A 57,671-nucleotide genomic window follows, 5' to 3' on the forward strand; every position below is an offset into this window, starting at 1 on the left:
TCGCCACACAGCCAGGCGTGGGTAATCGCGCTCTGCTCGGCGTGAACCGTCTGCTGCAAAGGGGCGCCGACAAACTCCATGTTGGCCCCGAAGTACCAGGCACCGCTGACGCCACGGGCAATCGCGCCGACGTTGAAGTGGGACACGGTGGCGACAGCGCAGGCCGCTGCCAGGGGCAGCAGCGCCAGCGCCAGCGTATCGGCGTCCATCTGCGTCTGTTGCTGCAGTGCAGCGACCTGGCTGGCGCTCAGTCGCGCCTCAAAGTCAGGATCGTCCAGCAGGGGAGCCAGCGCCGTTTGCAGCGTTGATGGCAATGCCTCAAAAGCGGAGAGGAAACGGGATTGCATGAGAGCCTCATTAAATTCAGCAGGGCGACGTGCCGGTCACGGGTTTATATGTGATCCAGGTCGCTCTGACAATGTAACCTGTGTTGCATGTTTCAACTTTGCGAGATCTCTCGCAAAGTTTTAGCCAAACCAGTGCAGCAGCAGCGGAAAAACAAAGGGGGCCAGCAGTGAGGTGATGATGCCGCAGATCACCAGCGCCAGCGAGCTGAAGGCGCCCTCCTGAAAATCGAGTTCGGCTGCACGCGCCGTGCCGAGTGCATGTGACGCATTGCCAATCGCCAGACCGCGTGCGGCTTTAGACTTCACACCGAGCAGGTTCAGCACCATATGACCGAAGACCGCACCCAGCACCCCGGCGATCAGCACACAGATGGCGCTGATGGCCGGAATACCGTGCAATGAACCGGAGACGGCCATGGCAATCGGTGTGGTCACCGATTTCGGCACGATAGTGGCCGCAATTTCGGGCGTCGCCCCCAGCCAGAGCGCAATGGCCGTGCCCGAAGTCATGGCGGTCAGGCTGCCGATAAAGCAGACGCCGATAATGGATTTCCAGCGGGCGCGGATCTGATGGATCTGTTCATAGAGCGGCAGTGCCAGGGCCACCACCGCCGGTTGCAGCAGCTGATTGAGAATCTGGCTGCCAGCGAAATAGCGCGAGTAGGGCAGCTGCAACAGCAGCAGTATCGGAATAATTATCGCCATCGCGACCAGCAGCGGATTGAGCAGCGGGAGCTTCAGCCGTATTGCCAGTTTGCGCGCCAGGAAAAAGGCCGCCAGCGTCAGCGGCAGTGACCACCAGATTTCACTCATCGCCCGACTCCCCGGCCGGCTTCCGGCTGTGCAGCTTGTGGGCGCTCACGCCGACAATCGAGAGCACCAGCAGGGTGCTGACGACACAGGAGATCACGATAGGGCCAAACTGCGCGGTCAGGACATCGGTGTAGTTCATCACCCCGACGCTGATCGGCACAAACAGCAGGGCCATATAGCGAATCAGCAGATGACAGCCCGGTTTCACCCAGCTTACCGGCAGGATTTGCGACGCGAGCAGGGCAAACAGAATTAACATGCCGATAATGCTGCCGGGCAGGGTAATGGGCAGCAGCGAGGCGATGCCGATTCCGGCATACAGGCAGAGATAAATGATGATAAAGGCGCGCAGATAGCGCCCGCAGACAGACAGCACGGTGAGCATGGCAGGCTCCTGTTTTTACTGAGCTTCATCATACGCATTAACCGCTTAGCGTGCTAGCGATCACATTTATGCGCCCGAAAGCGGCAGGAGAGGAGGTTGCGTTCACCTGTGCAGGAAGAGAGCGTGCGTGGCGGATATAAAAAAACCCTTCGCACCTGCAGAGGCGCAAAGGGTTTCAGTCCGGAACGGATTCCGTCAGCCGCGGGTTACTTAACCGGCATACCCGGTACCGCACCGCTATCCACGGAGAGCACGAAGAGATCTTTGCCGCCCGGTCCTGCTGACAGCACCATGCCTTCAGAGATGCCGAAGCGCATCTTACGTGGTGCGAGGTTGGCGACGATGATGGTCATTTTACCGACCAGCACTGACGGATCAGGATAAGCGGCGCGGATGCCGGAGAAGATCTGACGTTTTTCCCCGCCCAGGTCAAGTTGCAGACGCAGCAGCTTGTCTGAGCCCTCAACCAGTTCCGCCTGCTCAATCAGCGCCACGCGCATATCCACTTTGGCGAAATCGTCGATGGTGATGGGCTCACCGACAGGTGAATCTGCCAGCGGGCCGCTTGCGGCCGGTGCAGCTGCGGCGGCAGCATCCTCTTTTGAGGCCGCAATCAGTCCCTCAACCTTCGCCATTTCAATGCGGCTGTAGAGCGCTTTAAACGGCGCGACCTGATGATCCAGCAGCGGCTGGGCGATAGCATCCCAGCTCAGCTCGCACTTCAGGAAATCTTCGGCGCGTGCGCTCAGGGAAGGCAGCACCGGCTTCAGCCAGGTCATCAGGATGCGGAACAGGTTGATCCCCATTGAGCAGATAGCCTGCAGGTCGGCATCGCGGCCTTCCTGCTTCGCCACCACCCATGGTGCCTGCTCATCGACATAGCGGTTAGCCAGGTCGGCCAGCGCCATGATCTCACGAATCGCACGGCTGAACTCTCGGCTGGCCCAGGCTTCACCAATCTTCTCTGAGGCATCCACGAAGGTCTGATAAAGGGCCGGATCGGCCAGCTCAGCTGCCAGTTTGCCGTCAAAGCGTTTGGTGATAAAGCCCGCGTTACGTGACGCCAGGTTAACCACTTTGTTGACGATGTCGGCGTTCACGCGCTGAACAAAATCTTCCATGTTCAGGTCGATATCGTCGATGCGTGAAGAGAGTTTCGCCGCATAGTAATAGCGCAGGCTGTCGGCATCCAGATGCTGCAGCCAGGTGCTGGCCTTAATAAAGGTGCCACGCGACTTCGACATTTTTGCACCGTTGACGGTGACATAGCCGTGCACAAACAGGTTGTTTGGCTTGCGGAAGTTGCTGCCTTCCAGCATCGCGGGCCAGAACAGGCTGTGGAAATAGACGATATCTTTACCGATGAAGTGGTACAGCTCGGTGGTGGAGTCTTTACGCCAGAACTCGTCGAAGTCGATGTCGCCGCGCTTATCGCACAGGTTTTTGAACGAGCCCATATAGCCGATAGGCGCATCCAGCCAGACGTAGAAATATTTGCCCGGCGCACCCGGAATTTCAAAACCGAAGTAAGGCGCGTCGCGGGAGATATCCCACTGCTGCAGGCCCGACTCAAACCACTCCTGCATTTTGTTTGCAACCTGATCCTGCAGTGCGCCAGAACGGGTCCAGGCACGCAGCATCTCGCTGAAGGAGGGCAGATCAAAGAAGAAGTGTTCGGAATCACGCAGCACCGGCGTCGCACCGGACACCACGGATTTCGGATCGATCAGCTCTGTCGGGCTGTAGGTCGCGCTGCAGACTTCGCAGTTGTCGCCATACTGGTCAGGTGATTTACATTTCGGGCAGGTGCCTTTCACAAAGCGATCCGGCAGGAACATCCCTTTTTGCGGGTCATACAGCTGCGAAATCGTGCGGTTCTTGATGAAACCGTTCTCTTTCAGGCGACCGTAGATCAGCCCGGCCAGCTCACGGTTTTCGTCGCCATGCGTTGAGTGATAGTTGTCATAGCTGATATTGAAACCGGCAAAGTCCGTTTCATGCTCCTGTTTCATTTCTGCAATCATCTGCTCCGGTGCAATCCCCAGCTGCTGCGCTTTCAGCATGATAGGGGTACCGTGCGCATCGTCGGCGCAGATGAAATAAACCTGATTGCCACGCATTCGCTGATAACGCACCCAAATGTCTGCCTGGATATGCTCGAGCATGTGGCCGAGATGGATTGATCCGTTCGCGTAGGGCAGGGCGCACGTTACCAGAATTTTTTTAGCGACTTGAGTCATAGTTTGCGTAGCTTTCTGTTGATTGAAAAAACGGGCTTAGATGGTAACTGAAGGCTTCTCCTGCGTAAACACAAGGGATTCATCCCGCCAGTCGCCGCGAATCCATGTGCTTCTGATATCATTGAGGTTACCTCGCTGAAAACAGCGTAAGCAGAGCATAAATAAGGAGTGAGGGATGACAGCACAATCCCGGGAACCGCATACGCCAGAAGGGCTGCGCGCCATCGTGGCTGGCGTACTGAAACGCTTTGAGCATCCGACCCTGCACCAGAACCTGACCGCGCTGAAGGCGCTGCATCATGTGGCGCAGCTTGACGGTACGCTGCACATTGAAGTGATGATGCCTTTTGCCTGGGCCAGCGGGTTTGACGCCCTGAAAGAGCAGGTCAGCGCCGAACTGCTGCGCCAGACCGGCGCGCGAGCGATCGACTGGCGGCTCAGTCATGATATTGCCACCCTGAAGCGAGTGAAAAATCAGCCGGGCGTAAACGGCGTGAAAAATATCATCGCGGTCAGCTCCGGCAAAGGGGGCGTCGGCAAATCGAGCACTGCCGTGAATATGGCGCTGGCGCTGGCCGCCGAAGGCGCGCGCGTCGGGATCCTCGACGCCGACATCTATGGCCCGTCAGTGCCGAACATGCTCGGCACGCAGGACCAGCGGCCGACTTCGCCGGATGGCACCCATATGGCCCCGATTATGGCGCACGGGCTGGCAACGAACTCGATTGGCTATCTGGTCACCGATGATAACGCGATGGTGTGGCGCGGCCCGATGGCCAGTAAAGCGCTGATGCAGCTGCTGAACGAGACGCTGTGGCCGGAACTGGATTATCTGGTGCTGGATATGCCTCCGGGTACCGGCGACATTCAGCTCACGCTGGCGCAGAACGTGCCGGTCACCGGCGCGCTGGTGGTCACCACGCCGCAGGATATTGCCCTGATTGATGCCCGCAAAGGGCTGGTGATGTTTGAGAAGGTCAATGTTCCGGTGCTGGGCGTGGTGGAAAATATGAGCCTGCATATCTGCAGTCAGTGCGGCTATCACGAGCCGATTTTCGGCACCGGCGGGGCGCAGAAACTGGTTGAGGATTACCAGACGCAGCTGCTGGCCCAGCTGCCGCTGCACATCGACCTGCGCGAGGATCTCGATGAAGGCGAACCGACGGTGATCCGCCGGCCAGACAGCGATTTTACGGCGCTCTATCGCCAGCTGGCCGGACGCGTCGCCGCCCAGCTTTACTGGCAGGGTGAGGTGATCCCTGGCGAGATCGCCTTCCGCGCACTCTAAGCCCGACCCGACCCGCTGGCATAGGCCGACGCCAGCGGGTAGTGCATCAGCACGTAGCCGCCATGCTCCCCTTCACCTTCCGAAATCATCTTCCAGCCATGTTTCAGGTAAAACGCCTGGGCTGCTTTGTTCATCTGCAGACACTTCAGCGCCCCGGTTGAGGTGAAGCGCGCCTGGACGTTCTCCAGCAGGGCACTGCCCACGCCGCGCCCCTGCCAGTCGGGATCGACATAGAGACTGTGCAGAAAGTTGTCGTTCTCCAGCAGTCCGGCAAATCCGACGCGCTGCCCCTCAGCCTCGGCGACCAGCACCGTCTCCCCCAGGATCACCCCATCAAAATCTTCCAGCTGCCATTCGCTGCCATCCAGCCAGCGCCAGTTATGTCGTCGCACCGCGAGAAACAGCGTTCGCAGGAAAGGACGATCGGCTTCAGTAAACGGACGTATCTCCACAGCTCTGCTCCCTTTTTATCCGGTCTTACAAAACTAGCAGCGATTCGGGAAGAGAGGGGGAAAGACAAAGCGGGTTTAATGTCATGAAAATCGCTGTACACTGCCCGGCGGGCCAGAGAGCATCAGGCTCTCAGCGTTTGATAGCTTTCGTTAATCAGATTGATAACGTCTGCATATTAGATGTTGGCCCGAAAATTATGTAACCTGCATCACATATTTTAACGGAGGCCACAGATGTCTATTATCAATACCAAAATCAAGCCGTTCAAAAACGCAGCATTCAAAAACGGCGAATTCATCGACGTAACCGAGAAAGACGTTGAAGGTAAATGGAGTGTGTTCTTCTTCTATCCTGCTGACTTCACCTTCGTCTGCCCGACCGAGCTGGGTGACGTGGCTGATCACTACGAAGAGTTCCAGAAACTGGGCGTAGATATCTACTCCGTTTCTACCGACACCCACTTTACCCACAAAGCCTGGCACGGTTCTTCTGACACCATCGCGAAGATCCAGTATGCGATGATCGGCGACCCGACTGGCGCGCTGACCCGCAACTTCGAAATCATGCGTGAAGCAGAAGGTCTGGCTGACCGTGGTACTTTCATCGTTGACCCGGAAGGCGTTATCCAGGCTATCGAAATCACCGCTGAAGGCATTGGCCGTGACGCCTCTGACCTGCTGCGCAAAGTGAAAGCGGCTCAGTACGTTGCTTCTCACCCAGGTGAAGTCTGCCCGGCGAAATGGAAAGAAGGTGATGCAACGCTGGCTCCATCTCTGGACCTGGTTGGCAAAATCTAATCCCGCTTCGGCCTTTCGACCATTCTCCAATCGGGTGCCACGGCACCCGATTTTTTGACCAGGATATCACTATGCTCGACACAAATTTGAAAACGCAGCTCAAGGCTTACCTTGAGAAATTAACCAAACCTGTTGAGTTGATCGCCACCCTGGATGAGGGGGCAAAATCAACCGAGATCCGTGAACTGTTGGTTGATATCGCCGGTTTGTCTGACAAAGTCAGCTTCCGCGAAGAGAACGATCGTCAGGTGCGTAAGCCCTCGTTTCTGATCACTAACCCAGGTTCGAACAGCGGCCCGCGTTTTGCCGGTTCACCTCTGGGTCACGAATTTACCTCACTGGTGCTGGCACTGTTACAGACCGGTGGGCATCCGTCTAAAGAAGCCCAGAGCCTGCTGGATCAGGTTGCTGAGCTGGACAGCGATCTCCATTTCGAAACCTACTATTCACTCTCCTGCCACAACTGTCCTGATGTGGTGCAGGCGCTGAACCTGATGGCGGTGATTAACCCGCGCATCAGCCACACCGCAATCGACGGTGGCCTGTTCCAGAATGAGATTCAGGAACGCAACGTGATGGGCGTGCCAGCGGTTTACCTTAACGGTAAAGAGTTTGGTCAGGGTCGCATGAGCCTGGCGGAAATCGTCAGCAAAGTGGATACCAACGCGGACAAACGCGCAGCGGAAGAGCTGAACAAGCGTGACGCGTATGAAGTTCTGATTATCGGCAGCGGCCCGGCGGGCGCAGCAGCAGCCATCTACTCCGCGCGTAAAGGTATCCGTACCGGCCTGATGGGCGAGCGTTTCGGTGGGCAGGTGCTGGATACGGTCGATATCGAAAACTATATCTCTGTACCTAAAACCGAAGGTGCAAAACTGGCAGGTTCACTGCGTGCACACGTTGATGATTACAATGTGGATGTCATCGACAGCCAGAGCGCCATTAAACTGATCCCGGCGGCGAAAGAGGGCGGACTGCACGCCATCGAAACCGCCTCTGGCGCCGTACTGAAATCACGCAGCATCATCCTGGCGACCGGCGCACGCTGGCGTAACATGGGCGTGCCGGGTGAAGAAGAGTATCGCACCAAAGGTGTTACCTACTGCCCGCACTGTGATGGCCCGCTGTTTAAAGGCAAGCGCACCGCGGTCATCGGCGGCGGTAACTCCGGCGTGGAAGCGGCAATTGATCTGGCCGGTATCGTGGAACACGTGACGCTGCTGGAGTTTGCTGGTGAGATGCGTGCTGACCGCGTGCTGCAGGATAAACTGCGCAGCCTGAAGAATGTTGATGTGATCCTGAACGCGCAGACCACGGAAGTGAAAGGCGACGGCAGCAAAGTGACCGGCCTGCACTACATTGACCGTACGACGCAGACCACCCATGAGCTGCCGCTCTCCGGTATCTTTGTCCAGATCGGTCTGTTGCCGAACACCCCATGGCTGGAAGGCGCGGTTGAGCGCAACAAAATGGGCGAAATCATCATCGATGCGAAATGCGAAACCAGCCTGAAAGGCGTCTTCGCAGCAGGCGACTGCACCACCGTGCCGTACAAGCAGATCATCATTGCCAGCGGCGAAGGTGCGAAAGCGTCACTGAGTGCCTTTGACTATCTGATCCGTACCAAAACGGCTGAGTAAGTTTCATCAGCCTGGCAATAAGCCCTTCAGCCCCAGTGCTGAGGGGCTTTTTTTATGCGCCTGTTAATAGCCCGCCAGCGTCATCAGCATCATCCATACCGGCGTCGTCACGGCCGCAAACACCGTAGAGAAAAGCATACTGGCCGCCGCCGGGCCGGTAATGACATTGAATTTCTGCGACATCAGATAGACGTTAACCCCGACCGCCATCGACCCCAGCAGCACCACCACTTTACTCTCCAGCGGAGGCAAACCGGTCAGCCACGCGATAGCCCATACCGTCATCGGTTGCAGAACCAGCTTCAGCAGGCAGATCGTATAACTCTCTTTTAAACCCTCCCGCACCCGATAATGTGCCAGGCTCATGCCCAGCGTGACCAGCGACAGGGGGGCCGCCAGCGAGGCCAGCATCCGCAGCGGTTCAGCGGCGATCTGCGGCAAGGGGTGCTGCAGAAAGCTCCAGGCCGTGCCGCTGAGAATGCCGACGATGAGCGGATTTTTCAGCACGCCGATCAGGGTGCGCCAGAGACCTGTCAGGGAAAAGCTGCCCTGTTTTGCCCACTCGACCGAAACGGTCAGCAGGGTCCAGAGGATGAGGCTGTTAAACACCAGCACCAGCGCCACCGGTGGCAGCGCTTCTGGCCCGAGCAGGACGGTAGCCACCGGGATCCCCAGCATCACGTTGTTGGAGAAGATCCCCCCCAGCGCAAAGACCGAGGCGGCCACGCCGTCAAGCTGAAACAGCCGTGTCGCCAGCAGGCGTCCCACGATAAACACCAGCAGGCAACTGCCAAAAAAGGCCAGCAGCAGGCGCGCATCCACCGGCGGGCTTTGCGAGAAGGTACTCATCACCCGAAACAGCATGCAGGGCAGCGCAACGTTAAACACAAAGCGGTTCATGCCTTCGCTGATGCTGGCAGGCCATTTTCCGAAGCGTGTCAGCCCATATCCGAGCAGGATCAGGATAAACAGCGGGGCTGACAGGTAAATCTGATGGCTCAGGCTTTCAAACAGCAGTGGCATAAGAGGCGTCTGGGTAAACCATGGATAGTTATCAGACTAACAAATCGCTAACTAACTGTTAACTCATCCCTGCTTTGGAACAGGCCGTCGGGCGGGCTGTCAGCCTAACCAGCGACGCGCCTGCTGGTCACTGATGTCCCGGTAATAAACACGATGGATAGTTTCGCCGCAGCCCGCACAACGGGCCGAAATATAGGTGGAAAGGTAATGTCGGCCATTAGGGGCGATGGCGCCCTGGCGTTCGATTTGAATATCCTGCCATCGATGGCGGTGAGGAATAAGCGCTGACAATCGCATCATACATCCTGAGTAGTATGAAGTTCCGCTTCAGGAGTCGATAACTCCATGAAATAAAGTGTTTTTTTACAACGGTGTTTCGCGCAGGTTAATTATTATGAAATGGTCAGAGTCCGAGCGATGGCCAGGGCTCATGAGGCCTGACAGCAGAAGTACCTCTTAAGAGGTATCCCTGAGGCCCGCAGCATTAAGCCTTTTTTTGCACCATGGAACGTTGATCGGGATCATGCGTAAGGTTCCGTTCCGGTCATTTCGCTGGCGGCTGTTGCTTGCTTTCAGAGAACGGCTTGCCTATGCTGCAAACCGTAATTCGACTCGGGGTGCCCTTCTTTGTGAAGGCTGAGAAATACCCGTATTACCTGATCTGGATAATGCCAGCGTAGGGAAGTCTGATGCCTGACCGCATTCGCCTTCTTGTCCGCCGGTTGGGAGCTACGATGATACAGCCATCTCAACACCTTTCTGCCGCGCAGTTCGCGCCCCTTCTGCACACCTTTCGCCGTCAGTCACCGCTGGTGCACTGCATGACGAATGACGTGGTGCAGAACTTTACCGCCAACGTCCTGCTGGCACTCAATGCGTCACCCGCGATGGTGATCGATGCTGACGAAGCGGCACAGTTCAGCGGCTTTGCGGATGCCCTGCTGATTAATGTCGGGACGCTGACGCGCGAGCGTCAGCGGGCGATGCAGGCAGCGGTTAACGCGGCGCGGGAGGCGGGCACGCCCTGGACGCTCGATCCGGTCGCTGTCGGTGCCCTGACGCTGCGCAGCGACTTCTGCCAGCAATTATTAAGTCAGCAACCGGCGGTGATTCGCGGCAATGCGTCAGAGATTCTGGCGCTGGCGCAGCAGGCCAGTGGCGGACGCGGCGTGGATACGCTTCACCCGGCAGATGCGGCGCTCGACGCGGCGCGGCAGCTGGCGAAAGAGTGGAACACGCGGGTCATCGTCACCGGTGAAGTGGACTACGCAACCGATGGTCAGCGCACTTTTGCCATTCGTGGCGGCTCTCCCATGCTGACGCGAGTCGTGGGAACCGGCTGTGCGCTCTCGGCGGTGGTGGCCGGGTTCAGCGCGCTGCCCGGCGATGGCCTGCTGAATATTGCCGCGGCCTGTCAGGTGATGGCGACAGCCGGTGAAAAGGCAGCGGGGCAGGCGAATGGGCCCGGCAGCTTTGCCACGGCGTTTCTGGATGCACTCTGGACCCTGGAGGGCAATCATGAAACGCATTAATGCCCTGACCATTGCCGGCACCGATCCCAGCGGTGGCGCAGGGATCCAGGCCGATCTGAAAACGTTCTCGGCGCTGGGCGCTTATGGCACCAGCGTCATCACCGCGCTGGTGGCACAAAATACGCAGGGCGTGCAGGCTGTTTATCGCATCGAACCGGACTTTGTCGCCGCCCAGCTCGATTCTGTGCTGAATGACGTGCGTATCGACAGCGCGAAAATCGGCATGCTGTCAGAAACGGCTATCGTGGAGCAGGTGGCGGCGCGGCTGAAGCAGGCGGCGATCCCTTTTGTGGTGCTGGATACCGTGATGGTGGCGAAAAGTGGTGATGCGCTGCTCTCACCGGACGCCGTCGCCAGCGTTCGTGAGCGGTTGCTGCCGCAGGTTTCGCTGATCACTCCGAACCTGCCAGAGGCGGCGGCCCTGCTGGGTTGCGCCATTGCCACCGATGAGACGGAGATGCGCGAACAGGGGCGGGCGTTGCTGGCGCTGGGCTGTCAGGCCGTGCTGATGAAAGGAGGGCATCTTACGGCAGCGGAGAGTCCCGACTGGCTGATTACACCATCGGCAGAGCAGCGGTTCAGTACAACGCGCGTGAAGACCCGTCATACGCATGGCACCGGCTGCACGCTGTCGGCGGCACTGGCCGCATTGCGTCCGCGTCATGACGGATGGGAGACGACGATTGAGGAAGCGAAAAACTGGCTGCAGCAGGCGCTGATGCAGGCGGATTCGCTGGAGGTCGGCAAGGGCATCGGGCCGGTTCACCATTTTCATCAATGGTGGTAAGAGAGACTGCCCGTCTCGCCCGGATAATCAGGCGAGGCGGGCACCCCGCGGGAGGGATTCAGGGGGCTTCAAACCAGGCGCTGTTGCGCTCAGCAATCGGGGTGATGGAGAAGATCATCTCCTGCAGGTGATGACGCATGGCCGCTTCGGCGGCATCGGCATCGTGCTGTTTCAGCGCGGCATAAATCTCTTCATGCTGCTCAATGACCTTTTCCGGCGGTGAGACTTCACTCAGCGTCAGGAAGCGCACCCGATCCATCGTCGCTTTGATATTCTCGACCGTTTCCCAGGCCAGCTTGCAGTCAATGCTTTCCGCGATCAGACGATGAAACTCATCGTCAAGCGTGAGGAACGCCTGGCTGTCATGCCGCTCCGCCGCCATCCGCTGCAGTTGCAGATTGTGCTCCAGCGTCATCAGCGCCGAATCACTAATCTCCAGCGCGGCACGACGAACCACCGACACTTCCACCGCCTCACGGATAAAGCGGCCATCCGCGACCCGCTTAGCGGAGATTTTACGCACGAACGTGCCGCGCTGCGGCAATACCTGTACCAGTCCGGCTTCCGCCAGCTTGATAAACGCTTCGCGCACCGGCTGACGTGAGACGCTGAAGCGTGCGGAGACCTCTTTTTCAGAGAGCAGCGAACCTGGCTGAATCGCGCAGGTGACAATATCTTTGCGCAGATAACGGTAAATCTGCTGATTGACCGGTTCGCTGGTGGTAATGGTATAGGCGCTCGACATGCAGCAATATCCCTATTACGGCTGGCAGACGCCAGCGCGTTGGCAAAGTGTCAGTCTAATCAGCACGCTGCGTCTGCGCCAGCGCTTTATTGTCCCGCCTTCAGCCGCGATTCAGGCACTGATGCACTGTGGCACGCGCGCCCTGGCTGGTCAGTTGCTGATACCAGGCCGTCAGTCGGGCGACCACGTCGTCGTTCTGCAGCAAATCATCGCCAAACACTTCGCGGAGGGCGAGCAGCGCCCGCACGCGCGCTTCACCCTCTTCGCTGGCGGCAACGCACTCCGCCAGTTTTTTCTGCATCGGATCACGGATCTCAATCGGCTGGCCCTGTTCATCAACGCCGCCCACATAGCGCATCCAGCCCGCGACGCCGAGCAGCAGCAGGTCGCAGCGGCTGCCACGCTGCAGGTGCCAGCGCAGACTGTCGAGCAGGCGCTGCGGCAGTTTTTGTGTGCCGTCAGTGGCGATCTGCCCTGTGCGATGTTTAATCGCACGGTTTTCATAGCGGGCGATCAGCGAATCGGCATAGGCATTCAGATCCACGCCCTGGGTGCGCAGCGTCGGGGCCTGTTCATCAATCATCAGTGAACGGGCGGCGGCGCGGAAATGGGGATCGGCCACACAGTCGCTGATGTACTCATACCCCGCCAGAAAGCCGAGGTAGGCCAGGAAAGAGTGACTGCCATTCAGCATGCGCAGTTTCATCTCTTCATAGGGCAGTACATCACTGACCAGTTCCGCACCCGCTTTCTCCCACGCCGGGCGACCATTAACGAAGTTATCTTCTATCACCCACTGAAAGAAGGGTTCTGCTTCAATCGCGACCGGATCTTCACATCCCAGACGCTTGTGCAGCGCGGCCAGTGCGGTGTCGGTCATGGCCGGAACGATGCGGTCCACCATGGTGGAGGGAAAGGTGATGTGCTGCTGAATGTACTCTGCCAGCGCAGGATCCTGACGCTCCGCCAGCTGGGTCGCTACATTGCGGGTCACATGCCCATTCTCCGGCATGTTGTCACAGGACATCACGGTGAAGGGCGGTAATCCCAGCTCGCGGCGACGGCGGATCGCCGCCAGAATGACACCGGGCACCGTGCGGGGGGCTTGCGGATTCTGCAGGTCATGGACGATATCAGGATGATCGCTGTTTAAATTGCCGCTGGCGGGCAGATGGCAGTAACCCTTTTCGGTCACGGTCATGGAGACGATGGCGATATCCGGCTGGCTCATGGCGTTGATCACAGCTTCGATACCGTCTTTGTCGCCTTTCAGGGCACTGGTGATGACGCCGATCACCCGGGTCTGCTGAGACCCATCCGCCAGCTCAGTGAGGGTGTAGAGCAGGTCCTGCTGGCGCAGCGCCGTAATCAGTCCGGTGCTGTTCATGAGATTGACCTCACAGTAGCCCCAGTCGCTGCCCTGTTCTTCGGCCAGCCTGTCGCTGCACATCGCCTGATGTGCGCGGTGAAAGGCACCAAAACCGATGTGTACCATGCGGGTCTTCAGTTTGCTGCGGTCGTAGGAGGGGCGTTTAACCTCAGCAGGCAGGCGATCAATCTGTAACATAATCCGTCCTTTTGAAAAGCGGGGCGCTCAGCGCCCCAGTCAGCGTTCTGTTAGCGGAACAACACTCAGACCGAAACCGGTTTGTCCTGGGTTTTCGGACTGCGAATCACAAACAAGACCAGGAAGGCGCCCAGCGCGGCGACACAACCGGCCAGCACGAAGGCGCTGTCGAATTTGCCGGTGTGCTGAACAATAAAGCCGGTGACAATCGGCCCGATGATGCCGGAGAGGCTGCCTGTCAGATGGATGAAGCCGCTGATGCTGCCGATGCGACTCTTATGTACCACATCCTGAATGATGGCCCAGTAGATCGCGCCGGTGATGTAGAGAAAGAAAATCGATACCGACATCATCATCACGGCAGGCACGACCTCTTTTATCGTACCCGCCAGCGCCACGCAAATTGCCGCGGCCAGCAGTGAGACCACCAGCACAATTTTGCGTGACAACAACAGCTTGCCGGTGATGTTAAAGATTTTATCGGAGATCCAGCCGCCCAGCGCCAGACCGACGAAACCGACGATCCACGGGATCATGGTGGTGATACTCATCGATTTAATATCCAGGCCGTGTGCCTGCACCAGATAGGCCGGGAACCAGCTCAGGAAGAAGAACAGGATGTAGTTGTAGCAGAAGAAGGCAAACGCCGTGACCAGGATAATCGGCTGGCGCAGGTAGTAACCAAACGGATGAGCCGTTTCTGACAGGTCTACCTCATCGTTCGGGCTGGTCGCCTTGAGGCGTTCGATCAGCAGCCGCTCTTCTTCAGTGACGCGCTTGCTCTTCGCCGGATTGTCCGCCGCGAAGAAGAGCCAGAATGTCATCCAGACCAGCCCGATGCAGCAGACAATCACAAACGCCGGACGCCAGCCGTAAGCCAGGGCCAGATAGCCAATAATCGGACCGGCGACGGCACCGCCCAGCGGCGACCCGGCACTCAGTAAGCCCATGGCCGTTGCGGCCTGTTTTTTCGGGAACCAGCCGTTAATCGCTTTGTTAGCCGAGGAGCAGATGGGGCCTTCTGCCATGCCGAACAGCACGCGCAGGATCAGCAGCGACCAGAAGCCGGTGGCCAGCGCGGTCATACCGCAGAAGATGGACCACGCGGCCACCGCTACGGCCAGCACAATCTTAGGGCCAAAGCGGTCGGTGGCGAGGCCGCCGACAAAGTTGAACAGGGCATAGCCAAAGAAAAAGCTGCCGAAAATCATGCCGAACTGCTCTGCATTGATCGCCAGATCTTTTTCAACCAGCGGAACCGTCAGGGAGAGCGCGACACGATCGAGGTAATTGATCATGTAAACCAGAAACAGCAGTAAAACGAGGGTCCAGCGCAGATTCTTGAACATAAAAACTCCGTGATCTGTTTTCTCTTTTTAAGTGTGCCAGCGCGAACGCTGGCTCAGGACACCTGGTGTTCAGCAACGCATTACCCCATCTGAAGGATCACTTTGCAGCAGGTGCGCGGATCTTTTTCGAACAGGGTCATCGCGCGCTCAATCTCCTGCAGGGGGAAAGTGTGTGTGACCAGTTTTTCTGGCTGGATTAACCCTTTTTCTATCCAGTCGATCACCTGCGGAAAGCGGTTGCTGTTCAGACGTGAGGTAAACAGCGACAGCTCTTTACTGGTCAGGCTCTGCTGAGTAAGGCTGCAGGGTTCACCGGAGAAGCCGAGCAGGCCGATACGCGCCGCCGGTGAGGCGAGCGCGACGGCTTCCGCCAGAATGGCGGGATGGCAGGCCGCATCAATAATCAGCGTGGGCTGCACGCCCTCCAGCTGCGCTGCCAGCGGGATCGCGCTGTTGTCGAACAGCTGGTCGGCACCACTCTGTTCAGCCAGCGCCAGACGTTCCGGCAGCCGATCCACCACCATTACCTTTTTCACCTTATAGACGCCTTTCAGCACCTGAATCGCGGTCAGTCCCATCGGGCCAGCACCATAAATCAGCGCCACGTCGTCCGGCTGCGGCCTGAGAAAGGCCGTGATATTGGCCGCGATGGTAAACGGCTCGACCAGACTGGCGAGCTGGTCGGGAATGGTGTCCGGCAGGCGCCAGGCATTGTTTGCCGGTGTCAGCGCATACTCACTGAAACCGCCGTCACGATGCACGCCCGTCACCTGCAACGTGGTGCAGACGTTGGGGCGGCCCACCGAGCAGGGATAGCAGTTGCCGCAGCTTACGACCGGATCGACGGCAACACGTTCACCCAGACGGGCAGTATCAACACCGTCACCGACCGCATCGATCACGCCGAAAAATTCGTGACCAATCACCCGTGGATATTTCGCAAAGGGATTATGGCCGTGCCAGATATGCACATCTGAGCCGCAGATGCTGGCATAGGCCACCTTCACCCGGACTTCCCCTGGCGCAGGCTGCGGCAGGGGACGTTCAGCGACGACCAGCCTGCCCGGTTCTTCAATTACAACGCTTTTCATAACAGTCTCCTTACCAGTTCCAGAGGGTGCCATCTTCAAGACGGGCGACCGGCAGATAGGCGGGTTCATAGGGATATTTCGCCGCCAGTTTTTCGTTGAAGTCGATGCCGAGGCCCGGCTTGTCGCCAGGATGCATATAGCCCTGGTCAAAGGTCCAGCTGGCGTCAAACAGCTCCATCATCTGCTCAGAGAAGCCCATATACTCCTGCACGCCGAAATTGGGTACCCAGAGGTCGAAGTGCAGCGCCGCGGCCATGCAGATTGGGGAGAGGTCAGAGGGGCCGTGTGAGCCGGTGCGCACCTGATAGAGCGACGCAAAATCAGCGATGCGTCGCATGCCGGTAATGCCGCCCGCGTGGGTAATGGTCGTGCGGATATAGTCGATCAGCTGCTCTTCAATCAGCTGCTTACAATCCCAGATGCTGTTGAACACTTCGCCCACCGCAATCGGTGTGACGGTGTGCTGGCGAATCAGGCGGAAGCATTCCTGATTCTCAGCCGGCGTCGGATCTTCCATCCAGAACAGACGATAATCTTCCACGCTTTTGCCAAAACGCGCCGCTTCAATCGGCGTCAGACGATGATGCATGTCATGCAGCAGATGCTCATCGAAACCGAACTTATCGCGGATCGCGGCAAACAGTTTCGGGGTGAAATCGAGGTATTTTTCCGTTGACCAGAGCTGCTCTTCCGGCCAGTTACCTTTGGTCGCCGGTTCATAGGCCAGACCTTTCCCTTTCGCCATGCCGTAGGTGGTCTTCATGCCCGGAACGCCGCACTGGGCGCGAATCGCCTTAAAGCCCAGCTCTTTGTGCTTCGCGTAGTCATCCATCACTTCATCGATGGAGTGACCGGTGGTGTGGCAATAGACCATCACGCCCGTGCGGGAGGCGCCGCCCAGCAGCTGATAAACCGGCATGTTGGCCGCTTTGCCTTTGATATCCCACAGCGCCATATCGACCGCCGAGATCGCAGACATGGTGACCGGGCCACGACGCCAGTAGGCCCCTTTGTAGAAGTATTGCCAGATGTCTTCGATCTGATGCGCATCGCGGCCGATCAGCTGCGGGCAGACATGATCTTTCAGGTAGGAGGCGACCGGCAGTTCCCGGCCATTAAGGGTTGCATCACCAATGCCGGTCAGGCCCTGATCCGTGGTGATTTTGACGGTGACAAAGTTTCTGCCTGCGCAGGTTACAAATACTTCTGCCTTTACAATCTTCATCCTGTTTGCCTTGAGTCAGCCTTCGATGATGAAAACGTACGCGCATTAATACTACCATACAAGTTAAAAGGACAGAGTTGTGAAGCCAGTCACATGCTGTTTTTATCGCCAGAAAAAGCGTGAGAAAACAGGGGTGTATGTGAATAAAGGTAACATCAGGAGGGGCGGCAGAAACAAAAAAGGGGGCGCAGCCCCCTCAGCATCAGGAGAGTAAGGCACACTGCGGAGGCAGACGGCAGCTCAGCGCGCCTGCCATTACCTCAATCACAAATTCGCGTCCGGAGAGGGGTTCACCATCCAGGTTAAAGGTCATCTCATGAGGCGAGCGGATCGTCAGTGATTCCAGCTGCGTGGTGACGATGCCGGGATTGTCATCATCGCCGGTCAGGGAATGGAACAGGGTCGGCAGCAGCTCCTGCGCGGTGACGATGCTGACATCAAGCCGCCCGTCGTCAATCAGGGCAGAGGGACACAGTCGCTGTCCGCCGCCTGCCTGACGCCCGTTTCCGATGCCGATCACCAGCGCATCACCCTGCCAGGCAAAATCGGGACCGCTGATCTCACAGGTGTCGGGTTTCAGCGTGTCCATGCGCATCAGGCCGTGAATAAAGTAGGAGACACCCCCCAGCGCCGATTTCAGCTTTTCCGGGGTTTCTGTGGTGATCCGGGTGCCGAAGCCGCCAGTCGCCATGTTAATGAAGTAGTGACTCTGGTTGACCCGGGCCAGATCGATGGCACTCGCTTTGCCCTGAATCGCCAGCCGCAGTGCCGGCTCCATCTCTTCCGGGATACCGACGCTGGTGGCAAAGTCGTTGGCGGTGCCCAGCGGCAGAATGCCCAGCACCGGGCGATGTTCCGCTTCCGAAGCCGCCAGCGCCGTCGCAACTTCGTTGATGGTGCCATCGCCGCCACCGGCAACGACGGTAGCAGCCCGCAGCTGGATCGCCTCTTTGACATAGCGATCGCCGTCGCCTTTCTCAAAGGTGACGCGCACCGCAATCTCAAAGCCTTCTTCCCGCAGGGTCGTGATAGCATCGCGCAGATCGTCATTACCGGCGCCTTTCCCATTCAGGATGAGCAGCGTAAGCGGTTTATTGTCCATTGTGCGTTCCTTGATGATCTACAGAGTAGGAGGGGGAAGGTATAACACAGCTTCCAGCACCAGATTATTGGCGAAAGCATGAAAAAAGAAAACCCGCACGGGGGAGCCGGGCGGGTAAATGAGGTGGTTCCTGGTAAATCTGCCGTTTGTTGTTACTCGTTAGCAGCAGGCGGGACTATAAAGCAGCCCGGCGCAGGGGTCTGTGATCCTGTTCTGATTTCATCAATTTGTTTCCGTTGGTAAACGATTATGAGGCGCCCGGGTATCTTCGCCGTGATCGAAGTTACGCAGCAGCAGCGCAAAGCGCAGATCCACCGCCTCAGGCACCCGCAGCCAGACGCGATGACCGTCACCCGGTGCCACGTCGGTCGGTTCGCCACGGCTGTCCTGCAGCGCATCGAGCTGGCACTGCAGGTTGCCGTCGGGCGTCATGATCTCCACGCTGTCGTGCAGCATGAACTTATTTTTTACCGCCACTTCGGCCCATTCGCCCCGGCGTTCGCCGGTAAACTCGCCCACAAACTGCTGACGATCGGAGACGGAAAAGCCCTGCTCATAGTTCTGGTAGCTGTCGTGAGTGTGACGACGCAGAAAGCCTTCGGTATAGCCGCGATGTGCCAGACCCTCCAGGGTGAGCAGCAGTGACGCATCAAAGGGTTTTCCCGCGGCGGCATCGTCAATCGCGCGGCGATACACCTGGGCGGTGCGTGCGCAGTAGTAGTAGGACTTGGTGCGCCCCTCAATCTTCAGCGAATGGACGCCCATCTCGCTGAGCCGCTCCACATGTGCCACCGCACGCAGATCCCGCGAGTTCATGATATAGGTGCCGTGCTCATCTTCGAACGCGCTCATCACTTCGCCGGGTTTCATCTTCTCTTCCAGCAGGAACACCTTGTCGGTCGGCTGACCGATGCCCAGCGCTGGCGTCACCTCCTGCACCGTCACCGGCTGGTGGATGCCGACAATGTTGCCCACCTCATCCTGCTGGCCTTCCGCCACTTTGTATTCCCAGCGGCAGGCGTTGGTGCAGGTGCCCTGGTTCGGATCGCGTTTGTTCATATAGCCGGAGAGCAGGCAGCGGCCGGAATAGGCCATACAGAGCGCACCATGAACAAAGACTTCCAGCTCCATCTCCGGCACCTGCTGACGGATTTCGGCGATCTCCTCCAGCGACAGCTCGCGCGACAGAATTACCCGGCTCAGCCCCATCTGCTGCCAGAACTTCACCGTGGCCCAGTTGACCGCATTGGCCTGCACCGAGAGGTGGATCGGCATCGCCGGAAAGGCCTCACGCACCAGCATAATCAGACCCGGATCGGACATAATCAGCGCATCAGGCTGCATCGCCACCACCGGCGTTAAGTCACGAATAAAGGTTTTCAGCTTGGCGTTGTGCGGCGCGATGTTGACCACTACGTAGAATTTTTTGCCCAGCGCGTGCGCTTCGTTGATGCCCAGCGCGAGATTTTCGTGGGTAAATTCATTATTACGCACCCGCAGGCTGTAGCGCGGCTGACCGGCATAGACGGCATCGGCACCATAGGCGAAGGCGTAACGCATGTTTTTCAGCGTCCCGGCGGGGGAGAGCAGTTCAGGTTTCATGGGGTTCTCACTGATGTCAGGTCAGTATGCCGCCAGAGGCGGCAGCGGCAGGGCCGTGAAGCCCTGCAAAAGGTGCGGAATTGTAGGCAGTGAGAAAAGGGAAGTAAATTGATCGGGATCAAACTAGATCAAATGACAGGCATCCGCTTCCCAGCGATAGCCCATGCCGTAGACGGCACGGATAAAGGGTTGCTCGCTGTCGAGATTCTCCAGCTTGCGCCGCAGATTCTTGATATGGCTGTCGATGGTGCGATCGGTTACCACGCGGTAATCATCATAGAGATGGTTCAGCAGTTGCTCGCGCGAAAAGACCTTGCCCGGTTCCAGCGACAGGGTTTTCAGCAGACGAAACTCGGCCGGGGTTAAATCGAGCGGCTTATCACGCCAGCTGGCCGAAAAGCGGCTCTCATCGACTCTGAGCAGCGAACTGCTCTGCGGCTCTTCCGCCGAACGTTTTACCCGGCGCAGAATAGTCTTAACCCGCGCGACAACTTCCCGCGGGCTGAAGGGTTTGCAGATATAGTCATCGGCACCCAGCTCCAGCCCCAGCAGCCGATCGATCTCCTCGGTGCGGGCGGTGACCATAATAATCGGCAGTTCCGAATGACGGCGGATTTCCCGGCACAGCGTTAAACCATCGGTGCCCGGCAGCATCAGGTCCAGCAGCATCAGGTCGGGTGGGGTCTGGCGCACATAATCCAGCACGCCGTTGCCGTCGGCGATGTGATGGGTGCGGTAATTGGAGGCGTGCAGATAGTCGATCATCAGCTGCGCCAGTTTGGGCTCATCTTCGACCACCAGAATCAGCGGGTCGTGGTTTTCCAGGCTCATAAGCGTCTACGCAAGGGGAACATAGCGCAAGTGTAGCGCGATTTTCAGTCCACCTAAATCAGAGTGCGACGCAGAGATATCGCCGCCGTGCGCGTCTGCAATGTTCTTACAGATGGCGAGACCGAGTCCCGATCCGCCGCTGGCCCGATTACGGGAGCCTTCGGTGCGGAAGAAGCGTTCAAAAATCTGCGCCTGATGTTCCCGCTCTACGCCCGGCGCGCTGTCATCAAACTCTACCCGCCAGTGCGGTGCCTGATACTTCAGCGTCACCTCAACCCGGCCTCCGCTGTCGGTGTAGCGCAGGCTGTTCTCCAGCAGGTTAGTGAAGAGCTGCATCAGGCGATCGGGATCGCCGAAGAAGGGGGCATCGTCGGGCAGGTTCAGCTTTAACGTCAGGCCATGCGCGCGGTAGCGTTCGGCAAAGCTGCCCGCCGTGACTTCCAGCAGTTGTACCAGGTCGGTCGCCTGTTTGCGGTAGGCCAGGGCGCCCTCATCCGACAGCGACAGCTGATGCAGGTCATCCACCAGCTTGGTCAGCACCACCACTTCACTCTGCAGCGAAGCGATCGCTTCCGGCGTCAGTTTGCGCACGCCATCCTGCATCGCTTCCAGTTCACCGCGCAGAATGGCCAGCGGCGTGCGTAACTCATGGGAGATATCCGCCATAAAGGCGCGGCGCATGCTTTCGTTTTTCTCCAGCGAGCTGGCGAGAAGGTTAAAGTCACCGGCCAGCTGGCCCAGTTCGTCACGGCTGCTGACTTCAACGCGGGTGGCAAAGTTGCCCGCGGCCAGATGATGGGTGCCGTCGACCAGCCGTTTGACCGGGGCCAGCAGCCCGCGCGCCATCAGCCAGGTGGCCAGCGCCGCCAGCAGCGTCGAGAGGCCAACGATAATCCAGCTGGTGCGGCGCTGCTGCTGATCGAAGTTAATGTCGGTGCTGCGCGTCAGCCGCTCCGGCGGTGAGCCGATAACCCAGCCGACCACCTTACCGTTGCTGGTGGTGATGTTGCGTCGCGTGCCCTCGGGCGGCACCGGCGTGGGCGGCCCGACCAGCACCCTGTACTGCTGGTCGAGGATCCAGAACTGGGTGCGCCAGCCATGCGGCGGCAGCTGACTGTTGCCCGGATTCTGCTCCAGCGAACGCAGCATGGTGAACACCAGGCGGTCGTTGTGGCGCAGGAAATCCCAGTTGCCGTGCTGCTCATACTGATCGGCCAGCGCATCGCCGAGCAGGCTCAGGCGCTGCTGATTGCCGCGCTTGATATAGTCGACAAAGCCATGCTCAAAGCTGAGGCGGACTCCCCAGTGCATGGTAATCAGTACCAGCATGCAGGTGGCGAAAATCGCCATAAACAGTTTGGCCCCGATACCCAGGCGCAGGTTAACTCTCATTGTTTTCTCCGGCGTCGCAAATCGACGTTGCTGCTCACCTGCGGCGGAACGCGCCAGAAGATCAGCGCGGGCAGGATAATAATCAGTGACATGCACAGGTAGGTGTAAATAAACATCTGATGTTCTGCTGCGCTGTTGGCTGCGCCCTCCTGAGCAAAGGCGCCCAGCAGCAGCCCGGCGACGGTGACGCCAATACTCATCGACAGCTGCATAATCATCGACAGCAGGCTGTTTCCGCTCGACGCCAGCGTGTCCGGTAGTTCTTTCAGCGTCAGCGTGTTCATCGAGGAGAAGCGAATGGCGTTGACCATGCCCTGCAGAAACAGCACCAGCGGCAGCAGCCAGACCCAGCCCAGGATCGCCACCAGCGGAAACAGCAGCACCACCAGCGCCAGCGCCACGGTCGACATCACCAGCACGTTGCGGTAGCCATAGCGATTAACGATGCGCACCACAATACGCTTCATCCCCATGTTGCCCAGCACCATCGGGATCATCATCAGACCGGCGTGGAACGGGCTGTAGCCCATGCCGAGCTGGAGGAAGATGGGCGTCATAAAGGGCAGCATGCCGCTGCCGATACGGCCGGTAAAACTGCCCAGCAGGCCGATAGCGTAGAGGCGGTTATCAAACAGCTTCAGGCTGAACAGCGCGTTATCATTGCCGCGCGCGTGCATCAGGTAGAACAGCAGCGAGAACAGGCCCGCGAGGATCATCGCACCCAGCAGCAGGGCGGAGCCGCCGCTGCTGCGCTGACCGTCCAGCGCCAGCGTCAGGGTTGCCATACCGGCGGCCAGTAGAAAAAAACCGGCAAAATCGAAGCGGCGGGTCTGCATGCTGTAGTTGGGCATCAGCATCAGGGTGGCAATCGCGCCGGCGATGCCGACCGGGATGTTGATCAGGAAGATCCAGTGCCAGCTGGCGTATTCGACCAGCACCCCGCCCAGCGCCGGGCCCAGCAGCGGGCCAATCTGGCCGGGCAGGGTGACAAAGGTCATGGCGGACATATACTGCTCACGCGGAACGATTTTCATCACCGTCAGTCGCCCCACCGGCACCATCATGGCACCACCAATCCCCTGAACCACCCGCGCCAGCACCAGCTGATCCAGCGTGCCGGAGAGGGCACACAGCAGCGATCCCAGGCTGAACAGCAGGATCGCGCTGAAGAAGATATTGCGCACGCCAAAGCGATCCGCCAGCCAGCCGCTGACCGGCAGCATCACCGCCACGGTGAGGACGTAATAGACGATCACCGCATGCATGTGCAGCGGGCTGACGCCCAGATCGTGCGCCATCGGCGGAATAGCCGTATTCACGATGGTGGTGTCCAGCGTCTGCATAAAAAAGCCGATGGCGACAATCCACAACTGCCAGCGGACGTTAGTGCTTTGCGTACTCATCCCTTCCCCCGATTCAGCCGATCTGCCCGGTGGCCTGCCGCAGCCTCAGGCGTTACGTCTGCGGTGCGGCTGACCGCGACCGCTTTCTGCGCCGCAGCTTATCCATCATCAGGTAGATCACCGGCGTGGTGTAGAGCGTCAGTAACTGACTCATCACCAGACCCCCTGCAATGGTAATCCCCAGCGGCTGACGCAGTTCCGCCCCGTCGCCACTGGATAACACCAGCGGCAGCGCGCCAAACAGCGCCGCCAGTGTGGTCATCATGATCGGCCGGAAGCGCAGCAGACACGCCTGGAAAATGGCATCCCGTGCGCTGAGCTGGCCGTTGCGCTCAGCTTCCAGTGCAAAATCGACCATCATGATGGCGTTCTTTTTCACGATACCGATCAGCAGCAGAATACCAATCAGGGCAATCAGGCTGAAGGGCGTATCAAACAGTTCCAGCGCCAGCAGCGCGCCCACGCCCGCCGAAGGCAGTGTGGAAAGGATCGTCAGCGGATGCACATAGCTCTCATAGAGGATCCCCAGCACGATATAGACCGCGGCAATCGCCGCCAGCATCAGCCACAGCTGGCTGCTTTGCGACTGCTGAAACACCTGCGCCGTGCCGGCAAAGCTGCCGCGTACGCTGGAAGGCACGCCCAGCGCGGTCATGGTGCGCTCAATCGCGTCAGAGGCCTGTGACAGCGAAACCCCTTCCGGCAGATTGAACGAGATGGTCGAGGCGGCCGACAGCCCTTCATGGTTCACCGACAGCGGGGCATTGGCGGGCTGCCAGTGAGCGAACCACGACAGCGGAATCGCTTTGCCTTCGCTGTTTATCACAAACATCTGTGACAGGGCGCTGATATCCTGGGTATAGCGCGGATCCACCTCCATCACCACTTTGTACTGGTTAAGCGGCTGGTAGATGGTGGAGATCTGCCGCTGACCAAAGGCGTTATTTAACAGCGCATTGGCTTCGGAGACATCGATGCCCAGACGGGCCATGCTTTCTCGATCGTAGGTCAGCGCCATCTCGCTGCCTTTATCCTGCTGATCGGAGTTCACATCCGCCAGCTGCGGCAGGGCAGAGAACGCCTGACGGATTTTCGGCTCCCAGGTGCGCAGCGCGTCGAGATCGTCCGACAGCAGCGAATACTGGTATCCGGCGTTCGACTCCCGGCCGCCGACGCGCAGATCCTGCACCGCATTCAGATAGAGGCTGGCACCCGGCTCTTTCGCCAGCTTGTCGCGCAGCCGGGCGATAACCGCCTGCGCGTTCTCTTTCCGCTCAGAGAGCGGTTTCAGGGAGATAAACATGGAGCCGCTGTTGGTGCGCATGCCGCCGGTAAAGCCCACCACGCTGTCCACCGCCGGGTCAGCTCCGACGATCTCCATGAAATCCTGCAGCTTACTGCGCATTGCCTGAAACGAAATGCTCTGGTCGGCGGAGATAAATCCGGCGAGTCGCCCGGTATCCTGTTCCGGCATAAAGGTTTTCGGGATTGAGACAAACAGCCAGCCGGTCAGGGCAATCGTGGCGAAAAAGAGCAGCAGCACCCAGCGCGCATGGTTCAGCACCACGCTTAACGATCGGCCATAGCCCTGCTGAATCGCCATCAGCAGCCGACCTGCACCGCGCCGGCGCGGCTGGCTGCGTGGCGCGTGAGGCTTCAGCAGATACGCGCACATCATCGGCGTCAGGGTGATCGAAATAACCAGCGAGATGGCGATCGCCACCGACAGGGTAATGGCAAATTCCGAGAAGAAACGGCCAATCAGCCCGCCGATCATCAGCAGCGGCAGGAAAACCGCAATCAGCGACAGGCTCATCGACAGCACGGTAAAGCCCACTTCGCGCACGCCCTTCAGCGCGGCGGCCAGCGGTTTCATACCCGCTTCCACATGGCGGGCGATGTTCTCCAGCACCACGATCGCATCGTCCACCACAAAGCCGGTGGCTATGGTCAGCGCCATCAGCGACAGGTTGTTGAGGCTGAAGCCGCACAGGTACATGGCCGCGAAGGTGCCAATCAGCGAGACCGGCACGGCGATGGCGGGGATCAGCGTGGCGCGCCCGGATCGCAGGAACACGAACACCACCAGAATCACCAGCCCGACGGCGATTAACAGCGACTGCTCCACTTCATGCAGCGAAGCGCGGATGGTAGGGGAGCGATCCTGGGCAATCTGCAGGTCGATGGCGGCCGGGATCACCTCATGCAGCAGCGGCATCTCGGCACGGATGCGGTCAACCGTCTCAATGACGTTCGCGTCAGGGGTTTTGCGGATCAACAGCAGCACGGCCGGTTTACCGCGTGACATCCCGGCGTTGCGTACGTCCTGAACCGAATCTTCCACGGTCGCCACATCAGACAGCTTCACCGCCGCGCCATTTTTATAATGCACGATTAGCGGCTGATACTCGCGGGCGGTCTGCAGCGCGTCATTGGTGCGCAACTGCCAGCGCTGCTGTGAATCATCCACTGCGCCCTGCGGGCGGCGCTGGTTGGCGTCTGAAATGGCGGTACGCACCGCATCCAGCGAGACACCCTGATTAAACAGCGCCTGCGGATTCAGCGCCACGCGCACGGCGGGCAGCGAACTGCCCCCCACGGTAACGTCGCCGACCCCCTGAATCTGTGACAGCTTCTGCGCCAGCTGCGTCGAGGCATAATCGTAGAGCTGGCCCGGATTGTAGGTATCCGAGGTCAGCGTCATGATCATAATTGGCGCATCAGAGGGGTTCACTTTGCGGTAGGTCGGACGTGAGGGCATGCCGGTCGGCAGCAGGCTTTGCGCCGCGTTCAGCGCAGCCTGCACGTCGCGCGCGGCACCGTTGATGTCGCGGTCGAAATCGAACACCAGAATGATGCGGGTACTGCCCAGCGAGCTCATGGAGGTCATTTCACTGACGCCCGCGATACGTCCCAGCGATCGCTCCAGCGGCGTGGCGACCGACGACGCCATGATCTCGGGTGAGGCCCCCGGCAGCGAGCCGGAGATGACGATCACCGGAAAATCGACCTGCGGCAGTGGGGCAACCGGCAGCAGCCGGAACCCCAGAATTCCGGCCAGCGCAATGGCCAGCGTCAGCAGGGTGGTGGCGACGGGCCGGTGAATAAACAGGGCAAAGAACTTCACTCTGCGGCCTCCGTGCGGCCGAAGCGGCGGCGGGTGGCGTGCGCCAGGCGATCAAACAGCAGGTAGATCACCGGCGTGGTGAACAGCGTCAGCACCTGACTCAGAATCAGGCCGCCGACCATCGCAATCCCCAGCGGATGACGCAGTTCCGCGCCGACGCCGGTGCTGAGCATCAGCGGCAGCGCACCCAGCAGGGCCGCCAGCGTGGTCATCAGAATCGGACGGAAGCGCAGCAGTGAGGCCTGATAGATGGCGTCATAGGGTTTCATTCCCTGTTCACGTTCGGCCGCCAGCGCAAAGTCGATCATCATGATGGCATTCTTTTTCACAATACCGATCAGCAGGATGATGCCGATGATCGCCACAATATCCAGCTCGTTACCGCTGAGCATCAGTGCCAGCAGCGCGCCGACACCGGCCGTGGGCAAGGTGGAGAGGATGGTGATGGGGTGGATAAAGCTCTCATAGAGCACGCCCAGCACGATATACATCGCGACAATCGCCGCCACAATCAGCCAGACGGTGCTGCTCAGCGCCGCTTCGAACGCCAGGGTGCTGCCCTGGAACTGGGTCATCATCTCCGCCGGCATCCCCAGATCTGCTTCAGCCTGCGACACCGCTTTCACCGCATCTTCCAGCGAGTAGCCGTCAGCGACGTTGAAGGAGAAGGTCGCCGAAGGAAACTGGTCGAGATGGCTGATGCTGAGGGGCGCATGGCGCTGTTCGATGCGGGCAATGGCGCTCAGCGGCACGCTGCCGCCGTCGGTGCTGTTCAGGCGAATCGCGTCCAGGCTCTGCAGGCCCGGCGTGGCGTGATTGTCCTGCTCCAGCACCACGCGATACTGATTGGCCTGGGTGTAGATGGTGGAGATCAGCCGCTGGCCGAAGGCGTTATAGAGCGCATTATCGACATCCGCCATGCTGATGCCGAGGCGGCTGGCGCTGTCGCGATCGACATTGACGTAGGCTTCCAGCCCCTGATCCTGCCAGTCGCTGCTGACATCGCGCAGCTGCGGCAGGGTTCTGAGCCGGTTCAGCAGGGCGGGCACCCAGGTGCTGAGCGACGACAGGGAACCCGACTGCAGCGTGAACTGATAGGGGGTGCGGCTCGCCTGCGTATCGATAGTGAGATCCTGCACCGCCTGCAGCCACAGCTGGACGCCCGGCAGCTGACTGACCTGCTGTTGCAGGCGCTGCTCGATTTCAGGAATGCGGTCGTCGCGCTCATCCAGCGGTTTCAGGTTGATCTGCAGCCGCGCGCTGTTCAGCGAGGCGTTGGTGCCATCCACGCCGACAAAGGAGGTCAGGCTCTGCACCGCCGGATCTTTCATGATGACCGAGGCGACGTCGCGGGTGCGCTGCGCCATGCTGGCGTAGGAAACGGACTGGGGAGCCTGCAGCGTACCCTGAATAATGCTGTTGTCCTGCTGCGGGAAGAAGCCTTTGGGAATGACCATCCAGAGCACCAGGGTCAGAACCAGCGTGCCCAGCGCCACCGACAGCGTCAGCCAGGGGTGATTCAGCACCCGGCTCAGGCCGCGACCGTAAACGGCCACGATGCGGTCAAACATCGCTTCACTGGCCCGGGAGAAACGGTTCTGTTTACGCAGCGACTCTGCGCTCAGCATTCTGGCGCACATCATCGGCGTCAGCGTCAGCGAGACCACGGCAGAAATCAGAATCGCCACTGCCAGCGTCACGGCAAATTCGCGGAACAGGCGGCCAATCACATCCCCCATAAACAGCAGCGGGATAAGCACCGCAATCAGCGAGAAGGTGAGGGAGATGATGGTGAAGCCGATCTCGCCAGCCCCTTTCAGCGCAGCGGTGAGCGGCTTTTCTCCTTTCTCGATATAGCGTGAGATGTTCTCAATCACCACGATGGCATCGTCGACCACAAAGCCGGTGGCGATGGTCAGCGCCATTAGCGTAAGGTTATTGATCGAAAAACCGAGGAAATACATCGCGGCAAAGGTGCCGATCAGCGACAGCGGCACGGCGACTGCCGGGATTAGGGTGGCCGGCACATTGCGCAGAAAGAGGTAGATAATCATCACCACCAGCGCCATCGCCAGCATCAGCTCATGCTGTGTGTCACTGACCGACGCGCGGATATTGGTGGTGCGGTCGGTGAGCAGTTTCACCTCCACCGATTTTGGCAGCGTCGCCGTCAGCGCAGGCAGCATGGCGCGAATGCTGTCTGCGGTGGCGATGATATTGGCTCCGGGCTGACGCTGGACGTTGAGCACAATCGCCGCATCGCGGTTAGCCCACGCACCCAGCCAGCTGTTTTCCGCGCCCTGTTCGATGGTCGCCACGTCGCCAAGCCGCACCGGTGCGCCATTTTTGTAGCTGATAATCAGCTGGCGGTAATCCTCGGCAGATTTCATCTGGTCATTGGCTGACAGGGTGACTGAGCGGGTCGGGCCATCCAGGCTCCCTTTGGCGGAGTTGACGTTGGCATTGCTGATCGCGGTGCGCACGCTTTCGCTGGTCAGACCCAGCGCCGCCAGCGCCTGGGCATTCATTTTTACCCGCACGGCCGGACGCTGACCGCCTGACAGGGTGACGAGGCCGACGCCGCTGACCTGAGAAATCTTCTGCGCCACCCGCGTTTCCACCATGTCCTGAACCTGCGTCAGCGGCATGCTGCTGGTGGTGACCGCCAGCGTCATGATCGGCGGATCGGCCGGGTTCACTTTGCTGTAGACCGGTGGATTGGGCAGATCGTTGGGCAGCAGGTTGGTGGCGGAGTTAATGGCGGCCTGCACCTCCTGCTCCGCCACATCCAGCGGCAGCGACAGCTGGAACTGCAGGGTCACAACCGAGGCGCCTCCCGCGCTTTGTGACGCCATCTGTTTCAGGCCGGACATCTGACCAAACTGGCGCTCCAGCGGGGCGGTAATGGAAGAGGTGACCACATCCGGGCTGGCGCCCGGATAGAGCGTGACCACCTGGATGGTCGGATAGTCCACTTCTGGCAGGGCCGACACCGGCAGGAAGCGATAACCCAGCACCCCGGCCAGTAAAATCGCAATCATCAACAGCGTGGTGGCAACCGGACGCAGAATAAACTGCCGTGACGGCCCGCCACTGTGATCGGGAGGCATGACCTGCATTACTCACGCTCTCCTTTTGACGGCAGGGTGGCCCGGCTACTGCCCGGTGCACTGCTCTGGGCGGTCACGACCTCGACTTTCGCACCTTCAGTCAGGCGATCCAGACCGTCGGTGACGACACGCTCACCCGCTTCCAGACCGGCGCTGACCACCACCTTCTGGCTGTCCTGCAGCCCGGCCATCACGCTTTTCTTACTGACCTTGTTGTCGCTGTTGACCACCCAGACAAAGTGGCCCTCGTTGCCCATCTGCAGCGCGGCAGGCGGGATCACAATCGCATCCTGCAGGGTGTTGACCTTGAGGCGCACATTGACGAACTGGTTGGGGAAGAGCGTGTCATCCTGATTGTCAAAACGCGCTTTGATTTTGATGGTGCCGGTGGTGACATCAATCTGGTTGTCCAGGCTCAGCAGCTTACCGCTGGCAATCAGATTCTGGTTACTGCGATCCCAGGCTTCCACCAGCAGTGGCTCACCGCTTTTCTGCGCTTTCAGAATCGGCGTGATGCTGTTTTCTGCCAGGGTAAAGACCACATTGATCGGCTGCGTCTGGGTGATGATCACAATGCCGTTGGTGTCGCCGCTGGTCACGTAGTTGCCGACATCCACCTGTTTCAGACCAACCCGACCGGCAATGGGTGCGGTGATCCGACTGTAGGTGAGGTTAAGCTGCGCACTGGCGACATTGCCCTCATCGGCTTTCAGCGTGCCGAGCGTTTCGCTGACCAGCGAGCGCTGGGTATCCAGATCCTGTTGCGACACCAGCGACGTTTTCGCCAGCTTTTCATAGCGTGCCAGGTCCCGGCGGGCGTTAGCCAGCGTCGCCTGATCTTTCGCCAGCTGGCCCTGCGCCTGCGTGAGGGCTACCTGATAAGGTCGCGGATCGACTTCCGCCAGCAACTCGCCCGCTTTGACCTGCTGACCTTCGGTAAAATGGATCGCCAGCAGATCGCCATTCACCCGGCTGCGCACCGTGGCGGTATTGGCGGCGGTGACGGTGCCGAGACCGCTCAGATATTGCGGCACGCTCTGGCGGGTCGCTGTAGCGGCCTGAACCGGTGCCAGCGAACGGCGTGCGCCGTCATCGCCACCCTTACCGCGTGGGGCTGGCGAGCTACTCTGGCTGCTCTGCGGCTCAGCGGGGCGCTGCCAGACGTAATAGCCGCCAGCGGCCACGGCGATCAGGGCCAGCACGATCAGGGTTTTTTTCATAACAGGATGTCGGGTGCTCATGATTGTTGATGCTCTCCAGCAGTGACGTAGTCCCAGGCGCAGGCATCAAAGGGGGAGCCTGCAAACGACAGAGTGTAGTCGCCTCTGACAGGCAGAAATTGAAGGAATTAAGGATATCTGTCAGGACGGCGTAATTATGCCTGTTCTTTCATTAATCGCAGCACAATCGTCATTAAGCCATGAAAATCCCTTTGCTATGCTGAGATAAAGACCCTTTATCAGGCAAATAAGGAGCAGAGGATGAGTCAGAATCAAACCCGGCAGTTAGGTGACAGTGGTATCGCGGTGCCGTTACTGACGTTTGGCGGCAATGTATTTGGCTGGACGGTGGATCAGCCGACCTCCTTTTCGCTGCTGGATGCGCTGGTGGAGAAAGGACTCTGGTTTATCGACACCGCCGACGTTTATTCCCGCTGGGCACCGGGTAACAAAGGGGGAGAATCGGAAACCATTATTGGTGAGTGGCTGAAAAAAAGCGGTAAACGTGACCAGATCGTACTGGCGACCAAGGTCGGCATGGAGCTGTCACCCGAGAAAACCGGGCTGAAGCCGCAATATATTCGCCAGGCGGTCGAAGATTCACTGCGCCGGTTACAGACTGACTATATCGATCTCTATCAGGCGCATCGCGACGACCAGGATACGCCGCTGGCCGACACCCTGAGTGCCTTCGACAGCCTGATCCGGGAAGGGAAAGTGCGCGCCATCGGGGCCTCTAACTACAGTGCGGCGCGGCTTGAGGAGGCATTGCAGGTGAGTGAGAGCCAGGGGCTGGCGCGCTATGAGACCTTACAACCTGAATATAACCTCTATGACCGTCAGCCCTATGAATCGGAGCTTGAGCCGGTGGTCATGGCACAGGGTCTGGGCGTCATCAACTACTACTCGCTGGCGAGCGGTTTTCTCAGTGGCAAATACCGTGATGCGGCTGATGCCGGAAAAAGCGCACGGGGGCAGGGCGTGGTAGAGAAATACCTCAATCCGCGCGGATTGCGGATTCTCGACGCGCTGGATGCTATCAGCGAGGCGCATCAGGTGACGCCGACGCAGGTCGCACTCGCCTGGCAGATTGCCCGTCCCGGGATTACCGCGCCGATCGTCAGCGCCACCTCGCTTCAGCAGATCGATGACCTGGTGGGGGCGACACAGCTGACCCTGACCCCAGAGCAGATTGCACAGCTGGACGAGGCCAGCCGCTGATTCAGGGGGCGCTAGCGCCCCTTTATCGATTACGCCTGTCAAAAAATGCGCATTCTGCCCGCAGAGTATCCATTCAGCGATCCCGATCACAAATGCGTTAATAAACTGATGTTTCAGGAAATTATGCGCACGTATTTACAAAAACTGAAGTTTATCCAGCACTATCCTCTGCGCGTCACTTCCTGTCACTCACATAAGAAAACGCACCATGAAAAACAGACAAGCAGAGCACGCTTTTCCGCTGCGCCGTGTGGCAACCGGCACCCTGATCCTGGCTATTCTCTCCGCGCCCGCTATGGCGGCTGACGCTCTGAGCCCGGATTCCGAATGGATGTTTGGTGACTGGGACGGTTACCGAACGCAGCTGCAGGACGAAGGGATTAAGTTTGACGTTAACTACACCATGGAAAGTGCCGCCAATCTGGGTGGCGGCGCAGATACCAACACCACCATGCGCTACAGCGATCAGTGGACGTTTGGCACCAACTTCGACCTGGAAAAACTGCTGAACTGGCAGGATGCAGAGTTTCAGATGACCGTCACTAACCGCGACGGACAGAATCTCTCTGAGCAGGTGGCGGATAAACGCACCGGTATGCTCTCATCGGTTCAGGAGGTGTACGGTCGCGGTCAGACCTGGCGGCTGACGCAGTTCTGGTTGCGCAAAGGGCTGTTCAACGATGTGGTTGATCTGAAAGCCGGGCGGGTCACCGTGGGCGAGGACTTCGATAACTTCGACGGCAACCTGTTCCAGAACCTGGCGCTTGGCAGCGGCCAGGCGGGTAACTGGCGCGGCGACCGCTGGTTCAACTGGCCGGTCTCGCAGTGGGGCGGTCGGGTAAAAATCAATATGACGCCTGAGCTGTTCTTCCAGGTAGGTTTCTACAACCAGAACCGCGCCAACTACGATCGCGGCGATGGCTTCCGGCTGGATACCAGCAACTCTGAAGGCAATCTGGTGCCGGTCGAACTGGGCTGGAAACCGACGTTCGGGCCGGAGAAATTACCGGGTAACTACCGCATCGGCTACTACTACTCGTCAGTGGATGGCGATGTTTATGGCAGCTGGCGCAACGGCGGCTATCAGGATCAGGCTCACGCCTATGGCGGCTATCTGCTGTTACAACAGCAGCTGACCGCGCAGGATGGCGATGTGAATCGCGGTCTGGGCGTGCGGGTGCAGGCTGTGATGAACGATCACAAGACCTCGAAAACCGATAACTACCAGTCTGTCGCCTTTACCTGGACCGGTCCGTTTGATGCCCGTCCGCAGGATGAGATTGGCGTCGGCGCATCACGCATTCATGTGAACAGCGACTATACCCGCTCACTGCGTCAGCAGAATCAGGCTAATGGTGAGAGCCGCTTTGACAGCCCGACCTATCTGCCGATTCAGGAAGGGTCAGAGTACAACTATGAGGTTTACTACAACGCCAAAGTGACGAACTGGATGTCACTGCGACCTAACCTGCAGTATGTGGTGGCACCGGGCGCGGTGAGTGAAGTCAAAGATGCCTTTATCGGCGGTATCAGCGCCAATATTGCCTTCTGATCCTCAATAACACCTGAACAGAGGACTCTCAGACGTAAAGCGATGGGAGTCTGCGCCAGTAGCAAAGCATAGCGGGCCAGGGATGGCCCGCGCTGAGCATGCCATGGATGGCATCTTTTGCGTCTTTGCGAAAGGCGCAGGCTCCCTGAGCCTGCTCTCAGTTATCCGCAAACAAAAACGGCACCCTCAGGTGCCGTTTTTAGTATTACAGTGCCAGCCTAGCGGAACAACACCTCTGCCCAGCGGGCCAGACCGGCCGTGACCGAGGCGAAATCATCGCCACCGGCAATCGGCGTGTCGGGCAGCGTCTGCTGCAGCGCCGCGCGCAGCAGAGGCGAACGCGCACTGCCGCCGGTCAGGTAAATGACATCAGGCTTAATCTGGCTGGTGGCTAAGGCGAGCTGCACCTGCTCCAGAATTTTCTCCAGCGGCTGACTGATCGCCTCCTGCAGCTGACCCACGCTCACGTCTGTCTGCAGCGCGGCGGCCACGAAGTCGAGTGAGGCGGTATGCAGCGGAGCGTCTGACAGCGCAATCTTGCTCTCTTCCGCCGCGCGCACCAGGCGGTAACTCAGCTTCTGCTGCCACACTTTCAGCAGACGCGCCACGATGTCACCCTGTTCTGCGTCACGCACTAAATCCCGCAGCCATTTCCCGCAGGCGGCGCTGTAAAAGTCGCTCTGCGCCGGCACATCATTGATGGCAATCGCGTTCCACCACGGCAGCGCGGGCAGGGCGGTGCCCTTCTGAGTGTTGCCGCCCAGACCCAGCAGCGGCATCAGCGTCTTAAAGGCCAGCATGATATCCAGATCGTTACCCCCGACGCGACAGCCACTGTGGCCCAGCAGGCTTTCACGACGGTCGGCTCTGTTGCGCCATTGTGGGCCCATCAGCAACATCGAGCAGTCGGTGGTGCCGCCGCCGATATCCACCACCAGCACCCGCGTCTCCTGCTGCAGGGTCGCTTCGAAATCGAGTCCGGCGGCGACGGGTTCAAACTGAAACTCAACGTCACGGAATCCGGCGCGGTGGGCGGCACGCAGCAGGATACCCTCTGCCTGCTGGTTCGACTCATCGCTGCCCAGCCCCTGGAAGTTGACAGGGCGACCGATCACCGCCTGATCGAGGGTCTGCCCGAGCTGGCTTTCACCCTGCTGGCGGATGTGCAGCATCATGGCGCAGACCAGATCTTCAAACAGGGCGATCTGCTGTGGCTTCAGGCCACTGGCACCCAGAAAGGATTTGGGGGATTTAACGAACCAGACATCTTCGGGATCGACCATGTAGTGCTGCAGGGCGGTCAGACCAAACTGCACGCTGCCGGGCTGAACCTCGATATCCTCTTCGCGGTTGTAACGCAGCGCGCGCTGCAGCAGCGCGGTGGTTTCACTGTCAGGGGTTGCCACCTGATGATGGCGATAGAGCCATTCGCTGACCGACTCGCGGGTCGGTGCACAGATCATTGACGGCAGCAGACGCTGACCCTTTTCCAGCGTTAACAGACGCGGCGAGCCATTTTCGCTCACTGCAATGGAGCAGTTAGCCGTGCCGTAATCGAATCCTATGAACATTTTCGCCCCCATGCCGGAAAAAAGGGGGCGACTTTAGCGCAGCTTCAGCAGGGTGGCAAGCGGCCAGCGCGGGAATCAGCGGATAGCAAAGAGGCGATCTTCCGCCAGGGAACGGAGCGGCTGACGCTCGGTTACCGCGCTGCCCCAGACGCCATCGACGTCAAGATCAGCCAGCGTGCTAAGCACCGCCGGAACGGAAACCGGACCCGCCAGCACCGAAATATGGCGCTGCGTTGCCTGGCCCTGAATGATGGTCAGCAGCATCTCATCCATCAGGCTGGTGTGGGCGTTAGCAACCAGTTCCGGTGCCAGCACCAGGTAATCGACCACTTCGTCACTCAGCAGATTAAAGGCGTCCAGATTGCGGCCAAAATGATGCAGCGCGATGCGACAGCCACACTCACGCAGCTGCAGCAGCGCGGTATAGAGCCGATCGCTCTTACTCAGTACGCTGGCGGCCGGGAAAGCAAAACCACAGCGGCTGCTGGCGAGACCTGCAGCGACAAAGCGCTGACAGAGTTGCTGCACAAAAGCGGCGTCACCGAGCAGCTCTTCACTCAGCGGCAGGATGACCGGGATCCCTTTTTTGTTGAGCGTCCCGACGTCCTGGCGGAAAAAGGCCTCGATGATATTGCTATCGAGCCGGCGACGCAGCGTTTCATCCGGCAGGTTATGACGCAGCAGGGTTTCATCCACCAGTATCCCCTCCGCAGTCAACAGCTGGACCTCCAGCAGCCAGATAAAGGCTGACTGAGGCGTTTTGGGCGGGGCGACAGCCCAGGCGGGCAGCTCAATTTGCAGCGCATCAATCATCGCAGCATCCACTCCCTGCGGATTGCCCGGCAGCGGCAGACGATGCTGCTCAAAGACGACCAGCCGTCCGCGCCCGCTGCGTTTGGCGTTGTAGCAGGCGATGTCTGCCTGCGACAGCACATCACCGCTGATGCAGTTGTCGGCGGAAATCTGTGTGACGCCCGCGCTCGCCCCCACCTGATAGCGGCGTTCCTGCCACTGGAAACGATAGTCGTTTACGGCGGCCACAATCCGCTGCACCACGTCACGCGCCTGGTCAACCTGACAGTCGGCCATCAGCAGGGCAAACTCATCGCCGCCCAGTCGGGCCAGGAAATCACTGCTGCGCAGATGGTGCTGCATCAGCTCTGAAAGTTCCCGCAGTAACGCATCGCCGGCGGCATGGCCGGCGCTGTCATTGACCGCTTTGAACTTATCCAGGTCGATGAACACCAGCACGTGCTGATGATGATGTTCAGCCGCGTCAAACAGCAGTCGCTTAAGCTGCAGCTCAAAACTGGCCCGGTTAGGCAGACGCGTCAGGGTGTCATGAAGCGCGCTGTAGCTCAGGCGCTTCATCAGTTTTCGCGACTCGCTCACATCCTGAATAACCATCACCGCGCCCTGTTCAAGACCCGCTTCGGAGCGCAGTGGCGTAATGCTGTAGTGAATATCGATATGGCCGCCATCCGGGGTGTGCAGCACCAGATCTTCATCCAGATCGGGGGTGATTTTTTCCGGCGGTAACTGGCACAGCAGCAGATTCTCCACCTCAGGGCCGGTCTGTCCCTGGGTGATGTGCAGCAGCTCGCTCAGCGGCTTGCCGGCGGCCTGCTCCTGAGACCAGCCGCTCATCTTCTCCGCCACCGGATTCATAAAGGCCACGCGCATCGCTTCATCGGTACTGATCACCGCCTCGCCGATCGAGTCCAGGGTGATCGCCATGCGCTCTTTCTCCTGAAACAGCGCTTCATTGAGATTACGCAGCGGCGTAATGTCCTGACAGATGCCGAGCATACGCTCGATACGGCCCTCTTTACTCAGCTGCCGGTTCGCCTGCGTGCGGATCCAGCGCTGACCCTGCGCGTCCACGATGCGATACTCCATATGGAACGCACTGCGCAGCTCTATCGCCTGCTGCACCGTCAATGCGGCATATTCGCGATCGGCGGTATGCAGCAGATGGAGCCAGAGGTCATAGCTGGGCGACTCGTGCGGAGCCAGACCAAACAGGGCGTACATGCGCTTGTCCCACAGCATCTCGCCGGTCAGCAGGTTCCACTCCCAGACGCCGATGCCGCCCGCCTCATTCGCCAGCGTGATGCGCTCCATCAGGCGTCGGTTTACCTGCTCGCTCTTTTTGAGCTCGGAGATGTCGATGATCTGCGCAATAAAATAGAGCGGTGCCGTGTCGCCGTCACGCACCAGCGACACCGTCAGCCGCGCCCAGACGATCTCGCCATCCTTGCGGAAATAGCGTTTTTCAAAGGTGTAGGTATCAATCTCACCTTCCAGCAGCTGGTTTACCTGCTGCAGGTCGAGAGCCAGATCGTCGGGATGGGTAATCTGCTGAAACGTCAGCCGCTTCAGCTCCTCCGCCGGATAACCCAGGATCTGGCAAAGCGAACGGTTCACCTGCAGCCAGTTACCCTGCGGCGCGACCAGCGCCATACCGATCGCGGAGTACTCCATCGCATGACGGAAACGGGTTTCACTGTCGGTGATATGCAGCTTTTCGCGCCGGAACGCATCCATCACCAGCGACATAATATGGCTGGGGATCAGGACCAGCAGGAAGGGTAACCAGCTGGAGACCGGGCCCAGCGCGGTGTTGTTATTCACCACGCTGACCAGGTTACAGGCCAGCAATAATGCGATAAAGCTGGCATTGAGGAAGAACAGCACAAACGCCTGCAGCTTAGGCAGGCGAACGGCGCACCAGAAGAGGATCACCACGATAAAGGTAAAGGGCCACGGCATAAAACGCAGTGCCAGGTAGCTGGCGCCTAAAGTGATAAGCAGCGTCAGCACACACTCCGCCGGACGCAGATCGCTGAAGTGCGCGCGCCGCAGCGGCCACGGCATCAGCAGTAACATCGGGCCTAACACCAGCATGCCGATGATTTCAGAGATCACCCAGGTATAGAAGAAGGGAAACGACGCATGCCCGCTGACCCTGAGCATCCACAGCGCCATCAGCCCGCCGAGCAGCGGGGTCACAATGCCCACCGACAGCACCAGCCGTGCCCAGTCGTGCAGCGAATTCAGCGGCGCGCGCCGATCGAGCAGGGCGCGCAGCAGCATCCCGCCCACGCCCGCCTGCACCAGGTTGAGCAGGGCGAATTTAATGTTAGAGAGGGCAGGGCCGATGACGATGGCATTAGCGGCTGCGGTGCCAAGCACGCAGGCCGTCAGCAGCAGCGGCAGCTGACGTAGCGGGCAGCGAAACACCACAATGGTCATGAAGGTGGTCGGGAACCAGAGCGGTGAAATTTTCACGCTCACCACGATCAATTCAAGACAGAACAGCGTCAGGACAAATACCACACAGCCCAGAAGCAGGGCCGAGAGCCAGCGGCCAGGTGTGCTATTTTGCGGGGCAAAGATCTCAATCGTCATGCAGACTTCCGGCAGGGTGCAGGGCTCCGCAATGGCGAATCAGGCACCAGTCATTCTCTGACTGCATGCTAGCACATTCGGCAAAGAAAAAAGGGAGGAAATCGAGTTTGCCCGTTATTCAGCGAATTGACGGGCAGGGAAATATCGATGGGCAGCCTGTTGATTACTGGCGAAAAAGATCGGCCCGGGTGTAGGGTTTTTCCAGACCCGCCAGGCTGGCGGAGAAGCGCTCCAGAAACTGCTGGGTAGTGGCAACGCGACCGTGACTCATCAGGACAAACGGCACGAGCAGCGCGGCCCCGATTTGCGGCCAGCTGAAGCCCTTTAGCGCGGTGCGGCGCTGGGAGATCAGAAACGCGGTGCTCAGCGTGAAGCCCAGCAGCAGACCGGTCGCCACCTCACTTTTCGAGTGTGCGTGGATAACGAGACGGGAGAAACCGACCATCAGCGGGATCAGATAGCCAACGCCAATCGCCGCCACGCGCAGCAGCGCAGGCCAGCGCCCGGAGATCAGCCACAGCATCACTGGCCACAGGGTGGCAGACATGGCGCTGTGACCGCTGAAGCCGGTAAAGTTGAAGCGGGCGCTGCCGATGCCAAAGCCAAGAAACAGAATTTTAGAAAGGCTGACGGTCAGACCGGCCAGGCCAAATGCCACAATCCAGTAAAACACCGTAAGACGGTTATCACTCTTCCACGGCAGAATCAGCGCAATAATCACCGCTGTCGGAATCAACAGCATGCTGTCGCCAAAATAGGTCAAAGTCTTCCAGTGCATACAACTCCTGATGCATCATTCGGTCGTCACGTGCGCGACACGGGTTATCTGAACGGCCCGCTGCGCAGGCCATTTTTTTCTGAGTAGGGGGTGACACTAGTTTATCGGTGAAATGAGTGGCGTCCAAAGGAGAAAGTCTGAAAAGTCGCAGACGCCATTTCTCTGGCATCAAAAGGCCGAAATCCCTATACTTAGCGCGAACACACCCTCTCCATTTCGGCCCGTCAGCTGCCCGCGTAATGTGTGACCAGTGGCAGGCTCCAGTTATCAGGTCTTAAAAAAGTATGACTGACAAGTCCCATCAGTGCGTGATTGTAGGCATTGCCGGCGCTTCCGCATCCGGTAAAAGTTTAATTGCCAGCACGCTCTATCGTGAAATCCGTGATCAGGTTGGTGGCGAGCATATCGGGGTTATCCCGGAAGATGCGTATTACAAAGATCAAAGTCACCTCACCATGGAAGAGAGGGTTAAAACCAATTATGACCATCCGAGCGCGATGGATCATGATTTACTGCTGCAGCATCTGCAGGCGGTCAAAGCCGGGCAGGATATTGAGCTGCCGGTGTATAGCTATGTCGAGCACACCCGCACCCAGGAAACGCAGATCCTCAAGGCGAAGAAGGTCATTATCCTTGAGGGGATCCTGCTGCTGACCGACGCGCGCCTGCGCCAGGAGCTCAACTTCTCCATCTTCGTGGACACGCCGCTCGACATCTGTCTGATGCGCCGTATGAAGCGTGACGTCAATGAGCGTGGCCGCTCCATGGATTCGGTGATGAGCCAGTATCAGAAGACCGTGCGTCCGATGTTCCTGCAGTTTATCGAACCGTCTAAGCAGTACGCGGATATCATCGTGCCGCGCGGCGGCAAGAACCGTATCGCCATCGATATCCTCAAGGCGAAAATCAACCAGTTTTTTGAATAGTTCACGTCCCTGAGGACGTGAGGCAGACCGGCGGCAGGCACGCCTGCCGGTTTGCTACACTCATGTCATGGAGTTACCGCAATGAGATTATGCGATCGCGATATCGAAGCCTGGCTGGACAGTGGCAAGCTGGCGATTGAGCCGCGTCCGCCGGTCGAGCGCATCAACGGCGCCACGGTCGATGTGCGCCTGGGCAATCAGTTCCGTACCTTCAGCGGTCATACCGCAGCCTTTATCGATCTGAGCGGCCCGAAACAGGAAGTGAGCGCGGCACTGGATCGCGTGATGAGTGATGAGATCGTGCTGGCGGATGGCGAAGCCTTTTTCCTGCATCCGGGTGAGCTGGCCCTGGCGGTAACGCTGGAGTCGGTGACGCTGCCGGACGATCTGGTGGGCTGGCTGGATGGTCGCTCTTCGCTGGCCCGGCTCGGACTGATGGTGCATGTCACGGCGCACCGCATCGATCCCGGCTGGCAGGGCCGGATCGTGCTGGAGTTCTACAATTCCGGTAAACTGCCGCTGGCGCTGCGTCCCGGTATGCTTATCGGCGCGCTGAGTTTCGAGCCGCTTTCTGGCCCGGCTGCGCGCCCTTATAACCGTCGTGAAGATGCCAAATATCGGGGTCAGCAGGGCGCTGACGCCAGTCGTATCGACAAAGACTGATCTGAGGGTTTGATGAAAAGAGTGATAACCACGCTGGCCATCCTGTTAGTGGTGGTCGTAACGGGAATGAGCGCGCTGGTGCTGCTGGTCAATCCCAACGACTTTCGTGCCTATATGGTGCAGCAGGTCGAACAACGCAGTGGTTATCAGCTTCAGGTCAGCAGCGATCTGCGCTGGCACGTCTGGCCGCAGCTGAGCATTCTCTCCGGCCGGATGAGTCTGACCGCGCCCGGTGCCAGCCAGCCGCTGGTCTCGGCCGACAATATGCGGCTGGATGTGGATCTCTGGCCGCTGTTATCCCATCAGCTGAGCGTCAGCCAGGTGATGCTGAAAAATGCGGTGGTGCGCGTCACGCCAGACAGCGCTGCCCGGCTGAGCAAAAATGCCCCCCAGGGACCCCGTGATGCCGATCCGGTTGCCCCCTCCGGCGGCTGGTCGTTTGACATCGCGAAACTGCGGGTGGCAGACAGCCTGCTGATCTGGCAGCAGCCAGGCGGCGACGAATACAATTTCCGCGATCTCAACATGAACATGGAGCAGGACGCGAGCAAGCAGGCGACGCTGGCGCTGAGCACCACGCTGATGCGCAACCAGCGCAACGCCACTGTCACCCTCAAAGGTCAGCTGGATGCCGCCCAGTATCCTCATCGTCTCACCGGCCAGCTCCAGCAGTTTGATTACACCCTTTCCGGTGCCGATATCCCGCCTCAGGGCATTAAAGGTTCGCTGACCCTGCAGGGCGAATGGAATGGCGACCGCCAGCAGTTTGCCTTCAGCAACCTGCAACTCACGGCTAATGACACCACGCTGACCGGTCAGGGTGAGGGCCATATTGCGCCGCCGCAGCGGCTGGCGCTGGATCTGAAAGCGACCACGCTGAACCTCGATAATCTGCTGAACGGTGCCCCCGTTGCCGAGACGCCCGGCGTGCAGCGCGCGACCGTCGCACGGTCGCCGGTGATTGCTGCGCCGCGTGAAACCCGCAATGCCGACTCCCCGCTGAACGAGATGGATCTGGCCCTGAAATTACAGGCGGACAGTGCGGTCTGGCGCGGACTGTCGCTCACCGGCCTCACCGTCGATGCCAGCAACCAGCAGGGGCTGATGACCCTGAACACACTGCGCGGCAAACTGGGCAATGGCAGTTTCTCGATCCCTGGCAGCATTGATATCCGTCAGCCGGAGACGCAGGTGGCCCTGAAGCCCCAGCTCCGGCTGATTGCCATTCAGCCGCTGCTGAAGGCATTTGCGCTGCCGGAGAGTCTGCAGGGCAATCTGAGTCTTGATGGCGAACTGGCCGGCGACACGCTGAATGTCGAGGCGGCCAAACGTCGCTGGCAGGGCAGGGCGACGATCAGCGCCAGTAACCTGAAGCTGGCTCAGATTAACCTTCAGCAGATGGTGCAGCGCGCCGTGGCGCGGGTGAGCGACAAAGTCAGCAATACAGAGAAGGCCGATGAAGGCATTGAGTCGATCAGTGCGCAGGTCGCCCTGAATAAAGGTGTGCTCAGCTTCAGCGACATCGAAGGCAATGGTCAGGATCTCGGCTTACAGGGCGCGGGCAGGGTGGATCTGGCGCAGCGTCAGCTGGACGTCACGCTGGGTCTGAAAATCAGCGGCTGGCAGGGCGACGACGCGCTGGTGAAGACGCTCTCTGCTCAGCCGATTCCGCTGCGTATGTATGGCGACTGGGACAGTCTGCAATATTCACTGCCGGTGGATGCCGTGCTGCGTGACCGGTTGCAGAGTGAAGCGAAATCCCGGCTCAATCAGTGGATCGATCGTCAGAAAGATGACGAGAACAAACAGAACCTGAAGAAAATCCTGCGCCCGTAACGGGCGCAGGTTCTTACACCCCCTCAATAACAGGGGGCTGGAAGAGGATCTCCACCTTCTGAACCCGGTGGTTTTCAACCTGCAGGGTTTTCAGCTGATAGTCGCCCAGCTGCAGCGCATCGCCGGCCTGCGGGATGTGTTGCAGCTTATCCATCAGTAATCCTGCCAGCGTATGATAGTCGCGCTGTTCATCCAGCGGCAGCTTCACATAGAGCGCCAGATCTTCCAGTGGCATGTGGCCGTTAGCCACCCAGTGGCCTTCAGCCAGAATCTGAATATCGTAACGGGCGTCGATTTCACCGGCTTCGTTCGGCAGATTGCCGGCGATGGTTTCCATCACATCACTCAGGGTGACAACGCCCTCCACCGAACCAAACTCATCCACCACAAAGGCGAAGTGCGTGTGCGCCTGGCGAAACTGCTCCAGCGCCTGCAGCAGCGTCAGGCGTTCAGGAAATACCAGCGGCTGGCGGATCAGGGCGCGCAGGTCGAGCGACACGTTGTGCAGTGACTGATGCAGCAGATCGATGACGTGAACCACACCGAGCGGTTCGCTGGAGTGGTCGGTAATCAGGATTCGCGTGTGCTGATTGCGGTCGAGGCGTGACATGATCTCTGCCGGGTCGTCACTGAGATCGATATGTTCGACGTCATGGCGCGAGGTCATGATGCTGTTGACGTGGCGCTGACCCAGGCCCAGCACCCGGGCAATCATCACCCGTTCCTGCCGGTTAAACAGCATGCTGTCATCGCTGTCTGCAATCAGTGACGAGGTCTTTGCGTCCAGCTCCGCCGGTTCTGCCGCGCCACGCAGCAGTCGCAGCACCGCCTCCGCCGTTCGCTGACGCAGCGGGCGGCCCGCCGAGAGGACCCGCCTGCGGTTGAAGTGAGCCAGCTGGTTCAGCGCCTCAATAATTACCGAGAAGCCAATCGCAGCGTAGAGATACCCTTTCGGGATCACAAAGCCAAAGCCTTCAGCCACCAGACTGAAGCCAATCATCAGTAAAAAGCTTAAGCAGAGGATGACAATCGTCGGATGGCTGTTCACAAAGCGGGTTAAGGGCTTACTGGCCAGCAGCATCAGCAGAATGGCAATCGTAACCGCAATCATCATAACCGGCAGGTCGTTGACCATCCCGACGGCCGTAATCACGGCATCCAGTGAAAAGATGGCGTCCAGCACCACAATCTGCGCCACCACCGGCCAGAATTTAGCGCCGCCTTTTTGTTGACCGCTCTCTTCATCAAGGCCTTCCAGCCGCGCATTCAACTCTGTTGTGGCCTTAAATAGCAGGAAAATCCCGCCTGACAGCAGCAGCAAATCGCGCGCACTGAAGGGATGGCCCGCCAGCGTAACCCAGGGTTCCTTCAGCGTAACCAGCCAGGAGAGCGAAGCCAGCAGCAGCAACCGGCACAGCAGCGCCAGCAGCAGCCCGATCACGCGTGCCCGGTCACGAAGGGGTCCGGGAAGCTTTTCAACCAGAATGGCGATGAAGATCAGATTGTCGATACCTAAAACCAGTTCCAGAACGATTAGCGTTACTAATCCTGCCCAGAGCGAGGGATCCGCCATTACGTCCAGCATCTCGTGTTCACCTGAATATTTTAAATTGCGTTTTCTCTGATGATAGTGGAGTGCGAAGCCCGGTACAAATGGCAGGGCAGGGGCGTTGCAGCCGGATAGCCCGGATTTATCGTGCAAAAGATGAGCATAACGGTGTGACGGTTTGATTAACTCTGCAGAGGGGAGGGGAGATAATTCTTACTCATTCTGCACCGTGAAAACGATATTCACCTGCGGGGCTTATGCGATTTATCGCAGCGGGAGTATGGCATTAATCCGAATTATTACGAAAGGATTGCACTGCCTGTCTGGCTTCAATACTAATCGCTGGTAGTCTTTTTCCTAAAATAGTCCAGGGATAGCGGGACCTGCTTGTAAACAAGCCAGTAATAACTAGTATAGCAACAAGTTAGCAAACTCTTCCCCAGAGTCGTAATTTGCGTACCAATTCGACATTAATCGCAATGTCCGGATTGCGTAATTTGAGCGCGAACGTCTGTATGATGCGTTCCGGTAACGCTGACGCATTATGGGGAGCAATATGAATGATGGCAGCGATATTGGCAGCGACAGCCAAGGGCGGTAGCGTGCCTGAATCGTGTTTTTCGTTGATAAAATGAGCAGCGCTGGCGGTGATTAAAGTCAGAGTAATCTGTTGGTATTCATCACAATATTATTGGATTTATGGTTAAGATCATGGGCGTAAACGCCGCAGGAGCTCCCCTTAGAAACGGCTCAGTCTGAAGAGGCTTCATCGTTCAGCGATTAAACAGGCGATAGCCGTTGCGGGTTAAAGGAAATAAAATAAAGAGTTAAATATGCGCGATACACAATTTACGTTTAAAAGTCTTATTACCAAATTAACGCTGGCCTGTTCAGATTTAATTTGTTTCAACGCAGCTTTATTTATAGCGATGATGCTAATTAATGTTCAGTCAGATTCGCCGCTGGCAGATATTTCTGAAAAAGAAATGAATCTACAAATTGCCACGCACATTTGTCTGTCAATTATTTGCATCGGCTGGTTCTGGGTAAGACTTCGTCACTACACTTACCGCAAACCTTTCTGGTTCGAATTAAAAGAAGTTTTTCGTACCATTCTTATATTTTCTGTTATTGACCTGTCGATTACCGCGCTGTCGCAGTGGCAGATGTCGCGTTTTGTCTGGCTGCTGACCTGGGTACTGGCGCTGATTTTCATTCCAACCTGTCGCGCCCTGGCAAAACGTCTGCTTAATAAAAATGGCTTGTGGAAAAAACAGACCATTATTATTGGCAGCAGCAAAAATGCCCACGAAGCCTGGCAGGCGCTGCAAAGCGAAGAGGTGATGGGCTTTGACGTGGTGGCCTTCTATGACGTTGATGGAACCTGCCCGCAGGAGATCATGAATGGCGTGCCGGTGCTGCGCGACGAGCAGGAACTCTGGCATCTGGCCAGCAGTGAAACCCAGTTCATCGTGGCGGTGGAGTTTGAGCAGAGTCAGTACCGCGATATGTGGCTGAAGTCGCTGGCGATGCACAACTGCCGTTCCGTCTCCGTTATCCCGACCCTGCGCGGTGTGCCGCTCTACGGGACCGACATGGCCTACATCTTCAGCCACGAAGTGATGATTCTGCGTGTTCAGAACAACCTGGCGAAACGCACGTCGCGCTTCCTGAAGCGGACATTCGATATTGTCGGTGCGCTGTCGATTATTCTGATGCTGATGCCTGCGCTGCTGGTGCTCGGCTTCCTGGTTGGCCGTGATGGTGGACCGCCGATTTATGGTCACGAACGTGTAGGAATGAATGGCCGTAAATTTAAATGCCTGAAGTTCCGCTCGATGGTGATTAATTCCAAAGAAGTGCTGGAAGAGGTCCTTCGTACTGACCCGATTGCACGTGCGGAATGGGATAAAGATTTCAAACTTAAAAATGATCCACGTATTACTAAAGTGGGCCACTTCATTCGTAAAACCAGTCTGGATGAGTTACCTCAACTCTGGAATGTGGTGCGCGGTGATATGAGCCTGGTCGGTCCTCGTCCGGTCATTGAAGATGAACTCTGCCGTTATGCTGGTGATGTTGATTATTACCTGATGGCTAAGCCAGGCATGACGGGATTGTGGCAGGTCAGCGGTCGTAATGATGTTGACTATGAAACCCGCGTCTATTTCGACTCGTGGTACGTAAAAAACTGGTCACTGTGGAATGACATCGCCATTCTGTTCAAAACAGTGGGTGTCGTCCTGAAACGTGACGGTGCGTATTAAGTGTGAGTCGAAAGGAGTGCGTTAACGCGCACTCAGAGGTGTTGTGCCGTTGTCAGGCGTGTCGTTGTTGGCGCCATCGTCAGGGATATCGTCGTGCATTATTAGTCTACTATGATGCACGGCACGCAGATTCGCCCTGACAGATGGCGACAACGTATAACAAGTGGAGCAAGGATAATGAACGACAGGTTCAGAGCTTAAGTCAGGCAGGATTTACTTTTTTGTTGGACGCTTACACAGCGGCGGTTTCGCCTCTATCAATAAATAACTGATAGCGAAGATCTAAATGATTACAATCAAAATGAAATTGATACCCTTGCTGGTATCCGCCACATTCCTCAGCGGGTGTACGATCGAACCAGGTCAGCGCCTTTCTACGTCGGGAAAAGATGTCATTGAGCAGCAGGATAGCAACTTTGACATCGACAAATACGTCAACGTCTTTCCGTTAACCCCTTCACTGGTTGAGAAGATGCGTCCTAAGCCACTGGTGGCCCAGGCGAACCCGACTCTCCAGAACGAAATTCAGAATTACGAATACCGTATCGGTGTGGGCGATGTCCTGACCATCACGGTCTGGGATCACCCGGAGCTGACCACCCCAGCCGGTCAGTATCGTAGCGCCAGCGACACCGGCAACTGGGTACACTCAGACGGCACCATCTTCTATCCTTACATCGGTCGTGTGCGTGTCGCGGGCCGTACCGTCGGCGACGTTCGTAACGAAGTCGCCCGTCGCCTGGCACAGTACATCGAAAGTCCTCAGGTTGATGTCAGCATCGCCTCGTTCAAATCACAGAAAGCCTACGTGACCGGTTCTGTCACCACTTCAGGCCAGCAGCCGATTACCAACGTGCCGCTGACGATTCTGGATGCGATTAACGCCGCGGGCGGCCTGGCTGCCGATGCAGACTGGCGTAACGTCGTGCTGACGCACAACGGTCGTGAGCAGCGTGTCTCTCTGCAGGCGCTGATGCAGAATGGCGACCTGAGCCAGAACCATCTCCTCTATCCGGGCGATATCCTCTACGTTCCGCGTAATGACGATCTGAAAATCTTCGTCATGGGCGAAGTGAAGCAGCAGGCGACCCTGAAAATGGACCGCAGCGGCATGACGCTGGCGGAAGCGCTGGGTAATGCGGCCGGGATGGATCAGACCACCTCTGACGCCACCGGTGTCTTCGTTATCCGTCCACTGCACGGTACCGATCGCAGCAAGATTGCCAACATCTATCAGTTGAACACCAAAGATGCGGCATCCATGGTGATGGGCACCGATTTCCAGCTTCAGCCTTACGACATCGTTTATGTCACCTCTACACCGCTGACGCGCTGGAACCGTGTGATCTCGCAATTACTGCCAACCATTGCGGGTATCAACGATGTGAGCGAGAGCGCGCTGCGTATCCGCAACTGGTCGAACTAAGGTCTGACCATGATTACGTCCGTGTTAGTCGTTTGCGTCGGCAATATCTGCCGCTCTCCCACCGGAGAGCGCCTGTTTAAACGCGCGCTGCCCGATTTGGATGTTCGTTCTGCTGGCCTGGGGGCGCTGGTAGGCCACCCGGCCGACCAGACAGCCTCTGACGTCGCCGCTGCGCAGGGTCTGTCGCTGGACGGTCACCAGGCGCAGCAGCTGACGGCCGAGATGTGCCGTCAGGCCGATCTGATTCTGGTGATGGAAAAGCGACAGATTGAACAGGTGAATCGCATCGACCCCGCTGCGCGTGGCAAAACCATGCTGCTTGGGCACTGGCTCAATCAGAAAGAAATTGCGGATCCGTATCGAAAAAGCCGTGAGGCCTTTGAAGAGATTTACGGGTTACTGGAAAACGCTACCCAGAAGTGGGTCAACGTATTAAGCCGATAGTTGGGATTATCCATGAATATAAAAAATAAGGTCAGAACCGCGCCGGGAGAGGAGTCGAATGGATGGGATCTGGCGCATCTTGTGGGACAGCTAATTGATCATCGCTGGATCATTGTTGCCGTTACCGCTTTTTTCATGCTGGCGGGAACACTCTACACACTGTTTGCGACACCGATTTACAGCGCAGATGCGCTGGTTCAGGTTGAGCAGAAGAACGCCAGCACCGTTCTGAACGAAATTGACAGCATTCTGCCACCGACACCGGCGTCTGATACCGAAATCGAGATCCTCGAATCCCGTATGGTCATCGGCAAAACGGTTGACGATCTGGGTCTGGATACCGTGGTTGAGCAGAACTACTTCCCGGTTATCGGTAAGGGTCTGTCGCGCCTGATGGGAAATAAACCTGCCAGCATCGCGATTTCCCGCCTGGAAATCCCACGCACCATCGACAAGCGTAACGTGGAACTGGAAGTGACCGGCCCGCAGAGCTACACCGTTTCTAAAGATGGTGATGAGCTGTTCAAAGGTAAAGTCGGCCAGCTGGAGTCGCACGGCGACGTCACCATGCTGGTCAGCGAGATCCACGCTGACGAAGGCACCAGCTTCACCGTCACCAAGCTGAACGACCTGCAGGCGATCCGTTCTGTTCTCTCCAACCTGACCGTAGCTGACAAAGGTAAAGATACCGGCGTGCTGGGTCTGGAGTACCTGGGTGAAGATCCGGAGCAGATCAGCAAAGTCCTGAATCAGATCGTGAACAACTATCTGCTGCAGAACGTTGAGCGCAAGTCTGAGCAGGCCGAGAAAAGTCTGGAGTTCCTGCGCACTCAGCTGCCTGCCGTTCGCAGCAAGCTGGATGATGCGGAAAACAAACTGAACGCCTTCCGTCGTCAGAACGAATCGGTTGACCTGTCACTGGAAGCGAAATCTGCCCTGGACTCCTCTGTCAGCGTGCAGAGCCAGCTGAACGAACTGACCTTCCGTGAAGCGGAAGTCTCTCAGCTGTTCACCAAAGATCACCCGACCTACCGTGCGCTGCTGGAAAAACGTAAAACGCTGGAGAATGAGCAGGCTCAGCTGAACAAGAAAATCTCTGGCATGCCTCAGACTCAGCAGGAAATCCTGCGTCTGACCCGTGACGTTCAGTCTGGTCAGGAGATCTACATGCAGCTGCTGAACCGTCAGCAGGAGCTGGGCATCAGTAAAGCGAGCACCGTGGGTGATGTCCGCATCATCGACAGCGCGCAGACAGCAAACGCGCCGGTTGCACCGAAGAAGATGCTGATCATCGCCGCTAGCCTGATTCTGGGTCTGTTCGTGTCGGTCGGTCTGGTTCTGCTGAAAGCGCTGCTGCATCACGGCATCGAGAACCCGGATCAGCTGGAAGAGCTGGGCATGAATGTCTATGCCAGCGTGCCTCTGTCAGACTGGCAGCGTAAGAAGGATACCGAAGCCCTGGCGCGTCGCGGCAGCAAGGTGAAAACCGACCCGCACGAAACGCTGCTGGCGCTGGGTAACCCGACTGACCTCTCTATCGAAGCGATTCGTAGTCTGCGTACCAGCCTGCACTTCGCCATGATGGAAGCGAAAAACAACATCCTGATGATCACCGGTGCCAGCCCGGGTATTGGTAAAACCTTTATCTGTGCCAACCTGGCGACCCTGGTCGCGAAAGCGGGTCAGCGTGTCCTGTTCATCGATGGCGACATGCGTCGTGGCTACACCCACGAACTGCTGGGCGCGGATAACAAATCAGGCCTGTCCAACGTCCTGTCCGGTAAAACGGAGTTCAGCCCGGCGTTGATTCAGCAGGGTGTATACGGTTTTGACTTCCTGCCTCGTGGTCAGGTGCCACCGAACCCGTCTGAGCTGCTGATGCATCGTCGCATGGGTGAGCTGCTGGACTGGGCGAGCAAGAACTACGACCTGGTATTAATCGATACGCCACCTATCCTGGCCGTTACCGATGCGTCAATTATCGGTAAGCTGGCAGGCACCTCGCTGATGGTGGCGCGTTTCGAAGCCAACACCACGAAAGAAGTGGACGTCAGCTTCAAACGCTTTGCCCAGAACGGTATTGAGATTAAAGGTGTGATCCTCAACGCCGTGGTGCGTAAAGCGGCCAACGCGTATGGCTATGGTTACGACTACTACGCCTACGACTACGGCAAGACCAACAAAAGCTGATCATTGAGTAAGCAACAGGGGGCGGTCTGACCGCCCCTTTTTATCGTCCCTTTGAATGACGACACGCATCAATTGACACAGGTTATTCTGTCCGGACCCGGAAAAGCGATAAAACGATAAATCGCATGGCGAGCGTCACTCAACAGACTTCATCTCCAGCAGGGCATCGCCCGCACGTCATTTATGATCGTGCTCTCTGGCTCGCGGAAAAGCCGGCCGGGAAGGCGAAGCAGGATGATTGCTGGCATGAGAACTTGTGGAATTAAGGAATCACACCATGGCTCCCTATTGGTATGTATCAGGCTTTTTACTACTGCTTGCGCTGTTTGAAATCGCGCTAAAAAAAGACGAACGCACAAATCATATTCTGACCTGGCTGCTCTGTGTGGCCGCCATACTGTTGATTGTTTTCGGGGGGATTCGCGGTCTTGGCACCGGCATGGATGATTTCCAGTACCGGAGTTTCTTTGAAGACTTTGTCAGACGTATCGAGATTAACGGCTTCTTTAAAACCGTCGCATTTTTCCGTTATGAACCGCTGATTTTTGCGATCGCCTGGCTGACCAGCCTGTTTTCGCACAACGCCAGCATCTTTCTGTTTGTCTTCTGTGCGATTGCCGTTTTCATTAACACTTACTTTTTCCGGAAGATGTCACCCTATCCGGTGCTGGCGCTGATGCTCTATTCGGCGCACATCTTTATCAACAAAGACATCAACCAGATTCGCTTTGGCCTGAGCTCGGCGCTGTTCCTTGGCGTCCTGTGGTCGATCTATCTCAAGCGCTACTGGTGGGCGTTTGCCTTCTTCGTGCTGTCGTTCACCAGTCACAACACCGGAATCATGGTCGTGACGCTGGTGCCGTTCCTGTTTATTCGTGACTGGCGCTGGTGGCCGGTGATCATCATCGTGGCCAGCCTGCCGCTCTCCGTCGTGGGCGGTTCCAGCTTTATTGCCCTGATTGCCGGACATCTGGGATCGCTGGGTGAGAGGGCGTCGGGCTATAACAATGACCCCTCTTATGCGATGGGTGGCAGTATCCTGGCGGTGTCGAACCTGAAAAACATCATGCTGGTGTTTGTGTTTTTCTATTTCATGCTGACCGATGAGCTGAAGCGCGAAAATTACGCCCAGTATCGTCTTAACTATCTGCTGATTTTAAGTTTTGCCATCGGCGGCGCGATCAGGATCTTCCTGTACAACTTCCCATCCGGTTCGCGTCTGTCTAACTATCTGCAGCAGGTTGAACCGATCATCCTGACCTCGCTGATTTATCAGGCCAGACGGTCATGGAAACCCGCGCTGTTTGGCATGCTGGTGTTCTTCCTGCTCTATTACCTCTACTACAACACCATTTCAACCAAGCAGGCGGTGACCGGCTATGAAGTGGCGCGGGAGTTTTGGTTGATTCACTGATTAACGGGCGGCTGGACTCTCCAGAGGCAGCCGCCTGTCAGATCCCCGGTTTTTCTTCGACGGTTGTCGACTGAACTGTTTATTTTTGAATTATTTTGATGAGGTGCTGGCCATGAAGGACATTCGTTTCTCTATCGTAATTCCGGCTTATAACGCGTCAGAATCGATTGTCACGACGCTGGATTGCGTTAAAGCTCAAACGTATCGCAATTTTGAGGTCATCATCGTTGATGATAAGTCGGCAGATGCCGCCGCGCTGGCGGACGTTGTTCGCAGCGAACGTTATCAGGAGCTGGATATCAATCTGGTGCTCTCTGAGGTGAAACTTAACGGTGCCGGTGCGCGCAACAAAGGCATTGAGCTGGCCACCGGCGACTATGTCAGCTTCCTGGACGCCGATGATGAGTGGGCCGCTGACAAACTGCAGCAGGTGAGCGAGAAAATCGCGCAGCTGGAGGGGCAGGGCAGACAGAAATTTGTCATCTTCAGTCAGGTCAATATCTATCAGGATGGATCGTTCCTGAAAGTAATGCCGATGCAGCCACCAGGCAAAAACGAAACCGTCGCCGAGTATCTGTTCGGCTGCTACGGCTTTATCCAGACCAGCACCATCGTGCTGAAGCGGGAAGACGCGGCAAAAATTCAGTTCGATACCCGCTATATCCGCCATCAGGATTATGATTTCTGCATTCGTGCCGACCGCATGGGCTATGACTTCGTGATGATTGCCGCGCCGCTGGCGAACTATCATCTGGTCACCAAATTTGGCTCGAAGCACAAAGGCGAATCGGTGAAATATTCGATGTTCTGGCTTGATACCATGAAGCCGCATCTGACCCCGCGTGATATCCACACTTACAAAGCCTTTAAGCTGCCGCTGCGCTACAAGATGGATGGCAAGTCGCTGATGGCGAGCCTGAGCTTTGCCCGCTACTTCTTCCTCACCAACAAAGATAACCGTGCCTATTTCATGAACCGGGTCAAAGACAAGGTCAGAGCACGTTTCGGTGGTGAGAAAGCGATCTCCTGACGCGCGGCGCGTCCCGCTCTGCTCCTGATATCAGGAGCCACTCTCTTTTCATTTAATTCAGGGTTGAAGATGAAGACTTCTGTTGGAACCGTTGGCATTGTGATGCCTATGTATAATGCCCGTAAGACGGTATTACGCGCCGTGCAATCGGTGATCAACCAGCACTATACCGACTGGCACCTCTATCTGGTCAACGATAAATCCACTGACGACTCGCTGGCGTTTGTGCGCGAGCACTGCCAGGACCCGCGCATCACCATTCTGGACAACGCGGTCAACATGGGCGCAGCAGAGACCCGTAACGTCGGGCTGCGTGCGGCTACGGAAGAGATCATCGCCTTCCTCGACAGTGATGATGAATGGCATGCGGATAAGCTGACTCAGCAGGTGGCCGCCATTGAGGCCGGTGATGATTTTGTCATTACCGAGTATCACTACAAAACCCGCAAGGCTGAGCACGACATCACCTACGGCAAACCTTATCTGCAGCAGGAAAATTTCGTGAAAAAGCAGTATCGCGTCTGCTTCTCTTCCGTCTGCTTCCGCCGCCCGCCTCAGGGACTCCTCTTCCAGCGCAAAGGGCACGAAGATTTCCTGTTTCTCTATGAATTGTTCACCCGCTACAAGCAGGCACGCGTAATTCAGACGATTCTGGTCAACTATTACGAGTTAGGGGATTCCCTTTCACGTAATAAGAATAAAGCGGCCCAGTGGCACCTCGAATTATTAAGAATTATCTATAAAAACAATCCTTTAAAAATCTATTACTATTACGCCTGGTATATGGTGAATGGTGTGCTGTTTACCCTTAAGCATCGTTAAGCCCGTCGGCAGGATTGTCTTTAAAATTTGAGGTGGATAGCGTTTCATGAAAAAAATTGTCCTGGTGATCAAAGATGCTTACTCCTATGCGGGCACCGAGAACATCTGTAACTTTATGTCAGAATGTCTTGGCGAAACGCATGACGTCACCATCTACTCGCTGGAAGGCAGCGGAAAAACCTTCTACCCGTTTGAGCATGTTAAAGAGATTGTCAGCTTTGAAGGGCAGAGCAACCCCATCAAAAGCGCGGTTGCCCGAATCCATGAAGAGGGTTTCGACACCGTCTTCCTGATCAGCATGGGCCGCCTGAGCGTGATGTTCGCCTTCTGGAATCTGCTGCTGATGAAGAAGAAGCGTGGCAAAGCCTACGCCTGCGAACACATCGCCATTAACTCCTTCAGCAAACCGATTAAGTTCCTCAAGTTCCTGCTGCTGCGCTACTACGACCGCGTGATTGTTCTGACCGACAAAGATCATCAGGTGTTCAGCCGCTGGCGCATTCCCAGCATGCAAATCCCCAATCCGGTGGTTTACAAAGGCTATCAGCGCCAGACCCGCTCCCGTCAGGCGCTGGCCGTCGGACGTCTGGATAACCAGAAGGGGTTTGACCTGATGCTGGATATCTGGCGTGACTTTGCCAGAAAACACCCGGACTGGACGCTGGTGATTGCCGGTGACGGTGAACTGCGTCAGCAGCTGCACGATCAGGCGGCAGTGCTGGGGATCACCGACAGCGTGAAGTTTGTCGGCAAGGTCAGCAACATCAATGACTACTATCGCGACAGCGACATGGCGCTGATGACCTCCCGCTATGAAGGATTGCCGCTGGTGCTGCTGGAAGCCAAATCCTGGTCACTGCCGGTCGTCGCCTACGACTGCCCGACCGGGCCTCAGGAGATCATCAACCACGGCGAAGATGGTTTCCTGGTGCCCATGAATGACAAAGCCACGTTTCTGGCGCGAATGGAGCAGCTGGCGACAGATGATGCGCTGCTCTATGCCATGAGCGAAAAAACGAAACAGACCGCGCTGAAATTCGACGGTAATCAGATCAAAAAAAGCTGGCTGTCATTGGTTTAACCGGAGCTGGAAACGCTCACTTGCGACGTGCCTCAGGGACACCGCCATGGCCAATGGCCTTATTGACTACGGGAATTGATGCATGAAAAGAAGAGAAGTGTTACAGACCGCCGCCTCCGCTCTGGTGGGGGCTCTCTCCGTGAGCACCTTTTCCAGCTACGCTGCTAAAAGTAACGGCATTGCCCTGAAACCGGTTGATGCCACCGCCGTGCCGAAAGGAGATGTGCCGATCCTGACGCCGGAAAATGTCTATGCGATGCCACCGCAGTTCTGGCAGAGCTTTGAGGGTAAGCTCTGGATTGGTAAAGCCGGCGTGGATGCCAGCAAGCCTGGCAACCAGATTCCGGTCTTCCTGCGTGACGCCAGCGGTAAAGTCTCCGAGATTGCTCAGCCTATCGCGCTGAACAAGGGCAACTTTGCGCAGTTTATCCAGGATAATGCTGCGCTGATTGCCGATCCTTCGCATTCGATGACGGTAGAAGATAATAACGGGCAGACCCTGTTTAACATCGCGGATGTCAGTCGCCCGGGCGCCGCTGATTTCAGTCAGCGCCTGTCACAGCCGGCGGGTTATCAGCTGATTGGCGAGATCCCGTCCGTGGCGGAGTTACGCAAGACCCGTCCGCTGTTTGAAGGGGCCAAGATCAAACTCAAAAGCTGGCACGAGGGACGGGAAGTAGGCGGCGGCGAGTTCGTCGGCAGCTTCCAGCCCGCGCAGAATGATGGCGGCGTCAACTTTGCCGGTGACGGCTTTCACTGGCGTCGTGTGGTAGACGATTTCAACCGTCTGACGCTGTTTGATTTCGGTGCCATCGCCGATGGGAAAACCGATACGGCACCCGCCATTATGGCGATGTTCCAGTGGTCGCAGCAGGCGAACCAGCAGATCTGCGTTCAGTTCCCGGCCGGGACCTTTATGGTCTCCGCCTGCAACCTGGGCGACAAGTATCTCAACTTCTTCCGCATGTCCGGTGCGATGGTCAACTTTGGTTACTTCCCGGCGACTACCCTCGTTTCCGATGGTAAGTCAGAGTTCGTCTTCCAGATGAATGCCCGCCGGGTTGAGCTTTCCAACCTGATCTTCAACGGCAACAGCGATAAGAGTCCGAACCAGCAGGGCTTTTTCCATAACATCTGTCCGGGCGGACAATATTTCCGGGGTGCCTGCCTGCGCTTTAACGCCGTCGGCGGTACCGCGATCAGCCTGCAGGATACCCTCGATTGTAAAATCGACCAGTGGTACGCCTCCCGCTGCAGCGGCGACGTCATCAAATCGGGCTGGTCAGGACAGAAGCAGGGCAAATGGGACCACAGCACCGCTATCGAGCTGTCGAACTTCAACGCGCAGTATTGCCGTGGGGGCAAAGTCCTCAACCTGCCGCGCTGCGGTCAGTCGATTATCCACAACGGCTGGATTGAGCACTGTGACAACCCGGGCGATCTCTCCAACGGCCAGTGGATCGTTGATGCGCTGAGCCTGGAGGATTGTAAGAACCCGCTGATCGCCCACAACACGCGTCTCAATATGCGCCAGACCAGCCTGCAGTCGGGCAGCTGGATCGATAACTCGATGCAGGGCGATCGTCTGCTCAGCATCTGGGAGATGGGGTCGACCCGCGTTGAATCTTACGGCGTCGCGCTGGATGGCAGCCTGAAATACAACTACATCACCTCGCGCTGGCGTCTGGAGAACAACACCAACCAGGAGACCTGGTTTGATCTCGGCAGCCTCTACTCACCCACGGTGGGCGACTCCTGGGAGATCGAAATCTTTGGTCAGGCGCAGTTCAGCAACGGCAGCGGCGACAAGCCCCTGATGAACCTGATCAGCGACAAAACCACCGGTGGCCGGGCCGTGATCCACGTGCAGCGTAAGAAAGACCTCTCTGAAGCGAGCTGGTCAGCCGAAGGCAGCAGCCCGGTCCTCGATGTGCGCTATGTCGCTGAACATGACACCGACGTTCGCCTCTTCGTCAAACTGGCGGGCTGGACGCCGTCGGCCGCCGTGCTGGTGAAAACCACCGGCAAGGATCGCTTTGTTACCGGTCGCTGCGCGCGCGTTAACGCGCGGATGGAGCCAGGCAATCCGCCGGCGGGCGATAAGACCAAACGCGCGCCGCAGCGCTTCAGTCTGCACAACGGCAAAGCGGGTGTCGGGGCCAACGAGCAGGGCGACCTGCTGATGGCATCGCGTCCGCTCTCTGCCGACCAGGTCGATACCAGCAAGCCGGAAGGCTTTGTTTCCGTGGTCATCAACGGGAAACAGGTTGCCCTGCCTTACTTTGCCATTAAGTCATAACCCTTGCATGACGGCCGCCACAACGGAGGCGGCCGGTTTTAACAGGAGCGGTACCTTTGGGTGCGTTATCCCGTAAGCATTATTTTGAACAGAGCTCATTTTGCCCATGACGGATCCGGGCG

43 protein-coding genes and 1 riboswitch (1 of these 44 running past the window's edge) are annotated in these 57,671 nt (G+C 57.8%); of the genes, 19 read left to right on the plus strand and 24 right to left on the minus strand.

Translation table 11 applies throughout. The annotated features are described in order from the left end of the window. The 4 genes from cdd to metG all read right to left on the minus strand — a co-directional run. Positions 1 to 347 carry the beginning of a cytidine deaminase gene (cdd, locus tag S7A_RS06945; RefSeq protein WP_009089184.1) on the minus strand. 544 nt of this gene lie to the left of the window's left edge, so 347 of the gene's 891 nt are visible here — the first part of the coding sequence; it begins with the start codon at positions 345 to 347; the stop codon falls past the left edge of the window. Positions 348 to 467: 120 nt separating this feature from the next. Further along, a complete protein-coding gene (locus S7A_RS06950) occupies positions 468 to 1,160 on the minus strand; it encodes a CidB/LrgB family autolysis modulator (protein WP_009089186.1) in 693 nt (230 codons plus the stop codon). Next, positions 1,153 to 1,545, minus strand: coding sequence for a CidA/LrgA family protein (locus tag S7A_RS06955; protein WP_009089187.1), 393 nt, complete (start codon positions 1,543 to 1,545; stop codon positions 1,153 to 1,155). Before S7A_RS06955 ends, S7A_RS06950 begins: the two co-directional genes overlap by 8 nt. Positions 1,546 to 1,751: 206 nt before the next feature. Further along, positions 1,752 to 3,785: a methionine--tRNA ligase gene (metG, locus tag S7A_RS06960; protein WP_009089190.1), complete on the minus strand. Its 2,034-nt coding sequence runs from the start codon at positions 3,783 to 3,785 to the stop codon at positions 1,752 to 1,754. A gap of 175 nt (positions 3,786 to 3,960) precedes the next feature. On the opposite strand from metG, the gene apbC reads away from it, so the two are divergent. After that, the gene (gene apbC, locus S7A_RS06965; RefSeq protein WP_009089192.1) at positions 3,961 to 5,073 is read left to right on the plus strand and encodes an iron-sulfur cluster carrier protein ApbC; all 1,113 of its coding nucleotides are present in this window, start codon (positions 3,961 to 3,963) and stop codon (positions 5,071 to 5,073) included. On the opposite strand, the gene S7A_RS06970 is transcribed toward apbC, so the two are convergent. Further along, positions 5,070 to 5,525, minus strand: a complete 456-nt coding sequence (locus S7A_RS06970) for a GNAT family N-acetyltransferase (RefSeq protein WP_009089194.1) — start codon at positions 5,523 to 5,525, stop codon at positions 5,070 to 5,072. The two genes, apbC and S7A_RS06970, sit on opposite strands and share 4 nt — an antisense overlap. Positions 5,526 to 5,759: 234 nt before the next feature. On the opposite strand from S7A_RS06970, the gene ahpC reads away from it, so the two are divergent. Together ahpC and ahpF are read left to right on the plus strand one after the other, a co-directional pair. Then, a complete protein-coding gene (gene ahpC / locus S7A_RS06975) occupies positions 5,760 to 6,323 on the plus strand; it encodes an alkyl hydroperoxide reductase subunit C (RefSeq protein WP_009089196.1) in 564 nt (187 codons plus the stop codon). A gap of 71 nt (positions 6,324 to 6,394) precedes the next feature. Continuing rightward, on the plus strand, positions 6,395 to 7,963 hold the full coding sequence (gene ahpF / locus S7A_RS06980) for an alkyl hydroperoxide reductase subunit F (RefSeq protein WP_009089198.1): 1,569 nt from the start codon (positions 6,395 to 6,397) through the stop codon (positions 7,961 to 7,963). Positions 7,964 to 8,026: 63 nt separating this feature from the next. Here the strand turns inward: ahpF and S7A_RS06985 are convergent, their stop codons facing one another. Together S7A_RS06985 and S7A_RS21790 are read right to left on the minus strand one after the other, a co-directional pair. Then, a complete protein-coding gene (locus S7A_RS06985) occupies positions 8,027 to 8,986 on the minus strand; it encodes an AEC family transporter (RefSeq protein ID WP_009089200.1) in 960 nt (319 codons plus the stop codon). A gap of 99 nt (positions 8,987 to 9,085) precedes the next feature. Then, complete coding sequence (locus tag S7A_RS21790) at positions 9,086 to 9,283, minus strand: hypothetical protein (protein ID WP_071987797.1); 198 nt, start codon at positions 9,281 to 9,283, stop codon at positions 9,086 to 9,088. 306 nt (positions 9,284 to 9,589) lie between these two features. Continuing rightward, a riboswitch (TPP riboswitch) is annotated at positions 9,590 to 9,686 on the plus strand. Between the two features lie 34 nt (positions 9,687 to 9,720). Between S7A_RS21790 and thiM the strand changes: the two genes are divergently transcribed. Beyond that, positions 9,721 to 10,518, plus strand: a complete 798-nt coding sequence (gene thiM, locus S7A_RS06990) for a hydroxyethylthiazole kinase (protein ID WP_009089202.1) — start codon at positions 9,721 to 9,723, stop codon at positions 10,516 to 10,518. After that, positions 10,505 to 11,305 (plus strand): bifunctional hydroxymethylpyrimidine kinase/phosphomethylpyrimidine kinase, encoded by an 801-nt coding sequence (gene thiD, locus S7A_RS06995; RefSeq protein WP_009089204.1) that lies wholly within the window; start codon positions 10,505 to 10,507, stop codon positions 11,303 to 11,305. The genes thiM and thiD overlap by 14 nt, the downstream gene beginning before the upstream one ends. 58 nt (positions 11,306 to 11,363) lie before the next feature. Here the strand turns inward: thiD and S7A_RS07000 are convergent, their stop codons facing one another. The 13 genes from S7A_RS07000 to S7A_RS07060 all read right to left on the minus strand — a co-directional run bounded on the left by S7A_RS07000 (position 11,364) and on the right by S7A_RS07060 (position 31,090). Continuing rightward, a complete protein-coding gene (locus S7A_RS07000; protein WP_009089205.1) occupies positions 11,364 to 12,050 on the minus strand; it encodes a GntR family transcriptional regulator in 687 nt (228 codons plus the stop codon). A gap of 100 nt (positions 12,051 to 12,150) precedes the next feature. After that, on the minus strand, positions 12,151 to 13,617 hold the full coding sequence (locus S7A_RS07005) for a mannitol dehydrogenase family protein (RefSeq protein ID WP_009089207.1): 1,467 nt from the start codon (positions 13,615 to 13,617) through the stop codon (positions 12,151 to 12,153). Positions 13,618 to 13,682: 65 nt separating this feature from the next. Beyond that, positions 13,683 to 14,966 (minus strand): MFS transporter, encoded by a 1,284-nt coding sequence (locus S7A_RS07010; RefSeq protein ID WP_009089209.1) that lies wholly within the window; start codon positions 14,964 to 14,966, stop codon positions 13,683 to 13,685. A gap of 80 nt (positions 14,967 to 15,046) precedes the next feature. Further along, the gene (locus S7A_RS07015) at positions 15,047 to 16,057 is read right to left on the minus strand and encodes a Zn-dependent oxidoreductase (protein WP_009089212.1); all 1,011 of its coding nucleotides are present in this window, start codon (positions 16,055 to 16,057) and stop codon (positions 15,047 to 15,049) included. 10 nt (positions 16,058 to 16,067) lie between these two features. Beyond that, on the minus strand, positions 16,068 to 17,282 hold the full coding sequence (gene manD, locus S7A_RS07020; protein ID WP_009089214.1) for a D-mannonate dehydratase ManD: 1,215 nt from the start codon (positions 17,280 to 17,282) through the stop codon (positions 16,068 to 16,070). A 202-nt stretch (positions 17,283 to 17,484) separates the two neighbouring features. After that, entirely contained in the window at positions 17,485 to 18,384 is a 900-nt protein-coding gene (gene yegS / locus S7A_RS07025) for a lipid kinase YegS (protein ID WP_009089216.1), read from the minus strand. A 222-nt stretch (positions 18,385 to 18,606) separates the two neighbouring features. Next, positions 18,607 to 19,986, minus strand: coding sequence for a tRNA 5-hydroxyuridine modification protein YegQ (yegQ, locus tag S7A_RS07030; protein ID WP_009089218.1), 1,380 nt, complete (start codon positions 19,984 to 19,986; stop codon positions 18,607 to 18,609). Between the two features lie 123 nt (positions 19,987 to 20,109). Beyond that, entirely contained in the window at positions 20,110 to 20,817 is a 708-nt protein-coding gene (gene baeR / locus S7A_RS07035) for a two-component system response regulator BaeR (RefSeq protein ID WP_009089220.1), read from the minus strand. A 6-nt stretch (positions 20,818 to 20,823) separates the two neighbouring features. Next, positions 20,824 to 22,209, minus strand: a complete 1,386-nt coding sequence (gene baeS / locus S7A_RS07040) for a two-component system sensor histidine kinase BaeS (protein WP_009089222.1) — start codon at positions 22,207 to 22,209, stop codon at positions 20,824 to 20,826. Then, positions 22,206 to 23,612 carry an MFS transporter gene (locus S7A_RS07045; protein ID WP_009089223.1) on the minus strand — a complete coding sequence of 469 codons (1,407 nt, stop codon included), beginning with the start codon at positions 23,610 to 23,612 and terminating at the stop codon, positions 22,206 to 22,208. The genes baeS and S7A_RS07045 overlap by 4 nt, the downstream gene beginning before the upstream one ends. A gap of 52 nt (positions 23,613 to 23,664) precedes the next feature. Then, complete coding sequence (gene mdtC / locus S7A_RS07050; protein WP_009089225.1) at positions 23,665 to 26,739, minus strand: multidrug efflux RND transporter permease subunit MdtC; 3,075 nt, start codon at positions 26,737 to 26,739, stop codon at positions 23,665 to 23,667. After that, positions 26,736 to 29,858, minus strand: coding sequence for an MdtB/MuxB family multidrug efflux RND transporter permease subunit (locus tag S7A_RS07055; RefSeq protein WP_009089226.1), 3,123 nt, complete (start codon positions 29,856 to 29,858; stop codon positions 26,736 to 26,738). The genes mdtC and S7A_RS07055 overlap by 4 nt, the downstream gene beginning before the upstream one ends. Beyond that, the gene (locus S7A_RS07060; protein ID WP_009089228.1) at positions 29,858 to 31,090 is read right to left on the minus strand and encodes an MdtA/MuxA family multidrug efflux RND transporter periplasmic adaptor subunit; all 1,233 of its coding nucleotides are present in this window, start codon (positions 31,088 to 31,090) and stop codon (positions 29,858 to 29,860) included. The genes S7A_RS07055 and S7A_RS07060 overlap by 1 nt, the downstream gene beginning before the upstream one ends. 240 nt (positions 31,091 to 31,330) lie before the next feature. Here S7A_RS07060 and S7A_RS07065 point away from each other — a divergent pair, with 240 nt between their 5' ends. Together S7A_RS07065 and S7A_RS07070 are read left to right on the plus strand one after the other, a co-directional pair. Then, positions 31,331 to 32,290 carry an aldo/keto reductase gene (locus S7A_RS07065; RefSeq protein WP_009089229.1) on the plus strand — a complete coding sequence of 320 codons (960 nt, stop codon included), beginning with the start codon at positions 31,331 to 31,333 and terminating at the stop codon, positions 32,288 to 32,290. A gap of 208 nt (positions 32,291 to 32,498) precedes the next feature. Beyond that, positions 32,499 to 33,842, plus strand: a complete 1,344-nt coding sequence (locus tag S7A_RS07070; protein WP_009089231.1) for a carbohydrate porin — start codon at positions 32,499 to 32,501, stop codon at positions 33,840 to 33,842. 218 nt (positions 33,843 to 34,060) lie between these two features. Here S7A_RS07070 and yegD read toward each other — a convergent pair whose 3' ends face one another. From yegD to S7A_RS07085, 3 genes are all read right to left on the minus strand, one after another. Then, a complete protein-coding gene (gene yegD, locus S7A_RS07075) occupies positions 34,061 to 35,413 on the minus strand; it encodes a molecular chaperone (protein WP_009089233.1) in 1,353 nt (450 codons plus the stop codon). Between the two features lie 75 nt (positions 35,414 to 35,488). Further along, entirely contained in the window at positions 35,489 to 38,824 is a 3,336-nt protein-coding gene (locus S7A_RS07080) for a diguanylate cyclase (RefSeq protein WP_009089236.1), read from the minus strand. A 163-nt stretch (positions 38,825 to 38,987) separates the two neighbouring features. Continuing rightward, complete coding sequence (locus S7A_RS07085; protein WP_009089238.1) at positions 38,988 to 39,602, minus strand: phosphatase PAP2 family protein; 615 nt, start codon at positions 39,600 to 39,602, stop codon at positions 38,988 to 38,990. Positions 39,603 to 39,886: 284 nt separating this feature from the next. Between S7A_RS07085 and udk the strand changes: the two genes are divergently transcribed. The 3 genes from udk (at position 39,887) to asmA (ending at position 43,027) form a co-directional block, all read left to right on the plus strand. Then, a complete protein-coding gene (udk, locus tag S7A_RS07090; protein WP_009089240.1) occupies positions 39,887 to 40,528 on the plus strand; it encodes a uridine kinase in 642 nt (213 codons plus the stop codon). An 81-nt stretch (positions 40,529 to 40,609) separates the two neighbouring features. Continuing rightward, positions 40,610 to 41,191 carry a dCTP deaminase gene (dcd, locus tag S7A_RS07095; protein WP_009089244.1) on the plus strand — a complete coding sequence of 194 codons (582 nt, stop codon included), beginning with the start codon at positions 40,610 to 40,612 and terminating at the stop codon, positions 41,189 to 41,191. Positions 41,192 to 41,203: 12 nt separating this feature from the next. Further along, complete coding sequence (gene asmA / locus S7A_RS07100) at positions 41,204 to 43,027, plus strand: outer membrane assembly protein AsmA (protein ID WP_009089245.1); 1,824 nt, start codon at positions 41,204 to 41,206, stop codon at positions 43,025 to 43,027. Positions 43,028 to 43,040: 13 nt separating this feature from the next. Here the strand turns inward: asmA and S7A_RS07105 are convergent, their stop codons facing one another. Then, complete coding sequence (locus tag S7A_RS07105; protein WP_009089247.1) at positions 43,041 to 44,612, minus strand: TerC family protein; 1,572 nt, start codon at positions 44,610 to 44,612, stop codon at positions 43,041 to 43,043. 797 nt (positions 44,613 to 45,409) lie between these two features. On the opposite strand from S7A_RS07105, the gene wbaP reads away from it, so the two are divergent. From wbaP to S7A_RS07150, 9 genes are all read left to right on the plus strand, one after another. Beyond that, entirely contained in the window at positions 45,410 to 46,843 is a 1,434-nt protein-coding gene (wbaP, locus tag S7A_RS07110; protein WP_009089249.1) for an undecaprenyl-phosphate galactose phosphotransferase WbaP, read from the plus strand. A 286-nt stretch (positions 46,844 to 47,129) separates the two neighbouring features. Then, the gene (locus tag S7A_RS07115; protein WP_009089251.1) at positions 47,130 to 48,269 is read left to right on the plus strand and encodes a polysaccharide export protein; all 1,140 of its coding nucleotides are present in this window, start codon (positions 47,130 to 47,132) and stop codon (positions 48,267 to 48,269) included. Positions 48,270 to 48,278: 9 nt separating this feature from the next. Further along, positions 48,279 to 48,713 carry a protein-tyrosine-phosphatase gene (locus S7A_RS07120; RefSeq protein ID WP_009089253.1) on the plus strand — a complete coding sequence of 145 codons (435 nt, stop codon included), beginning with the start codon at positions 48,279 to 48,281 and terminating at the stop codon, positions 48,711 to 48,713. 12 nt (positions 48,714 to 48,725) lie between these two features. Continuing rightward, positions 48,726 to 50,903 (plus strand): tyrosine-protein kinase Wzc, encoded by a 2,178-nt coding sequence (gene wzc, locus S7A_RS07125; protein ID WP_009089255.1) that lies wholly within the window; start codon positions 48,726 to 48,728, stop codon positions 50,901 to 50,903. Positions 50,904 to 51,180: 277 nt separating this feature from the next. Next, positions 51,181 to 52,317: an EpsG family protein gene (locus S7A_RS07130; protein WP_009089257.1), complete on the plus strand. Its 1,137-nt coding sequence runs from the start codon at positions 51,181 to 51,183 to the stop codon at positions 52,315 to 52,317. A gap of 112 nt (positions 52,318 to 52,429) precedes the next feature. Further along, entirely contained in the window at positions 52,430 to 53,347 is a 918-nt protein-coding gene (locus S7A_RS07135; protein WP_009089259.1) for a glycosyltransferase family 2 protein, read from the plus strand. Positions 53,348 to 53,416: 69 nt separating this feature from the next. Then, complete coding sequence (locus S7A_RS07140) at positions 53,417 to 54,169, plus strand: glycosyltransferase family 2 protein (protein WP_009089260.1); 753 nt, start codon at positions 53,417 to 53,419, stop codon at positions 54,167 to 54,169. A 46-nt stretch (positions 54,170 to 54,215) separates the two neighbouring features. Beyond that, positions 54,216 to 55,250 (plus strand): glycosyltransferase, encoded by a 1,035-nt coding sequence (locus S7A_RS07145; RefSeq protein ID WP_009089262.1) that lies wholly within the window; start codon positions 54,216 to 54,218, stop codon positions 55,248 to 55,250. Positions 55,251 to 55,332: 82 nt separating this feature from the next. Continuing rightward, positions 55,333 to 57,549, plus strand: a complete 2,217-nt coding sequence (locus tag S7A_RS07150; RefSeq protein ID WP_009089264.1) for a phage tailspike protein — start codon at positions 55,333 to 55,335, stop codon at positions 57,547 to 57,549. The last annotated feature ends 122 nt before the right edge of the window (positions 57,550 to 57,671 follow it).

Origin of the sequence: Pantoea sp. Sc1, from assembly GCF_000255315.1 — a bacterium.
GTDB classification, from domain to species: domain Bacteria; phylum Pseudomonadota; class Gammaproteobacteria; order Enterobacterales; family Enterobacteriaceae; genus Pantoea; species Pantoea anthophila.

Excerpts from the sequence above, each read along its gene's own strand:
- S7A_RS06950 (WP_009089186.1), bottom strand. The coding sequence starts at position 1,160 with ATGAGTGAAATCTGGTGGTCACTGCCGCTGACGCTGGCGGCCTTTTTC.
- S7A_RS06955 (WP_009089187.1), bottom strand. The coding sequence starts at position 1,545 with ATGCTCACCGTGCTGTCTGTCTGCGGGCGCTATCTGCGCGCCTTTATC.
- metG (WP_009089190.1), bottom strand. The coding sequence starts at position 3,785 with ATGACTCAAGTCGCTAAAAAAATTCTGGTAACGTGCGCCCTGCCCTAC.
- apbC (WP_009089192.1), top strand. The coding sequence starts at position 3,961 with ATGACAGCACAATCCCGGGAACCGCATACGCCAGAAGGGCTGCGCGCC.
- ahpC (WP_009089196.1), top strand. The coding sequence starts at position 5,760 with ATGTCTATTATCAATACCAAAATCAAGCCGTTCAAAAACGCAGCATTC.
- ahpF (WP_009089198.1), top strand. The coding sequence starts at position 6,395 with ATGCTCGACACAAATTTGAAAACGCAGCTCAAGGCTTACCTTGAGAAA.
- S7A_RS06985 (WP_009089200.1), bottom strand. The coding sequence starts at position 8,986 with ATGCCACTGCTGTTTGAAAGCCTGAGCCATCAGATTTACCTGTCAGCC.
- S7A_RS21790 (WP_071987797.1), bottom strand. The coding sequence starts at position 9,283 with ATGCGATTGTCAGCGCTTATTCCTCACCGCCATCGATGGCAGGATATT.
- thiM (WP_009089202.1), top strand. The coding sequence starts at position 9,721 with ATGATACAGCCATCTCAACACCTTTCTGCCGCGCAGTTCGCGCCCCTT.
- thiD (WP_009089204.1), top strand. The coding sequence starts at position 10,505 with ATGAAACGCATTAATGCCCTGACCATTGCCGGCACCGATCCCAGCGGT.
- S7A_RS07000 (WP_009089205.1), bottom strand. The coding sequence starts at position 12,050 with ATGTCGAGCGCCTATACCATTACCACCAGCGAACCGGTCAATCAGCAG.
- S7A_RS07005 (WP_009089207.1), bottom strand. The coding sequence starts at position 13,617 with ATGTTACAGATTGATCGCCTGCCTGCTGAGGTTAAACGCCCCTCCTAC.
- S7A_RS07010 (WP_009089209.1), bottom strand. The coding sequence starts at position 14,966 with ATGTTCAAGAATCTGCGCTGGACCCTCGTTTTACTGCTGTTTCTGGTT.
- S7A_RS07015 (WP_009089212.1), bottom strand. The coding sequence starts at position 16,057 with ATGAAAAGCGTTGTAATTGAAGAACCGGGCAGGCTGGTCGTCGCTGAA.
- manD (WP_009089214.1), bottom strand. The coding sequence starts at position 17,282 with ATGAAGATTGTAAAGGCAGAAGTATTTGTAACCTGCGCAGGCAGAAAC.
- yegS (WP_009089216.1), bottom strand. The coding sequence starts at position 18,384 with ATGGACAATAAACCGCTTACGCTGCTCATCCTGAATGGGAAAGGCGCC.
- yegQ (WP_009089218.1), bottom strand. The coding sequence starts at position 19,986 with ATGAAACCTGAACTGCTCTCCCCCGCCGGGACGCTGAAAAACATGCGT.
- baeR (WP_009089220.1), bottom strand. The coding sequence starts at position 20,817 with ATGAGCCTGGAAAACCACGACCCGCTGATTCTGGTGGTCGAAGATGAG.
- baeS (WP_009089222.1), bottom strand. The coding sequence starts at position 22,209 with ATGAGAGTTAACCTGCGCCTGGGTATCGGGGCCAAACTGTTTATGGCG.
- S7A_RS07045 (WP_009089223.1), bottom strand. The coding sequence starts at position 23,612 with ATGAGTACGCAAAGCACTAACGTCCGCTGGCAGTTGTGGATTGTCGCC.
- S7A_RS07055 (WP_009089226.1), bottom strand. The coding sequence starts at position 29,858 with ATGCAGGTCATGCCTCCCGATCACAGTGGCGGGCCGTCACGGCAGTTT.
- S7A_RS07060 (WP_009089228.1), bottom strand. The coding sequence starts at position 31,090 with ATGAGCACCCGACATCCTGTTATGAAAAAAACCCTGATCGTGCTGGCC.
- S7A_RS07065 (WP_009089229.1), top strand. The coding sequence starts at position 31,331 with ATGAGTCAGAATCAAACCCGGCAGTTAGGTGACAGTGGTATCGCGGTG.
- S7A_RS07070 (WP_009089231.1), top strand. The coding sequence starts at position 32,499 with ATGAAAAACAGACAAGCAGAGCACGCTTTTCCGCTGCGCCGTGTGGCA.
- yegD (WP_009089233.1), bottom strand. The coding sequence starts at position 35,413 with ATGTTCATAGGATTCGATTACGGCACGGCTAACTGCTCCATTGCAGTG.
- S7A_RS07080 (WP_009089236.1), bottom strand. The coding sequence starts at position 38,824 with ATGACGATTGAGATCTTTGCCCCGCAAAATAGCACACCTGGCCGCTGG.
- S7A_RS07085 (WP_009089238.1), bottom strand. The coding sequence starts at position 39,602 with ATGCACTGGAAGACTTTGACCTATTTTGGCGACAGCATGCTGTTGATT.
- udk (WP_009089240.1), top strand. The coding sequence starts at position 39,887 with ATGACTGACAAGTCCCATCAGTGCGTGATTGTAGGCATTGCCGGCGCT.
- dcd (WP_009089244.1), top strand. The coding sequence starts at position 40,610 with ATGAGATTATGCGATCGCGATATCGAAGCCTGGCTGGACAGTGGCAAG.
- asmA (WP_009089245.1), top strand. The coding sequence starts at position 41,204 with ATGAAAAGAGTGATAACCACGCTGGCCATCCTGTTAGTGGTGGTCGTA.
- S7A_RS07105 (WP_009089247.1), bottom strand. The coding sequence starts at position 44,612 with ATGCTGGACGTAATGGCGGATCCCTCGCTCTGGGCAGGATTAGTAACG.
- wbaP (WP_009089249.1), top strand. The coding sequence starts at position 45,410 with ATGCGCGATACACAATTTACGTTTAAAAGTCTTATTACCAAATTAACG.
- S7A_RS07115 (WP_009089251.1), top strand. The coding sequence starts at position 47,130 with ATGATTACAATCAAAATGAAATTGATACCCTTGCTGGTATCCGCCACA.
- S7A_RS07120 (WP_009089253.1), top strand. The coding sequence starts at position 48,279 with ATGATTACGTCCGTGTTAGTCGTTTGCGTCGGCAATATCTGCCGCTCT.
- wzc (WP_009089255.1), top strand. The coding sequence starts at position 48,726 with ATGAATATAAAAAATAAGGTCAGAACCGCGCCGGGAGAGGAGTCGAAT.
- S7A_RS07130 (WP_009089257.1), top strand. The coding sequence starts at position 51,181 with ATGGCTCCCTATTGGTATGTATCAGGCTTTTTACTACTGCTTGCGCTG.
- S7A_RS07135 (WP_009089259.1), top strand. The coding sequence starts at position 52,430 with ATGAAGGACATTCGTTTCTCTATCGTAATTCCGGCTTATAACGCGTCA.
- S7A_RS07140 (WP_009089260.1), top strand. The coding sequence starts at position 53,417 with ATGAAGACTTCTGTTGGAACCGTTGGCATTGTGATGCCTATGTATAAT.
- S7A_RS07145 (WP_009089262.1), top strand. The coding sequence starts at position 54,216 with ATGAAAAAAATTGTCCTGGTGATCAAAGATGCTTACTCCTATGCGGGC.
- S7A_RS07150 (WP_009089264.1), top strand. The coding sequence starts at position 55,333 with ATGAAAAGAAGAGAAGTGTTACAGACCGCCGCCTCCGCTCTGGTGGGG.